Here is a 54,478-nt window from a genome sequence, read left to right as displayed (position 1 = left end):
CCGGGTGGGCACCATCAAAAGCCGGGTGAACAGGGCAAGGGAATCGCTTCGGCGCAATCTTGACTAAAGTGTAATTTCTCACACTCGAGAGCGCCTTTCCGGCGGATCGCCGGAAATCATCTTTCGGTGAGTTGAACCGCTCGCGCAAGACATTGCCGCGGCCGTTTTGTTTCTTTGCTCCTGTCAGCGGTCACCGATCGCAAATTGCAGGGCATAATCGTCATAGCTCGTGCCCTCGATACTACCGTGCCGGAAAAAGGTTTCCCCCTGCACAGTCGGAAGACTGGTGAGGTTTGGCGAAAGGTTGGCGCGCATTTCCAGCCGTCCCGCGCTGAAATACCAGTCGATCGCCAGACACTGGGTTTCGCAGTCAAGGGAAACTCCCCTCTCGAAATCCGAGCACAGGAGCGGCCAGATGTACCGGCGCCGTTTCTCAAGCAATGCCTTCATCCTTTCCCTTGCCAGCTTCCCCTCGGTCGTTTCCGCCTCATCCCACTTCAGGGTCGAGATTTGCATCGTGTGCAGATCATTCGGATCCAGCACCACCTCTGGGGCCTCGGGAGGTAATTCGCCCTGGAAGCTTTCCGCCTGTTTCAGCCGATTCTTGATCTCCTGCTCCCGGTCGTTTTCAGGGTGGTCGGAAAAAAAGAAGAACGGGTTGGTCGAACCATGGTCGTCGCCCATGAACATCAGCGGCGTCTGCGGGGCGAGGAGGAGGATCGTCTCAAGCGTATCGAAAAGGGGAGGTTGTATCAGGGAACGCAGCCGCTCCCCGCGCAGGCGGTTACCGGCCTGATCGTGGTTATGCAGAAAGTTTACGAACCGGTGGGGCGGGAGATGGCCGCTGGGTTCACCGCTTCCGGCAAAATTATGAGAAGGCCGCGGGTGGCCCTGATAGACAAAGCCGGTTGCGAGCGAGCGGCGAAGACCGTCATAGGGCTGGTTGGCGAAATCCTCGTAAATGCCGCCGTCCTCATGCGTGGTGGCAACATGAATAACGTGGTGAAAGTCGTCGTTCCATTCGGCATCGACACCGACGAGGCCATCAGACGAAGGTGTCATGGGTGAGGCTGCATTTCGCGCGTCTTCCGTAACGATATGGACATGCCTGCTCGTTATCGCCCGTTTCACGTGCCCCGCCATCTCGATCAGAAAATCGACGTCTCCGTCGCCGCCGGCGAGATGGTCGGCGGCATCGATCCGCAGCCCGTCAAACCGATATGTCTCTAGCCAGTAGAGCGCGTTCTGGAGAAAGAGCGACCGCACCTCGGCGCGGTTGAAGTCCGGCGCGGGTCCCCACGGCGTCCCGCCCGGCTTGAAGAATGTGGGAGCAAACGCCTCAATTGCGTTCCCCGTGGTGCCGAAGTGGTTATAGACGACATCCAGCAGCACCATGATGCCGTGGGCGTGGGCCTTATCGATAAAGGCCTTGAGGTCTTCGGGCGTTCCATAATCTCGCTGGGGCGCGAACTGCAGAACGCCGTCATAACCCCAGCCGCGACTGCCCGAGAAGGTAGCAAGCGGCATGAGTTCGACAACCGTCACACCGATGCCTGCGAGATATTCGAGCTTCTCCCCTGCGGCCGCAAATGTTCCTTCTTTTGTAAAAGTTCCGACATGAAGCTCATAGACGACCGCTTCGAGCCACGGCCGGCCTTTCCAGTCGGGGTTTTTCCAGTGGAAGTCATGGTTGACGATAAGGGAGGGGCCGAGCGGGCCTTCGTCCTGCTGGTTGGAAGCGGGATCCGCAACCCTTGTCCCGTCATCCAGTATGAAGCCGTAGCGATCGCCGGCGGAGGTGGGTTTTGTGGCGTTATGCCAGCCGTTCCCGGCCGTTTGCATGTCGAATTCCGCGTCGTTCAGCCACAGTTTCACCGTTGCCGAGGCGGGTGCCCAGATGCTGAAATCCGTGTCGCCGGATTGATTGCGCTGCACACCCCATTTGCGATAATTCGCTGCATTCATCACCAGAGCCTCCTGTTGCCAGTGGCCTAACCTGTTGGTGATCCTGGGGTTCCCGCCTGCCGCCTGTCAGCTCTTATCTTTGCAAAAGTCTCGGGTCTGAAGTCGGCGACCGCATTCTTTTTGCGCTTGCTGTTGCCAACAAGGCTCTCGAAAAGCGCCATATATTGTGCGGCACTCTTGTCCCAGGAAAAATTAGCCTGCATGGCCTGCCCCTGAAGCCGCCGGAAAAGTTCCCGGTCATTATAGGCGTTAATGGCGCGGTCCAGTGCTGCGCACAGATCGTCTGTATTCGCCGGCTCGAATTGAAAGCCTGTCGCCACGCCCGCTTCAATGGCCGCGTCATTGGCGTCGATAATGGTTTCCGCCAGCCCGCCCGTGCGGCTGACGATGGGCAGCGCGCCATATCGCAGCGCGTAGAGCTGCGTCAGCCCGCATGGTTCGAACCGCGAAGGCTGGATGATGAAATCCGAGCCGGCCTGGATCATGTGCGCCAGCCGTTCGTCATAGCCGATATGGGCGCAGACCAGCTCCGGATAACGCTTTGCCAGCGCCTGCAAGCTGTCTTCCAGTGTCGTATCCCCCTCTCCGTGAATGATCAGCCTGCCTTTCCTTTCAATTATAAGGGGTACGACGTGAGGGAGGAGATCGATCCCCTTTTGCCAGGTCAGGCGACTGACCACGCCGAAGACCGGGCCCTGGGTAGGGGCAAGACCAAGGGCCTGGAGCAAGGCATATTTGTTGATGCTCCGTCTCGTAGCCGTGGCAGCCGTGAAATTGGCGAGAATGTAAGGGTCCGTCGCCGGATTCCAGACGTCCTGATCGACGCCGTTGACGATGCCGCGCAGGTTCTCGCGCCGCTTAGCAAGAACGCCCTGCATTCCCATTCCCATTTCCGGTGTGAGGATTTCTCTTGCATAAGTGGGGCTTACCGTCGTCACGGCCGATGCGGTCGTCAGGCCACCCTTCAAAAACGACATGTCGCCATAATATTCGAGGCAATCCACCGTGCAGAGGTGGGGCGGCAATCCGAGAACGCCCGCCCGCTCCAGTGGATATTGTCCCTGAAACGAGAGATTGTGAAGGGTAAGGACGGAGGGCACCTGCGGCGTTGCCTCGGCGAGGTAGACGCAGCTTAAGGCCGCGTGCCAATCATGCGCGTGAACGAGATCGGGCTTCCAGCCGTCAATCGCACCGACTGCGATTTTCGCTGCAACCTTGGAAAGGACCGCAAAGCGCAGATCGTTGTCGGAAAAAGGCTCGCCTTTTATGCTATAGGGATGGCCGTCCCTGTCGAACAGGTCCGACGCTTCCAGAAGCAGCAGTTGTTGACCGTCTGAGATAACGGGATAAACCGATACCGGCTGCTCAAGAACAGTTGCACTCAGACATGGCTCCTTTCCGCGGATAAGTGGCGTGAGCCTGCGGTACAAAGGCAGCAATGTACGAACATCCGCCCCCTGTCTCGCCAGCGCCTCCGGCAGAGCACCTGCCGCATCGGCCAATCCGCCGGTTTTGACGAATGGAAACATTTCGGCCGTCACGGCAAGAATCCGCATTTGGCGCCTCCAGGAACCGCATTGATCTTAGATTGCGAGGAGCCCGGAAACAGGTTGGTGACAACCAAGCCGCCTGCCGGGAACAGGCGGGCATTACCTGTCCTGCCGGTGCCCTTGATGGGTCGAGTTAATCTTTATGTTTGCCTGCCGGCCCGTCTGGGTCGAAGCTTTCTATTCCTGGGCAGATGAGGCGTCTTCCGTGCTCAGGCGGCCATTGTCACCGGGGCCCTGGTGGCTCCGGTTGTCTTCTGGAATAGGGAGAGTTTTCCGGGTCATTTGATAACCTCGTTCGGTATGAGTTCCTTGGAGCAACCCGAACCGTGCCTACGCAGGTTTGTTCCCGGTCCGCCGGCTGACTTTCATATCGTGATCGTGTCGTTTCACGGATCGATCGACGGTCGGAACACGGCAACGTTCTGCCCACCCGCATGGCGAGATGCAGGATAATCGGAAACCTCGGAGGTGAAAAACTAAGCTGAAATCGTGACAGGATGCCACCCGTCAGACCTGGATGTCAGCCGACACGCAATTTGGTTCGGAAATAGAGAGCGGCCAATTGCTGGAGTTTCGACGGATCGACGACGCCGCGATCATACATTTTCAGGACGTAGCGGGCGACGTCTGCAGGGCATAGAGCCGGATCGCGTTCTGCAGACACGACATTTTCGTAGGCTGCCTTAACGATATTGATGTCTTCGTTCAGAAAAATTCCAGCACTCAGGTATTCGTGATTGGTTTGCATTTCACCTCCTTGAAACGCGCTCGGCGTTTCACAGCATGAGGGAAGATGCATTTATCTTATAGAGAAACGACCAAAGGTAAATGTCCGCAAGCGTACCAACGACAACTGAGAACGGCCGTCGGGCCTAGCGAACGCCCTCGCTCGCAACAGCAGTCAGGTCGTCAAGCGCGGAATCAGAGCTGTATTTGCGCATAAATCGGGCGAGCATTCGATTGTTTTCCTCCTCGGGCACGCCGTAGAGATCGCCGGCATAGGTCTCAAGCATCTCGCGGTTCTTGATCGTAATTCGTCCCCTTTCGGAGCGAATGAACCCAAGGCTTTCCAGCACGTGGAGAGCGTCCGTTACGCTCGCGCGTCTGACTGCCAGCATGGTTGACAGGAATTCGTGGGTCAGTTGCAGCTGATTGCTTTCCACCCGGTCGTGGCACATCAGGAGCCAGCGGGCGAGGCGCTCCGTTACGGACTGGGTGGCGTTCGAAGATGCCGTGAATTGTATCTGTGTTCTTGAGACGTGGAGGGCGCAGACGAGAATGTCGAAGAATACCCGATATTTTGAAATAAGCGCGTCAAACGACCTGATATCCATGAAAAGTGCTTCGCCCGGAGCCTGCATGACGATCTCGGTCAGGTTCGTTTCCGCGCCTGCTACGGCTCCCGCCGGCACGAACCCCTCTTTGCCGACAACTCCCGCCTCGGTTTTGCGCCCCGATTTGGTGACGACAACGACCGAAGCTATGCCGGATAACAGAAAGAAGACACCCTCGATGGCCCCGCCGGCGGGTATCAACATGTCACCCAGTGCGAGTTTGATGGGCCTGCACGCGTCTCCAACCTCAACCCGGACGTCATCAGGTAAATGAGAAAGCAGAATATTCGCTTCGCCATGGCTATCGGGTTGCTTCAGCATGACACGTGCCTCCCTTTAATGTCTGATGCCTCCTCCTTGCGCCATCAAGGCGGAAACAATGTTTTCAATGTCTTCCGAACGCCTGGAGAGGACAAAAGGTCCCGGCTCGCTATCGATGACCGCTTCGGGTACGAAAAAAAGATAGGGAATGGCTTCGCCATCCAACTGCTCGGTGAGGCGTAGCAGGATGTTTGCCTCGTAACGAACGTCGATAATCGCGGCGGTAAATTTCAGAGCGGCTTCACTCTCTATGAAACTTGCGGAATACGGTCCCTCGAGACCAATCTGAGCATGAAACCAAGCCATCCTGATTTCCGGTGTCACGGTATCAGTCATGCCAATGATTGCGATGGTGAGGCGTTTGACAGTCCGCATGCTTTACTCCTCGCATACCACTGCATGGGTGTGCCGTTCCACCTACCATAACGCCTGAGCAGGATGATTTCAGCCGCCCCGTAGTCCGAATTTATCAAATAAGCGCGAGAGGGCCGGCGCGGCGTTGGGCATCTCGTCCGGATGATGAAAACCCCTTGCGACGGTTTTCCTCGCCGTCGTCCCGCTTCGGGGGCGGAACAATTGCGGATGGGCGGGGGTGGGATGCCGCGCGCCCATGAGGAGGTATCGGATGCAGGCAAAAGACAATTACTAGGCTGATCCGCCACGGGAAAGCATCAGGCTTGAGCAGGATATAAACCCACCGGTAAGTGAAAGGCTCGATTCAAACTTTTCACCCATGACGGCGATTTTCGCGGCCGCAAACGCACCTGGAAAACCATGATGGTCTATACGCTTGTGATATTTGCGCTGGCGGCCGCCATTGCGCTCTATTTTTTAATCGCGACGCATCCCGGTCGCACCGCGTGAGCCGGCGCCGGCCCGTCATTTCGCCTAGACCTTACCCGCCTCCAGATTGCGACCATCAGTCGACGGTGGAACGCTGATTTCTGCGCTTCTGCGTCGCAGGGGAACATCCACCTGATGGGGCACCGCCACCATTACCTGAAGCGACCGCGACACCCGATTGGGGGCTGCGGTATCGGTCAGCGTCATATGGGTGGTTTGAGCGAAGCGTCTCGCCTCTTCGGTCCGCAGCATATCGTTCTCCAGCAGCTTTGCTGCCGCGAGCGCGAGATGTCGGCTGGGATAAACGCCTCTTATGATATCAGAGATGACGACGGCCCATCCATTTTCATGCGCCGTGATCTGGTATTCGATGTTCTTTTTCATGGTGTTCAAGCCTCCCTGTTTGGCAGCCCCTAACCACGATTGGAAGAGCTTGTTCCAGATATTGAAGGCGGATGCGGCGGATTGCTTTCGCTAAGTCGTCCCGGCAAGAATTTCGCCTATTCGGCCATTCCCCGATGCAGCAAGGGACCCTCCTGCAAATTCGTACGGAAACGTACTCACTGTTTTCATGCGATTTTCCGCTGTTAATATGACCGCGGCATATTGTTGTTTTCGAGCAAGGGGCGAACCGGGCGAACCGCTATGCTTGGATCTGATTTTTTTGTTTATAACCTGCTATTGAAAACCCTGGGCATGGACGGGATTTCACGGCTCGCGTCTCGAATGGAGCACGTCGATCTGCCGGCGGGGTATCAGCTCGTTGCGCCTGGCGTGCCTGTTTCCCATCTCTGTTTCATCGAAACCGGTCTGGCATCCACCGTCGTTCATAACGGTAGCGGTAAAAGCATAGAAACCGTGCTCGTCGGCCGGGAGGGGATCACCGGCTGGCCCGCTCTTCTGGGCGCGGAAACCACGCCGGATGAAACCGTCATGGGTGTCGGCGGCCGTGGCTTTCTGATCCCCGCCGTCGAACTGCGACAGGAGATGGAGAACGACGTGCGGCTGCGGGAGCTTTTGCTGGGCTATATCAATATCTGTCTGCTTCAGGTGGGCCAGCTTGTGCTGGCAAATGGGCAGTACAGTCTGCGCGAAAGGCTCGCGCGCTGGCTGCTGATGTGTCATGACCGGCTCGATACCGATGATCTGCCGATCACCCATGAGTTCCTCTCCACGGTTCTTGGCGTGCGGCGGCCGGGCATCACCAACGAGCTGCATGTTCTCGAAGGCATTCATGCCATCCGTGCCAGCCGAGGAAACGTCCGGATCGTCAATCGAAGCATATTGGAAGACGTCGCCGGCACGACCTACGGCGTCCCGGAAAAAGAATATGAAAAACTGATAACTCGTATGCGGACGGACGTTGCAACGCCATCAGTCATTTCTGCCTAGCGCGTCGGCGAAGCGGACGACTTTCAATACTTCCTGCTGTTTATTCCGGATGATGATGCATCCTTCCGAGATGTCGCGCCCTTGCAGGACTGCCTCGCTCATCAGCGCCCGGGCATCTTGGAGCGCCTCCTCGATCGCCCGGTCGAGCGACGGCAGATCGCTGCCTTCCGGATCATCGAGGATGTTTTTGCCGCTGATCACGGTGAAGAAAAATCTTGGCATGTTGGTTCCTCAGGAAAGACATGGTCGCCCCAGGCGCACCGCGGCTTGTCCTCAGCCGAACTGTCGCAAATATTGGGCTTGTTTCTCAAGCCGGGCGGCAAGTTCGGAAATGCTCATATTGGTCGCGCATAAATGAATAGCGCATTCCAGGAATTGCAGTGACGAGCGCCTGATAAAGTCCTGCTGCTGCTCATAAGCCATTCTGGGGATGCGATCGGATTTGCCGGATTTGTCCGTCATCGTCATGTTCCCTCGGATTGAATTTTCTCTCGCGCCTAACCGGGGCAACGCGAAATTGTTTCGAAAAAAGTTGCCCTGCTGTGTTGTTGTCTTCGCGGAACATCGTCGCCGCAAAGAGGTTGGGTGGGTTCGCAACCCAACCGGAGGCAATGATGACCAATAATTCTCCACGAGGTGGCGCTCCCGGCACCACCGACCAATCACCCCGTTGGGAGGGGCCGAAGGAAACCCGCCCCAGCGGCTACATGGAGCCCCTTGACGATCCCGAGCACGATCGGGAGGCTGTTGGGGAGAACGTCAAAAACCCACGTAAGAAGCGTGTTTCCGACGCAATGAAAACGCGCGACGAGAAGTAATGCGCGGCTCGTCCGTTGCGACCGGAGGAAGACATGTTCACTTCAACAAAAATACCGGCCAGCATCCGTCAGGGCGGGCCGGGTGCATCGCATGAAAACGCGAAGGCACCCTTGGAAATCAAGAAACCCGCCGCAGATAACGACAAGCGTTCGAAGAGCAGGGTTTCCGGAGGAGGTCGTGGGCGTGACAGTCACCATACCCATGACCCATACCGAAAATCATGATTCGCCGAGAGAGAAACAGTGAAAAAGGCGAAAAAGAAAAAGAAATGGTCGCAGAAGGTGACCAAGGAAAGCGACGCGCTCGATCTTGAGAAAGACGCCTCTCGTTGAGGAACTCTGTTTTCCTCTTGCCCGAAGCAAACGTCAGGATCGCGTCAGATCGCCGCGTAGTACGATCACCAGTTCCGCACCATCGGCACGAGATCAATGCGGTTTACCAGCGTGCGAAGCTTGTCGGCCGCCTGTGCCCTCGTCTCCTCGTTGCCAAGCTGGTCGTGAAGAGCAGCGATCTCCTCATGATAAAATTTTGCCAGATTGGGATGCCGCAGGGGAGGTGGCTCCTCCGCATTGCGGATTTCGGATTACATAGAGGTTTCCGATGACCATGACACGTTTTTCCTGCAGTGAAGTCGATCTTGACGTTAGCAAGGCAAAGAAAGCCGCCCAAGCGGGATCCGTGACGATCACCCATCGCGGCAGGCCATCTCATGTGTTGATGACGTAACGCGAGTTCGAGCGCCTCATCGGAAAGCGCCGCAACCTCGCCGACGACGCACGAGCACTAACGGCTGATAGCCACCAAATCTCGTCGCCATGTTCCGCACTATGAACTGGCAAATGCTCTGGTCTACAATGCTGGCGCGCAACGCTCCCGAAACACTCCTAAACCCGCGCTTCCAGAACCATGTTGAAAGGCCCGGTGAAGGCTCGCCTGACGCTGGAAAAGCCACCCGAACGAATGACCTCTGAGAGCTTAGCTTCGCCAGCTTGAGCTCCCAATCCTTCACCCACCTCCTGGTCAAGTGACGTTGGCACGCAAATCATGGTTGATGCATTGTAGTAAAGGCGGCCGACAGGATTCATATTGTCCGCCGGGCGGTCGCCCGAGATAGGTTCAACGATCATCCAGGTGCCGTCATTTTTGAGGATACGAGACATGTGCCCCGCACACCCACGCGGATCACCCATATCATGCAGACAGTCGAAACTGGTGATGAGATCGAAATCCGTATCCTTGATGTCTTTGGCCGTCGCCGCCACGAATTTCACCCGGTCGTCCACCCCATGGCTTCGGGCATGCTTGTTGGCCTCTTCTATGGATGGCTCGTGGAAGTCATAGCCTGTGAAGCTGGCGTTGGGGTACGCCTCGGCCATAAGAATTGTCGAGAAGCCGACGCCACAGCCGACATCGGCGACCCGGGCGCCCTTCACCAGTTTGTCCTCGACGCCATGAAGGGCGGGCAGCCACGATTGGACAATATTGTTCACATATCCCGGCCGAAAGAACGCGCCCGTTGCGCAGAACAGGCAAGCTGCAGTGTCACCCCATCGCACCCCGCCGCCGGTCCGGAAGCTGTGCTCAACCTTGGGCTCTCCCTCGATCATCGCCGCGACCAGATCGAAAGCCCCTTCGAGATAGACGGGGCTGTCCTCGTTGACGAACACCATCGCCTGCTCGGGTGAGAGACTAAACATCCCGGAACCGCTGTCGTAGTCGATGTAGCCGTTTGCCGCCTGTGCCAGCGCCCACTCCCTGACGTAGCGCTCCAACAGGTTACCGGAGGCTGCCGCAAGGCCTGTGGATGTTAGCGGTCCGGCGCGGTGCAACGTATCGAACAGCCCCAGTCTCAAGCCAATCCTAACAGTTGGAACACTGAAGGCTCCGCCTAGATCGCCCAGTATTCTGCCAATAAAAGAATTCAGTTTTGTTTCGTCGAGCTGTGTCATTTCATTCCCCCCAATTAATTGAGTTGGCGGGCAAAGGCTGACCGAAAATTTACGCGTCAGTGAATGCTCGTAGGCGAAGTAATATAGCCGAATACCCTGAATTTGTCACGCAAACCAATATCGCTCTATCGGTGGTCCGCTCCTGACTGGCGTTACCCGTAAGAGTGATGGACGATAGCGCGGGGAAGTCGTAAACTGGCTTGAAGACCAGGCAACGATATACTCCCGGGAGGAAGCAATGCCTATCTTCATGGACCGGCACGAGCTTGCGGGAGTTTCAGCGGCGGATATCGCCGCGGCACATCTTAAAGATCTCAACATTCAGGAGCAGTACGGCGTCAGGTTCCTGACCTACTGGTTTGATGAAAGGCGTGGTACGGCCTTTTGCCTTATCGATGCTCCAGACGCTGAAACTGCGCAGTGCGTACATCGGGAAGCCCACGGATTTGTCGCCAGTGAAGTTGTGGAAGTCGCTCTGTCCGCTGTGGAAGCATTTCTCGGGCGAATACAGGATCCCTTGTCGCTTGCTACCATCTCGAAAGATATGGATGCCGGCCACCGTGCGATCCTGTTCACTGATATTGTCGGTTCAACCGAGATGACGGCCCGCCTTGGCGATCGTATGGCGGCGGAACTCGTCCGCGCACACGATGCCCTGGTTCGTGGTTGTCTCGGGCGACGGTCGGGGCGAGAGGTCAAGCACACCGGCGATGGCATAATGGCTGTATTCTCGTCCGTACCGTTTGCCGTGGATTGCGCCATTGATATCCAGCGCGAGTTCCATCGCTACAACAGCGGCAACGGTGAGCCAATTCACATCCGCATTGGACTGGATTGTGGTGAGCCGGTCGAGGACAGCAATGATTTCTTCGGTGCGACCGTGCAACTGGCAGCCAGGCTCTGTGCCGCGGCCGAGAGCGACCAGATCCTGATATCGGACAAGACCTTCCAGGAATATGGCAGCGCCGATGTCCTCGTCCATGGCAATCAATACAGACTGAAAGGATTTGCCGAGCCGGTCATCGCCTATCGTTGCGAGTGGCTGCACTAGCGACGTGATTTGAAATCCGATGTAGAAATGACCATCAAATGGTAATCTGCGTTGAGCCACCGTGCGGTTTGTTCGGTCGGGCAACACCGGCCTGATGTCTGGCGGGGTGTGGACACTTGCACCACCGCTGGGCGGCCGCTCTGCGAAGCCGGAAAACTCTAGCCTCAGCTGGTCCAGAAACCTGGGGCGGTTCAAAATGGGCCGGACTCAAATTTATTCTGGAGGAAATTCTCAGTGGCAGGTCACGGTCACTATGCAATTCAATGTCGCCTTGGTTGGGAGGATATTGATGAAAAGTGCGGCATTAGATAGAAAAACCACAGAATTCCATTTCAGGCACTGATTTCCATGGCTAATTTGGGAAATCTCTAAACGTTGCATGGCATCGGCCGCAAATAATGTACGTCGCGCCGCCAAGCGGTACGCTGCAATGGCGCTAGCAAGAGCGCGATCAAGGATCGATGGAATGGACTTGGCGTATCGCCTCCCGGAGGAATTCTTCACAGAGCGGTTTCTAGTCAGGCGGGTTCAACCATCTGATGGCGACGCAATCTTTGCTGGTTGGGCAACTGATCGTGAAGTGACGAAATATCTCACTTGGCGTCCGCACACAGACCTTTCCCAGACGCAGGAGGCTGCGGAACGCTCCTATCTGGAGTGGGAAGGTGGCTCCACGTTTCCAGCGGTCATTTGCCGACGCGAAGTGCCGAGCGAACTTGTTGGAAGGATTGACGCGCGACTGGCGGGACCGCGAGTTTCCTACGGTTGGCTTGTCCGGAAGGATCACTGGGGACAGGGCGTTGCGACTGAAGTGGTAAAATGGGCGATCGAGCATGCCCTTACCCATCCGATGATCTATCGCACCGAGGCAGCTTGTGATGTCATGAACGTGGCCTCAGCACGTGTGATGGAAAAGGCTGGTATGACCCAGGAAGCGTTGCTTCGGCGGTATCTTTTCCATCCAAATTTGTCGAACGAACCAAGGGACGCTTTCCTGTATTCCAAAGTTCGCTGAGACCGTCCCGGGTTACCAATCCGGCTGTAGCTTCCCGCATAAACCAACTGGGTCTCTCACGAGCGACTCCTATGCGAAATCCAAGGCAAAAATCTGGATCATGTTCAGGATGATACGCATACAGCTCTAATCTCCCCGCGGCCTTCAGTCGCCGGACGGTGTCAACATCAGGATGCGCCCGCCCTAATCGTGGCGGTTCTTCACGAATGAATGAATCTCATGAAGCTGTTGGCTAATCGTGTGAACGAATGATATTTCGGTGAAGGGAGATTATCTGCGCGAGACGGATAAATCGTTGTTATAGCATGGTCGCAAAGAGGGGCGCCTGTTTGAACCCGCCTCAAGGCGTAGTCTTCGATTAGAATTGTTGGATAGCATCGCTAATTTCACTTCTCGCTCATGACGCCTCCGCCATCGCTGCATAGATGGCCCGACTGATATCGGTAGAAAACCGCCCGGCGCCAGACATGCCTTCAAATGCGGTATTGGTCAGGGCCACAACTGTCAGGCCGTTGCTTGGGTCAGTGAACCAGCTATGCCCGTAGGCCCCGCCCCAGCGCCAGGTGCCTGCCGGCTCGGCCACGCCTGCGGCCTGGCTGTCGCGCAGCACCGAAAAACCGAGACCATAGCCCCAGCCCGGCGATCCCTCGATGTCGATCCCGGCTATCTGGTCACGCGCCATCACGGAGGCATGATCGGCAGTCATCATATCACCGCCGCCCTGCCGTAACGCTTCTATCAGCTGCAACACATCGAACGCTGTGCCGACCATACCGGCGCCGCCTGAAGGAAAAGCCTTGGTATCAAACACCCGTGATGGATCCATCATGACGCTTGCCATACCGGGGAGCAATGGCAAGCAGTCCGGTTCGTGCATCCGGCGGGGACGTGGCGTGGCGTCCGCGTATGCAGCCGTAACCCGGGATGGATCGGAAAGCGCAAAACCGGTATCCTTAAGACGGAGCGGCTCGGTGACGAGCTTGCGGATGGATTCCGGCAAGGCGAGCCCTGTTGCCGCCTCAATCACCGCACCCACAACATCTATCCCCAACGAATAGCGGAATGCCGACCCCGGAGCGAAGGAGAGGGGGACGCCGGCATGGCGCCGGATGTTGTCGGCAAGCGTCAGGTCGGAGCGGTCCATACCGTCCGACACGCCTGCTTGGGCGAGAGGCCCGCCTTCCGGCTCAAAAAAGCCGTAGCTGAGCCCTGCGCTGTGACTGAGTAGATGACGCAAGGTGATAAGAGCCGGTCGTCCCTCGAAGGTCGGCGTGAACGCCGGTAGCCATTCCGTGATTGGTCGATCGAGATCCAGTATCCCGCGACTGACCAGCGCTAGGGCAGCCGCAGCGGAGAAGAGTTTCGAGACGGAGGCCAGTCGGAAGATAGCGTCAGTTCGCATCTCCGTGCCGGCATCCCGGTCGGCGAGCCCTGCTGCGCGGCAATATATTGTTTTGCCGTCGAGCGCGACAAGGACGACAGCACCGACGATGCGTTCGGCTGCAATCGCGCCGTCTATCACAGCGTCCAGGCGCGATACGATCGAAGAATTTGAGGATGTCATGAGAATTTCCTTTGGATCAGGGATTGGCAGCCGGTGGGAAGGCATGATGGTGTGCAAGAAGTGTTGTGATGAATGCCGGGACGAGGAGGATAAGAATGGCTGGGGCGAAGCCGCCAACGCCACTCTGCTGCAGGATCAACCCGCCGACGATACCGCCACCGGCGATTGCCAGGTTCCAGGCGGTGACCAGCATGGATTGAGCAACATCGGCAGCATCGCCTGCGGTGTTCGAAAGAGCGGTCTGAAACAGCGTGGCGGTTCCGCCAAAAGCGAGGCCCCAGACCGCGATTGCACCGTAGACAACCGCTGGGTTCTCACCCCATAGCCCAAGCGCCAGCGCTGCAAGCCCGAACAAAGCGATGCTGGCGAGCGACAGGCTTCGCAGTTGGCGGTCAATCAGGACACCGACGATCCAGATGGCTGCCAGTGCTGTCGTGCCGAAGACCAGAAGCACAAGATCGGTCCGCGCTGCCATGCCGGCCTCGACCAAGAACGGGGCGATATAGGTGTACAGGATGTTGTGAGCGAGGACGAAGGCAATGGTGACGAACAGGACCGGGCGCACGCCGGGCAGAGTAAACACCGTGCTGAGCCCGCGGCGACGCTCCATAGGCTGGCCTTCGAAGTCCGGCACCTTCGCGATAACCCAAACAACCAGTACCAGAGTCAAGCCGCTGATGAGGCCAAAACACGCCCTCCACCCGAGGAGGGTGCCCAGAAAAGTACCGGCCGGAATGCCAAGCGACAGCGCGAGCGGCGTGCCCACCATGGCCACCGCGATAGCCCGTCCCTTTAGTGCCTCGGGCACCATGCGTGCCGCATAGCCTGCGAGCAACGCCCAGAGCAACCCGGCCGAAACGCCGGCACAAAATCGTGCGACCATCGTCAGCAGATAGCTAGAGGAGACGGCTGTAACTGTATTGGCGATTGCGAAACCGGCGATGGCAGCGAGGAGTAACCGCCGCCGTCGTATGCCTTGCGTCGCCGCCGTCAGCGGGATCGCGGCGATGAGCGATCCAATCGCGTAGATCGTCACCATCTGGCCCACCAGTGCGTCCGACACGGCAAGGCCCGCGCCGATCTGCGGCAGCAAAGCTGCGGGCAACGCCTCGGTCAGAATGGTGATGAAGCCGGCCATGGCGAGTGCGAGCAGGCCCGAGAGCGGCAGACGACGAGGTTGGGGCGGGTCGACGGGGGACGCGGCGAATAAGTGCATGTTTGTCATGCCCTGACCATAAGCCGGTCGCCGCGATTGGAGAATTATGCTAGAGTTCTCATCATATCGGACATAGATGTCCGCAATAGGGACCAGTGGATGGAACATCTCGGCGCATTGAATGCCTTCGTTCAAACGGCAGATTGCGGTAGTTTTGCGGGTGCAGCCGCGAGGCTTGGCGTTTCTGGCTCGGCCATCGGCAAGGCGGTCGCGCGGCTGGAAGAGCGGCTTGCCGTTCGCCTCTTCCATCGCTCGACGCGCTCGTTGACGCTGACTGCGGAAGGAGCTCTGTTCCTCGATCGCTGCCGCCGGATATTCAGCGAGATCGAGGCCGCTGAACTGGAGCTGTCGCAAATCCGTCAGGCGCCGCGCGGACGTCTTCGTGTCAGCCTGCCACTAATCGGCATGCTGATGATGCCCGCAGTCATGGCCTTCATGCGCGCCTATCCCGAGATCGAGCTTGACCTCGACTTCACCGACCGGCTGGTGGATGTGATCGACGAAGGTTTCGATGCCGTGGTCCGCACCGGCGAAGCCCGGGACTCGCGATTGATGATGCGTCGGGCAGGGGCATTCTCGCACCGGATCGTCGGATCGCCCGATTATCTCGCGGCGCGTGGCGTGCCTTCGACGCCCGACGATCTGCTCGGTCACGCCTGCCATCATCACAAATATCCGTCCACCGGCAAGCTGGAGCGCTGGCCGATGGTGTCGGACGGCGCGGCCCTTGAACTTGTTCTTCCCGTGACATCGGTAGCAAGCACGCTCGAGCCGCAGATCTGCCTGACCGAGGGGGGCTTCGGGCTTGCATGCCTGCCGCAATTCGCGATCCGGGAGCAGCTCCGGCGAGGTACGCTGGTCAGCGTGCTTGAGGACTATATGCAAGAGGTCGGTGCCTTCCACATCCTCTGGCCGGCAAACCGGCATCCCTCGCCGAAGGTGTCCGCCTTCGTCTCCTTTATGGCTGAAAACCTTCTGCGTGAGCAACATAGGTGATTTGTCATTCGCGCGTTCGCACCAAACCTCGTGGCCTTAGGCCTCACTGGCGGCAACTGACGTTCGCTTGAAAGGATCAGGAGATCGTCCGCGCCTACGTGGCCAGCGCAAAGGCCAAGGGGCGCGACGACATTTCCGCCCATTCCGAAAGCCGCTCGCCAGCACTCGGTCAGCCGCCTGAGGCATGGCGTTCAGCGGTCGATTCGAGGGGGGGGCGATCTTTTCGATCACCGATGCGCTTGCATACGGCATGATCGAACGTCAATGGGGTCGCATCATCATCATCATCATCATCATCGGTTCATCGGGCATCGAGCGACCCATTGCCGGTTTTGCCCTGTCGAAAGCGGTTCGCGCCGCGGTCGCCGGGTGGTCGAAAACGCTGTCGACGCAGCGCGCGCCTCACTGGGTCACGGTCAACATGATCCTGCCTGGCCGGAGTGACACCGACCGCGTTCGCGTGCTGGATGATATCAGGGCTAGAAACATCGCCCTTGAGCTAGCTGCCGTGCAGGAAGCGTCGCGAACGGACATCCCCCGGGAGAGAACGAGTTCAATCATGGTCGGTCAAATATGCGTAGCTCGGGCTTGATCTCAAACTGGTAAGAACACCGATACCATGGTCAGCAACAAAAAATTCGAATCTTCCCGGTTCAAGACTAAGGGGGACATAACCGGTGTCGTTTCGTTGACTGCGGGTCGACCACTTTGGCCCAGAGTCCGTAAAGCGCTGCGACGAATTTACTACTGTGGTCGCTGGAAAAAAAAACGGCGCTGGTACTAAGCCGCTTAAGTCGATTGACCATGTCTGTGCAAGCGTCGGGGTTTGAAACCAACATGGTGACGGGCATTAATCCGAACGGATGTAGTTCTTCGAAAAACCACGTACCTCCCCGATGAGTAATAAAGTGACCGAAATGCCGAGGGTCCAACCACCTCGACCCGTTGCGTCCCCGCAGGTGCGCGGGAAAGATATGAATCAGCTCAAGGAATGCGCCTAAGGACGGTACCCGATGGCAGGTCGGCCACGTCCACTGCGCCGTTCTGCAGGGCCAAGGAAACATCGTCGGTGAAATCGTTTGTGAGCGCTTCGATGAGTCACCTTTGGACTGATGCCGTATCTTGGTCATGGTAGCGACCGCGAATAAAGAGGACCTCTTCGTTAAGGTTGTGCTCCAGCAACTCGGCGATAACACGAGCAATTCATCGGGAACGTGCCGTGATGCTTCGGAGACGATTTCCAGCCCACGGTTGACGGCAAGCTTGTTCAAAGTCCGCTAATGTCTTACCGGTCGTGTGGCTCTGAATGCCTTCAATTTCTTCCAGCATTTCCGCCAGAACAAGCCCAACTTTTCGCTCTACCATCAAAATACTCGAACAGCCGATTGTTCGTTGTCGCGGCGAAGCATGGGATGGCGGCTATTGCGAGTGGTCACATCGACCTCTATGGCCAGCTTTTCTTCAAGGAACTGCCTAATCCCAAGTAGCTCCAGAAGCGAGAACTTTTTGGAAGGGTCTTAATCAATGAAAACGTCTAAATCGCTGGAAGAGCCGGCTCCATCCCGGGCTGTTGATCCAAATAGATAAGGGCGCGTCGCGCCAATGCCTTTTATGGCGCGAGCGGGCTTCTTTAAGCTTCGGATGGCAACGATTCGGTCCATGACCCAATTTAATATCGACCTCCGAAAACCATCTACATGCTTTACCTATTACAGACCGGGCGACATGATTGGGCCAAAGAGAGCTGCTGCGCAGCCTGCCCGGTCTGATCCTGGAGTGAATTTAGTCCATCCCGTCTTTCTCAGCCCGGTTCACGATATGGGTAAAGCGGCGGTGGATACCGATTTCCATGGCCAGCATTCGGCCGACGATGCGTTGATAACTGTCGATGTCAGTGGTTTCCACCGTCAGGAAATAATAGACGCCACCGCCACTGACTAGCAGGACACAATTTCCGCTTTGGCGCTGACAGCGCTCTAGAAGCGTTTGAAATCCACCGGCGATGGCTGGCCAGTGTTACGTCCATCAGCACCCAAACGGGCAGTTGTTCAGCCCTTGATAAGCGGGCGTGAAAACCAGTGACCACACCTTGTGCCTCAATCCGTTTCAATCGCGCCCAAGCCGGGGTGGTCGACAAACCAACGGCTACGCCGGCGTCTGTTTGGTCAGGCGTCCGTGGAGCTTCATTGCCTCGATAATGCGCAGGCCTATTACATCCAGTTTCAGTTCTTCCTCCATGGGCCGCCGCAGACAGTTGCAACATGATGTAAGCGGGGTGGCTCGAATATGTTTCCATGATGCATATCGAAACATGCTTGACTATGATTTTTACATATGAAATGTTTTTTGCATCAACATAAAACAAGAGGGCGAACTTATGTCACTGTCGAAACCGGCCTTGCGTGCATTATTTGCATCTGTGGCCCTGACTCTTCCCGGATTGGCTGTAGCCAATACGCTGAACGTGCAGATTACCGCTGATATCAGAAGCTCCCAACCGGGCATAAACCGCGATGCTGGCACGGATTCCGTCATGCTCAACGTGGTTGAAGGGCTGGTTGCTGCAGGTGAAAAGGGTGAAGTTCGCCCGATGCTGGCTAAGGAATGGACGGTATCCGACGATGGAAAAACCTATACATTTACGCTGCGTGACGGCGTGAAATTCCACAATGGCGAGACGATGACCGCTTACGATGTGCAGTGGAGCCTCGAGAAGCTCATTCGTGACCCGGAATTCAGCTGCAAGACATTTTTTGATGGGAGTCGCGACGCAAAGGTCCAGACAATCGTGGCGAAGGAAAACACGGTTATTGTTACGCTTGATCGTCCCGATGCGATGTTCCTGAACTACATGGCGCAGGCGCAGTGTGGATCCACCGGTATCGTGCACCGTGCCTCGTTCGGAGATGACGGCAAGTGGAAGGCGCCAGTCGCCACCGGTCCGTTTGAGTTCGGCGAATGGAAACGCGGGCAAGGACTGACACTGAAGAAATTCGCTGACTATTCTATGTCAGGAGAGCAGCCCGACGGTTACGGCGGACGCAAGGAAGTTCTTGTTGATGAGGTGAAATATGTTGTTGTGCCGGACACCGCAACGGCGGTGGCCGGTCTCAAAAGTGGCGCTCTTGATGTGCTGCCCTACCTGCCGCCGGGTGAGGCCGCAAAGTTGAAGGACGAAAAGGACTTCAACATTGTTGCGGCTCCTCACGGTGGCCTCGTGACCATGCTGTTCCAGACCGCCGATCCGTTGATGTCGAAGGTTGCAATGCGTCAGGCTGTCATTGCCGCGCTGGATACACCGCAGATCGTTGATTCCGTAACCTACGGGCTGGGTGTTCCCAACAATTCGCTCGTTGCGTCCGGCTCGCTTTATCATACGGCGGCACATGACAAGGGTTACAGTTATGACCCTGATGCCGTGAAGGCACTGCTGGCCAAGGCCGGTTACAAAGGCGAGAAGATCAACATTCTCACCAACCGTCGCTCGGCCATCAACTATGATACCGCAATCATCGCGCAGGCCATGTTGCAGTCTGCCGGTATCAATGCGGAAATCGAAGTTCTTGAATGGGCAAGCCAACTCGACCGCTTCAATAGCGGTAAATACCAGATCATGGCATTCAATTATTCCAACCGCACCGAGCCGGCGCTCGCCTATCAGACGGTTGTCGGTTCGAAAGCCAAGAAGGCCAATGCTGTCTGGGATGATGCTGATGTTAGCAAACTCGTCAATCAGGCGCTGCAGGAAACCGATCAGGCAAAACGTCAGGCGATCTTTGATGACCTGCATACCCGTTTTCTGGAGCAGGCACCTTTGGTCATGCTCGCCAACGGTCTCGATGTCGGCGTGTCCGGCCCGAAGGTAAAGGGATATCGCACCTGGCAGGGCTTCGCCCGCTTCTGGGGTGTTGAGAAAACCCGGTGAGAATGACTGGCGGATACTGACCATGCTGAAATTCGCCCTGAGCCGATTATTGTCGGCAGTCCCCACCCTGTTCATCGTCTCGGTGGCGGTGTTTGGCCTCATCCGCCTGATACCCGGCGACCCGGCCAGTCTGATGCTCGGCGATCTCGCCGATGCGGATGCGCTGGCCGCCGCCCGCAGGTCGATGGGATTGGATAAACCCGTGCCACTGCAATTTGTCATCTGGCTTGGCAATGCCGTGCAAGGTGACCTCGGCCACTCTGTGCTGAATGGCCAGCCGGTGCTTGATCTTGTGTTGCAGCGTTTTTCGACCAGTGCGTGGATGGTGCTGATTGCAGTTGGTCTTTCCGTTCTTATTGCCGTGCCACTCGGCATGGCGGCGGCATGGAAACAGAATGGGGGACTTGATCTTGCTATTGTTGCTATGTCCACTTTGCTGCTTTCAATCCCGACCTTCTGGTTGGGATTGATGATCCTGCTCGGCTTCGGCCTCAAACTCGGCTGGTTACCGGTACTGGGTTATGTTTCGGTCACTGACGACCCGATTGCCGGATTGATCTACCTGATCATGCCAGTGGCAACTCTGGTGCTACATGAAGTAGGCATTATCGTTCGTATGGCCCGTGCCTCGACGCTTGATGTGCTCCGGCTGGATTACATTACTCATGCCCGCGCCAAGGGGTTGGGTGAGGCGGCGGTGCTTCTGCGCCATGCGGCACGTAATGCTTTTGGCCCAACCTGGACGCTTATTGGCTTGGTTCTTGGCAACCTTCTTGGCGGTGTTGCCGTGGTGGAAACCGTGTTCACCATTCCAGGCCTCGGTAGACTGATAGTCGATTCCATTTACGCTCGTGATTACGCCGTCGTGCAGGGTTGCTTGCTGTTTGTGGCCGTCACTTACCTGCTCGTCAATCTGCTGGTTGACCTGCTCTATCCCCTGTTCGATCCGAGAGTGACTGCAGAATGAAACGCCATCAACGAAACCGTATCCTCGGCGGCGCCCTTCTCGCCTGTTTTCTCGGGGCGGCGCTTGCCGGACGCATCTGGACACCTTTCGATCCGATGCGCATCGATCTGCGCTCCAAGCTGCAGGCACCAAACGCTACTCACTGGCTTGGCACCGATGAATTCGGTCGCGACGTGTTGTCCCGGCTAATGACAGCAGCAGGAACCAGTGTCTCTATTAGCCTCGTGACGGTGTGCATTGCAGTTCTCGCCGGCGTGTCGTTTGGTGTTCTGGCGGGTTACGCTCGTGGCTGGACGGACCGCGTCATCATGGCATTGAACGATGCGCTACTGGCTTTTCCCAGCATGTTGCTGGCGCTGGCATTGCTGTCGATTACCGGTGCCAATATGTACGGCATCATTCTGGCGCTCGGCATTGCCTATACGCCCTCCATGGTGCGGGTGGTGCGCGGTTCGGTGCTGTCACTGCGTGAACGGGAATTTATAGAAGCGTCCCGCATCATGGGCAATTCGGCTGTCTATACCATGTTCCGCCACATAGTGCCGAACTGCCTTGGTCCGGTAATCGTGCTGGCAACCTCCATGTTCGGATCGGTCCTGCTGACTGAGAGTGCACTCAGCTTCCTTGGTCTTGGTGTGCCTCCGCCAGCGCCGACCTGGGGCAACATGCTGGCCAGTGGCCGTCCGCACATCGCCGAAGCTGTCTGGCTCGGCATCTTCCCGGGTCTCTGCATCTCCCTGTCACTACTTGGCATAAATCTGTTCGGAGATGCGATCCGCGATCGTTTCGACCCCCGCATGCGAGGATTGTAAGCAATGAAACAGCCTCTTATTCAGGTCGAAAATCTTAGCCTTTCCGTAAACGGTATTGATGACCACGGTATCGTAAGCGATGTTTCGTTCAGCGTTGGTGCGGGTGAAATCGTCGGTATTGTCGGCGAAAGCGGTTCGGGAAAAACCATGGTGGCACGTAGTCTCATGGGTCTCCAGCCACCCGCTATCTCCATCTCGGGCGGCGATATCCGTTTTGAAGGCCGCTCTGTACCATCAATGAAAGGTAAGGAAATCCGCGCATTGCGTGGCTCCCGGCTGGGCATGGTGTTTCAGGAACCAATGACCTCGCTCAATCCGTCGATGACCATTGGCAAGCAGCTTGAAGAGCCACTGAAACTTCACACACGGCTGGACGCCGCTGCACGGCGCGCCAAAATTCTTGAAATTTTGCGGCGGGTCGGCATTCACGATCCCGAAGGTGCGTTGCTGGCATTCCCGCATCATTTTTCAGGCGGCATGCGCCAACGCATGATGCTGGCATCTGCCATGCTGCTGCGACCATCCCTGCTGATTGCGGACGAGCCGACGACAGCGCTTGACGCGCTGGTACAGCGCGAGGTGCTGGAACTGATGCTCGAGATGGTGCGGAGTGAAAACACGGCACTGTTGATGATCAGCCACGACCTGCCCATGGTGGCGCGCTACTGCGACCGCGTCATCGTCATGCGGCAGGGGGAAATTGTCGAGCAGGGTCCGGTTGCGGACATCATTTCCAATCCACGCCATTACTACACACGCGAATTGCTGCAATCCATGCCGATGCGTGGGCCGTTGAGAGACATTGATCCGCAATCAAAGCCCGTCATGGAAGTGCGCGGCATTGAGGTCACATACAGTGCCCGTGCAGGTTTTATGGCGCCGCGAAAGACCAAAAAGGCTTTGCATGGTGTCGACCTTGTCGTGCGGCCGGGTGAAATCGTGGCGCTGGTCGGTGCCTCCGGTTCCGGCAAGACAACACTTGGCCGTTGTATTGCCGGGCTGGTGCCTGCCTCTGCCGGCCGCATTTTCTTCGCCGACGAAGAGGTGAAGCCGGATTCGCCCGTGTGGCGCAACTACCGTCTCAATTGCCAGATGATCTTCCAGGACCCGTTCGGCTCGCTCGATCCGCGCATGAAAACATGCGATATCGTGGCGGAAGCCTTGCGTCACGACACCAAATCGACGCGGGAAGAAAAGCTGTACCGCACCCGCACCATTCTGGAAGAAGTGGGGCTCGACGGGCGTTATTCTGACCGGTTCCCGCACGAGCTTTCCGGCGGCCAGCGTCAGCGCGTGGCAATTGCGCGTGCCATTGTCGGACGGCCGCAGTTCGTGATCGCTGATGAGGCGGTGTCGGCACTTGACGTTACTGTGCGTGCCAGAGTGCTGGAACTGCTGGCTGATCTTCAAAAACGATATGGTTTTTCGTGCCTGTTTATCAGCCATGACCTCGGTGTGGTCGAACAGCTCGCCGACCGGGTGGTGGTGATGCGTGATGGCGCTATCGTTGAGCAAGGCAATCGCGACGACATTTTTGATGCTCCGCAGTCGGAATATACTCGGGCCTTGCTGTCGGCCATTCCAACACTAACCCGCACCGAAACCGGCGTTTCGCTGAACTGGCGTTTCGCAGAAACGGAAAAACAGCAGGCGGACGCATTGCAATGAAATTGACAGCAGTAACTACGGATCTGCCAGGGGCAACACCCGCCTCGCGGGGCACAGACCCAGCGATAATCCTCGCCATGCTAGACGAGATCGAACGTCACGATCTCGAACTGCATAGCCTTCTCGTCTGGCAGGATGGTGCACTGATCACCAGCGCTTACTGGGCACCTTATTCACTTGCCCGCCCGCATATGATGCATTCCGTGACCAAAAGTTTTACCTCCATGGCTGTTGGTTTGGCCGTGTCGGATGGTCTGCTGTCGATCGATGATGCGGTGCTGCAATTTTTCCCTGACTATGCAGGACCGGTCGACGATAACCTGCGGGCCATGAAGGTACGGCATCTGCTGACCATGACCAGCGGTCATGGCCGCGGCATTTCTGGAGGCTCCTGGCGGCGGGTGCTTTCAAGCTGGGTGGAGGATTTCCTGCGCCAGCCCACACCCCACAATCCTGGAGAAGTTTTTGTCTACGACAGTGCTGCAAGCTACATGCTGTCAGCCATCGTGCAGCAGGTCACGGGACGGATGATCGCGGATTATCTCTCTGAGCGGATATTCCAGCCGATGGGCATGTCTACGAATATGACATGGGACACAGGCACTGACGGCGTCAACACCGGCGGCAATGGCCTCAGTTGCACCAGTGAGGACATGCTGAAGCTGGGCATACTGCACTTGCAGGGCGGTGAATGGCAGGGCCGACAGCTTCTGCCCCGGCAATGGGTGCAGGCCGCAACCGGCATGCAGATCCGGGACGTGGTACTCGGTGTTTTCACAGGAGACCACTATCTCGGCCCGGACGAAGTCGGAGATGGTCAAAAGGTTAGCCGGCGTGAAGGCTACGGATATCAATGGTGGCGTGGCCCCCACAACAGTTTTTCCGCCAATGGCCTGTTTGGCCAATATTGTATCGTCCTGCCGGAAGAAAATGCCGTCTTAGCATTTACCGGCGGGTTGGAAGACAGTGATCGCCGTGTCCATCAGCTTATTTATGACGTGCTGCGTCCAGCACTCGGCAAAGGCGGTGGCACCCCTGAGAGCGCCGAGAAACTGGACGCACGTCTGGCTGGATTGCGGCTAAAAAATTTTGCAGACATGGCGTTTTCGGCGGAAAAAGTGCCGTGCGGCACATGGATGGTCGAACCCAACGATCAAGCTATCGAAAGCATCGCTCTTGCCGCCAACAATAACGAACTGAGTGTCACTCTTCGCGATGCGGATGGTGAACATCAAGTACGGGCAGGATGCGGTTTTTACATTGAAACTGTTACCACAATACCCGGCGCAAGGCTGCACCATTCCTACCAGCCAGTCGGCGGATTGAGGGTCTTGGCCTCGGCCCGGCTTCTTGAAAATGACGGTGCCGACACGGTTCTGGAAATGGATTGGATATTCGTTGAAACGGCGTTTCGCGATACCGTTCGCTTACGCTTTACAGACGGCTCGATGATCCTTTCGAGGCGGGTAAATGTCAATTCATCCGAGCTTGAATTTCCTGACATCAAGGGGCAACTGCTGGAGCAGCATGCAAGGGAGAAACAGCATGGTTGACAATGAACCGGTTGCGATTTCTCACATGACGCATGAGACATTTGCGCAGCGTATGAAACGCCCCGCAGTCATTCTCATTCCGCTTGCTTCGCAGGAAGAGCAGGGGCCGCACGCGCCGATGGGTGATTTCATGCTGACCGAACGGCTAGCGGAAATGAGCGCCCGGGCGGGGGACGGGCTGACAGCGCCTGTGCTGCCGTTTGGCCATGCTGAATTTTTCCGGGCGATAGCCGGTGGAATTCAATTGCGTGCTGCGACGTTCACCGCTGTGCTTGAGGATATCCTGACCTCCTTCCTTGATCACGGTTATGAACAGCTGCTGATTTTCAATGGTCACACAACGAATGCACCGCTGCTCGATCAGGTTTGCCGCAAGTTGCGCCGTGAAAAAGGGGTGCTGATACCGGCACTGAACATTTGGCAGAGCTTGCCGGATGGCCTGTGGAAGACACTTTATGGTGATGACGCCGCGCGCGCGCGCGGTCACGGCGGTGAACCGATGACTTCGGTCTATATGCATCTTTTTCCCGAACTGGTTCGAACAGAGGCGATGCGCGATCCCGCGCCGCGTGGCAGCGTGTTCGGTCTGCCCGTTGGTGGTGTCTCTGCCACTCGTTTCGAGGGAATACCGGTCCAGATACCGCTTGACTGCACCGAGGTCGATCCGGCCGGTATGCTCGGTGGTCGGGCCTCATTGGCAAGTGCTGAAAATGGTCAGGTGATTTGTGGCCATATAGTTGGCCATACTGCGCGGTTGATGCGCCATCTCGCCGGTTTCGATCCACGAAATGCCGTACAGCCTTTTGAGGCATCTGTCGCACGGCCGTCGCAAGGAGAAAGCCATGACTGAATTACGTATCGGTGCAATGCCGGTTACGCCTCCCCAGGTGGTTATCGAGGCGTTGCAGCAGATTGAAACGGCCAGTGTCGGGCATCTGCGTCATACCGGTTTCATGACCGGTTCTATTCAAGCGGTCTTGCCGCAGCAACAGGCCCGTGCCGGTGTTGCCGTCACGCTCGCCATTCCCGCCATGTGCTCGACGCTGTTGCATTACGCGCTAAGCGAGGTGCGCCCCGGCGACATGCTGGTAATTGATCGGTTGGGTGACAGCCGCCATGCCTGCCTTGGCGGTGCGGTTGCACGGGCTGCGCGCATGGCAGGTGTTGCCGGTGTCATCATTGACGGGCCGTGTACCGATGTCGCGGAAATCATCGCCGAAGGGCTGCCCGTCTGGTGCCGCGGTGTTTCGTCTGTCACCACCCGCCAGCTTGATCTTGGTGGCACATTCAATCGACCGATCGCCTGTGGTGGTGTGCCGGTTTTGCCGGGCGATATCGTATTGGCGGATGCTTCCGGCGTGGTGGTGCTGCCCGCGGATGAGGCGGCAGACATAGCTGATATCTGCATAGCCCGTGAGACACGTGTTGCCCGCACCATGCAGCGGTTGCTCGATGGCGAAAAGCTCGGTGACATCACCCGCGCGGTGGACAAGGTGAACGCGCGCCTCAAGCCAGGCGCAACGGAAGGAACACAAAAATGACCCCGCTCTATGGCCAGTTGCAAGATATAACGCTGGAGGGCGTACTTTCGGTGATTGCACCCCGCACGCCTCTGGCTCCGATGGTGTTTGACAGCCCCCATAGCGGTCTGGACATGCCTAGGGGATTCCACCCTGCTGTTTCCGCAGAGCGAGTGAGAGTAGCCGCAGACACCCATATCGATGATCTGTTTTCGTCGGCATGTGATGTCGGTGCGCCGTTACTGAGCGCGCGTTTTCCCCGCAGTTTTCTCGATGTGAACCGGTCCTTGCTCGATATGGACACCCAGCTTGTGGACGGTGATTGGCCTCATCCAGTGCGTGAAAGCGCAACGGCGAAACGCGGCATGGGGTTGATGTGGCGTTACGCCTGGGGCGATGAGCCAATGTATGCGGCACCCATGAGTGTGGCGGAAGCTGAGACGCGGATCGTCACCTACTGGCAGCCCTACCATGAACATTTGGCTGGCCTGCTGAATGCCGTCTACAGCCGGTTTGGCCGTGTTTATCACATCAACTGCCATTCGATGACCGCCGTTGGCCATGCGATTTCGTCTGATCCGGCGGGAACGGTGCGGGCAGATATTTGCCTTGGCGATTTGCACGGCGGGTCAGCCTCCAGCGAATTTATAGCGCTGATCACCGAAACTCTTGAAGCGCAGGGGCTGGTCGTTGCGCTCAACAAGCCTTTTCGTGGGGCGGAACTGGTTACAGCCTATTCGAATCCGGCCCTTCAACGCCACAGTGTGCAGTTTGAAATTAACCGCAAGCTCTACATGGACGAGGCAACTCGCGAGCGTAACGATGGTTACGAGGCATTAAAGGGCGTGCTTGCCCGTATGAACCGCGTGCTGGCTGATTACGCCAGCCAGCAACCACCGAAAAAACTTTAAAGGGAATTGTCTCATGTTCGTCCAGCAAAAGGCCGTGCCACTCAATTTTTATCGCCGTGGCCGCACACCGATCTTTGCTTCGCGCATGGATCAGCGCTTTTCGTGGTGCTGCTATATTCCCGAAGGATATGATCCGGCCGGTGAAACCGTGCATCCGCTTGCCGTCCTTGTTCATGGCAGCCTGCGCGACGCTGATATCCTGCGCGACGAATTCATCGACTTTGCCGAACAGCATCAATGCGTCCTGCTGGCACCGCTTTTCCCGGCGGGTATTGATGATGCTGATGATCTGCACAATTACAAACACATGATCTATCACGGTATTCGTTACGATCTTGTTCTGCTGGACATGATTGATGAGCTGGCGACGCGTTACCGTGTCGAGAAGGAAAAGGTGTTGATGCACGGCTTTTCCGGTGGTGCGCAATTTGCCCATCGTTTTTTCTATCTTCACCCGCGCCGACTTCGTGCCGTTTCGGTGGGTGCACCCGGCACCGTCACGCTTCCCGATGATCGCGCCAATTGGTGGGTCGGTTTGAACGGCATGGAAGAGATATTCGGCCAGCCCATTGATATCGACGCGATGCGTCAGGTGGCCGTGCAGCTGGTGATCGGTGACGCGGATGTCGAAACCTGGGATGTCACCGTCGGGCCAAAATCACCCTTCTGGATGGAGGGCATAAATGATAGCGGTGAAACCCGCGTTGAGCGTTTGCGCGCCTTGGAAAAGGGCCTGAAGGCGGTTGGTGTCGAACCGCGTTTCGATAGGGTTGCCGGCATCAGCCATAATGGCACCGGTATTCAGCCGCCCGTCAAGGCATTCTTCTCGGCAGTTCTCGAAGGCTGAGAAACTATCGGCTTGGCCGGAGACTACGACGTCGATCAGTCTTCGGGCCGAACAGATGTGGCGACCCATCGCGCCACATTTTTTGTGCCCTCGGGTTCACCAATCGTGACGCAGCGTGTGTTGACCGCAAACTCGGGTCTGTCAACGGTTACAGTGGCGTGTTGCGTGCCGATCGTTGCGCAGAAATGAACTTGGTCGGCGTTGGAAATGCCGCTCTCCGTCTTATGAAGTGTCACCGCCCCTGTTGTGCCGCGCTGTCCTGCCCATTCCAGCAGCGCGATTTCCGCCGTCTGTGCAGGCGCGTCGTAGGAGGGGTTGCCGCGATAGGCGGGAAGGTAGGGACTGCCCTGTTCAAGGCAGGTGAGAAAATCGCCAACCTGCGATGGCTCTAGTCGGCTATAGCGGGCTCTGTGCGGCAAAACGACAAGTGAGGCTGCAAAACGGCATCCGCCGAGATGGGTGGATTGCAGGATACGGAAGCGACTTGGATTTGCTGCCTGTCGCAGGGCCTTCCATGTCGCAAAGCCGTAACGGGCGCAGCAAGGGTCCTGCTTGCCATCGGTGCAGCACACGATGGTCATGCGTGGGTCATGTGTACCGTCAAGCACGCCTCCACCGGCAATATGCAGCAGCAGCCGTTCGGCTTCCGCAGGTGTCACATGGTCTCTGACAATACCCTGATGCGTGAACCCAACGTCGTCGCCATCCACCAACGCAACGTGAATGCCCGCCGCATTTGCAGCCAAAATTGCCTGCCCGAGCCCTTCTGGCATATTGTGCGATTTGATCCGTGGCACACGCCATTCACCGCGCGGCCAGTGCAGCAGCACATAGCTTTTTGACGATGGGCCAAGTCCCGACGCCGGTTCGCCGCGCTCAGTACACAGGTCACGACAAAAGATACGTGCAGCCATCTGCGATCAATCCCCGAGGCGGGCAGGGTGCGCCTCGCCACTGACGGAAGAACGGCTGAGATGGCGGAAGAGGATGGCCGAAGCCAGCTTTCGGTCATCGCTTTTGATGGCTTCGAGGATTGCCAGGTGGTCTCGCGCCGCCTTGCGTACGCCCGCTTCACTCAGTTCAGCAAATTCCGCATATTCCGTCATGCGCCGCAGGCTGTTTTGGCGGTGGATCGCCTGTTCGAGAAAGCGGTTGTTTGCCCAGGAAACCACGGTTTCGTGGAAGCGGGCATTTGCCTCAAACCAGGCCGATCCTTCAATCGATGCCAATGGGGCGTTAAGCAAAGCCGTCTGTTCACTTTCCAGCGCCAGCAGCATCTCCATGTCCACCCGGAATGTATCTTCCATTACGGCGCCGCATTCGATGATGGCGCGGAAGGCGTAACTTTCATTGACCGCCTGACGGTTGTCTAGGCATTCGGCAAAACGCCAGCCGTGCCCGTCACGCCGTTCTGCAAGTCCTTCAGCAGACAGGCGCATGAGCGTGCGGCGCACGACGCCGCGTGACGTGCCGAAGTGTTCCAGCAATTCTGTTTCGGACGCTTCGCTGCCGATCAGACCGTTTGCTCTCGCATGCATAATCTGCCGGTACAGCACATCCATCCCAGATGGGGGCACAACTTCTTCAAAGCGATCATCGCCGGTTGGCACTCGCACCAACACAAAACCACGATTATCGGTTTGCGCTAGAAGACCCTTTTCAGAAAGGAATTGCAGTACCTGTCGAACTGGCGTACGCGAGATGCCGAATTCGCGGGCGAGAGCCGCATCCGAGATCTTCCCACCGATTGGCCACTTACCCGCACGGACAATTGGTATCAGTTTTCGAACAACTTCAATCTGTAAAGGACTAAGAGCGCCGTTCGCAACACTCTTTGAGCCTAGGATGCCACTTCTCATAGCCACTTATTACACGCCCAATCTATAAAATGATTTATGCGTCATCATAATACAAATCGACTGTCAATCTGAAGCGAATAATTGGTTGTAAGCCACGTTTCGTCGCCTTTACATTTCGCGAAAGCAGATAGTCGCTTGGAGGGTTAATTCTAATGCCGGACTGGACGCCATATCGACTTGTACATAGATCAGGCAACTGAATGAAATGAGCGCGGTTATGGGGAGATTTTATCACCCTCGTTAGCCGTCAACTACACCCAACTCGAAGTATGGCGTCAACGATGAACGGTAGCCGCAGGAATCGCGTGTTGCGAGCCCCCGCAACCAATATTCCAAAAACCCCTGGCATCAGCCGCGGAGGTTTCGCGGTATGGGCATAAGCACAATGCTCACACAAACGGGTCCTTAATTCGCCACAACGACGGGCCTCAGTCAGCAGCCAGATATTCAACCGAGCGAAATTCTTGACTGCGCAAGTGCGCCAGGTCTTCATCCAGTTGGCTAAGTCGCATCATATGTGCGGTGATCTGTAATGAGATGATGTGCCGGTCGTCTATAGAGAAACGTTCCCACCTCTTGAGATTGTCGATGACCTCAATGAGGTCGAGACGTTCTTGTTCAAGTTTCTCCAAATTCCAGATCATCGCAGCCGGCCTCCCGATTTGACTTGCGTGAAACGTAGCATGGCCGGATCGGTTCAAACCGATAAGATTTAGCGTAAATTTTATCTAAATCGCAAGTTGCTCCAAGCTGCGGTTGGCGTGCTTGAGCAAATCCAGGGGATCCGTCAGCTAGCCACCGCGCTTGGTCGCGAATAGTGTCGTCGTCGAACGCATGGAACAGGCTTTTACCGATCCAATGCCTCCAGGGAACACCCGCATCATCCGCGGAAACTTGCCGCGCGGCAACGGGAGCTCGAGGTGCGGCTGAAAGTGCTGCTTGGCACATGGATTCTCAACCAACTGCAAAAAAGCCGGCGGATGGAATGGATGCTCAGATGCTGCTCCACTTACTGCGGTGTAAGCTGACGCAGATGGCGCTGTGTGATGCCGATCGTGCACTGCTTGGGGATTTGCTCAAAGGGGAAATCGTGGGTGAGGCTGGCTGATCGTTTGCTGGAGGGAGAAGGACCGTGTCCGGTCGCGTCCGGGTTCTGGTCGGCATGTTCAGTCATTGTGGTGGCATTGCAACTGGCCAACAGGTGGCCCGTACTTGCCCACCCCTGTTTGTCGCTTCCCGCCTTCGGAAAAGGGACAAGAAAAAAGCCCGGCACAATGGCCGGGCTTTTGCTGTTGCTGTCCGGGTGAATCAGAATTTTACGCCGAGGCCGACGCGTATTGCATGCTGGTCGACATCTGCATTGATTGCAGCGCCGCCGAAATCGAAATCCTTGTCGCCGAAATCGGTGTAACGATACTCAACGCGTCCGAACACCATGTCGGTAAACGCGTAGTCGAGACCAACGCCGACGGTGTAGCCGTTGAACGTTTCCTTCACGTCGGCAATGCCCGGAACTTCCGCGTAGCCGCGAGCATAGGCCCAGCCTGCGGTACCATAGACCAGGGCACGGTCAAATGCGTAGCCGACCCGGCCACGAACCGAACCCTGCCAGTCAAACCCGTAGTCAAAGCCCGTGCCAAGGATAGTGGCTGAATCATCGCCCCAGTTCTTTTCGAAGTCTGCTTCGAGGCCAACGACCCAGCTGTTGCCAAGGTCGTAGTTGAAGCCGACGAAACCACCGGCAAGAGCACCGTCGAAGTCTGCGGACGTTTGGCCGGGAAGGCCGACGATCGAAGCGTCATTGTTGTTCCAGCCGTAGCCGGCCTGGACACCGGCGGTAAACCCGGTCCAGCTGAACAGCGGCGCAACGTCTGCTGCCGGGGCTGCAGGAACTTCTGATACGGCATCGGCCGCCATTGCAGTCGATGCCGCAAGCACGAATGCGATAGTCGATACGATTTTCTTCATAGTCTCTGAACTCCCTTATATGAGAGATCATTCATATGCTTTTTTCCAGAAATATGATGTAACCTTTGTGCAACGCCCGCGACCTCAGCAGCTGTCTGCATAAATTGAGGCTGTCCGGCTTCAGCGTCTCGTGCAATCACACTCTTTCGGCTCATTTTTCTGGCGCTGGCGGGCCACAGATACCTTCGACCGGTGAAGGCCGTCAGCCGAGCTGGCGCTCAATTGCGGCCTTGTCGATGACCGACCAGACCCTGCGGATTTTTGTCTGTTCGAGCTCGTAGAAAACATGCTCGCAGAACTGAACGCGTCGGCCATTGACCGGAAGGCCCATGAAGGTGGATTTGGGAGTGCAATCGAACGAAAGCCGGGCGCCGATCCGGGGCACGTCGCTGACAAGGATCTCTGCCTGAAACCGAAGGTCTGGAATATCAGCAAAGTCCCTGACCAGCATGTCGCGATAGCCCGACAGGCCTAACGCCCGGCCGTTGTGTTCAACAGTATCGTCGACGAAAGTGCCGAGCTCATCGAAGGCCTGACGGTTGAGGCAGTCGAGATAAGCCAGGTAAATGACGTTAAGTGTATGCATGTGTTTGTCCCCTGTCGACGTGGCGAATGACGTCCTTGGCCCCTGGCTTTCTGGATCATGACGGTGCGGGTCAAGCTGTGATGAGATCGCACCTGCCATCATCCAGTCGGTACAACACATCCTGCGGAACGGGCAGTTCGAGCATCTCCAGCTTCGAAAGTCCGAGAAAAACACCCCGAAGAATCCGCCCGAACAGGCCATGGGAAATGGCGATCGTCGGATGCCGGAGATCCGAGATCCATGACGTCGCGCGCTTGCAGGCGTCATCAAAACTTTCGCCATCCGGTGCCCTGAAATACCAGTCGAATGCGTTGGATCCTTCAAGGCGCCCAGGAAATTCGGCATCAATCTCAAATCGCGTCATCCCGTCCCAGGATCCGGTGGTGACCTCAACGAGCCTGTCATCTTCGAGATACTGGAGCGTAACCTCGGCCAGGACCCGTTCTGCTGTCTGTCGCACGCGCCCGAGCGGACTGATTTGCATCCGGAAAGACTGCTCATCGTCGCAGAGAGCGTCACGGAGCAGGCGTGCGACTTGATCTGCCTGTTCGATACCGCGCGCGGTCAGCGGCGAATCCTGTTGGCCCTGAAACCGGCCAAGACAGTTCCAGACTGTTTCGCCGTGGCGCAGGAGATAGATTGTTGGGACAGCCACGCTTGCTTCACCTCTATGTTCGTAATCGATTGCCATCGCTCGTGGCATCAATACGGAAACGTGCCGATTGCAGCGCATTGATGACCGCGTGCAAGGCCTGATCCCTGTCCTTGCCCGACAACGATAGTAGGTTGTGCTCGAAAGCCCCGAGATTGGCGAACTGGGCATGAAGATCGGCCACGACCAGCGGATCGTGGAGGCTGACGCCGCCGCGAGTCTGACAGCGTTCGATTGCTTCTGTTACTGTCGTGCGCAGCACGATGTAGTGCAGCGGGCATGCAAGCGCCAGGAAGGCCGGGAGCCAGTCCGGTCGCACGACGCCGTCAAGGATGACGAAGTAACCCTCACTGGCGTAACGACCGGCAACATCGGCGGCGATCTGCATGATCATGCGGTTCTGCTGATGGGATTGCGGTAGCCATGGATCGATGCGGCCATGCTTGATATAACCCCATAGGTCATCGCTGTGAAAATGCACTTTTGGAACCCCGGGCAAGTGCGCCAGCGTTTCGGCGATTGTGGATTTGCCGGAGCCGGGGTGGCCGGACAGAAGCAGGATATGGCCGCCGAGATCGTCTGTCATGTTCCGTCACTAACCACTGGTATACATGAACCCGCCGATACGACGGTCATTGGCCCAAGTAGCCACCCTGTCATTCTACGTCCTGGCCGATAGGCGGGTGAAGAGCTGCCGCCTGAGCTGTCCTATCTGGCAAAGCTTACCACGAGATAGGCGGACGCCAGAAGCAGGGTGACGATTGTGAAGAATATCAGACCTGCCGCCAGTTCATCGAACCGGCCGTCGCGTTCATTGCGGTCCCAGTCGTAAGCCATAGCCAACCTCCATCGTTGCTGTGAGAGGAAGGTGGTCCGGTATGGTTAATGGAATGCTAATAGTCGAAGGCTGAATGTTGCCGGTATGATTTGGTGGCTGGGCCCTGGTGACTGATTTCATCGCGAGATTGGTTGAAACAAAGGTACAGAAGTAATACCATTGGTTTCGACGGTATTACGGGAGTTTGACATGACAACAACGGTAACGGCCAAAGGGCAGGTCACCATTCCAAAAGCTGTACGCGAGCTTTTGGGGATTTCACCAGGAAGCTCGGTCGATTTTGTTCGAGCCCCCGATGGAAGGATAGTTCTCGTCAGGGCGGACAAGAAACAGCCACTCACGCGTTTCGCCAAGCTGCGCGGCCATGCCGGTGAAGGTCTGGGTACCGACGCGATTCTGGCTCTGACCCGTGGTGACGAGTGACGCTTGTCGATACAAATGTCCTGCTTGATCTCGTGACGGACGACCGGGTTTGGGCCGACTGGTCGATTGAGCAGCTCGAGCTGGCGAGCGTTTCGGGTCCGCTGTTTATCAATGACGTCGTCTACGCGGAACTATCTATTCGATATGAGCGGATAGAGGCTCTTGATGCTTTTGTCGATCAGGCGGGGTTGAAGTTCACCCCTTTCCCTCGCGCTGCGTTATTTTTGGCGGGTAAGGCCTTTGCCAGATATCGACGCGGCGGCGGTACCCGTACCGGTGTTTTGCCTGACTTTTTCATTGGAGCCCACGCGGCAATACAAAACCTTCCCTTGTTGACGCGAGATGTGGCTCGTTACCGATCATATTTTCCCACGGTCACTCTGATTTCACCTGGAGCTTAGGCCTGCGCCGCTCTGATCCGGCACCGGTTTCGGGGTCGGTATGGCTCTGATGGGCCGCCCAGGCGATAGCTACAAGGGCTTTCAACTGGATGGCTTAACAATGCTGATGTCGGTTTTGCTATCGAGGACGATATGCAGGTCGCGGATCATGCCTGCCGCGAGCAGCAGAGCGTTTCGGATCTCTTCATCGCTGCGCCACCCGAGCTCGATGGAGAGGGTAACGGTTTGGATCTCGAGGAGGCGGTCACGACCGGGGCCGGGTGGAATTCCGATTGTTTCGCGCATGTCCCGGATCGTTGTAACGGCCCGTTCGAGCACACGCCGCTTCTGATAGTCGTCGAGGTGATCGAGCCTGTTGGCGTCGCGGACAAGTTCGGCAATGAAACTGTTGGTCAGGGTCATTGTGTGATGTTGCCGGGTCGGCTGAAGGGCGTCAACACAAGACCGGCAGCGTGGGCTTCAGCTTGCGGTTTTAGGTGTTGCTGTGATCACGGTGCATCAGGGCAGAACCTGCGGAGAAATGGATTGTGCGACTATGAAGTTTATATATTGCCGATAAATATCATATATTTATGTAATAACCCGCATGTAAAAAGTGAAGACTATGGTAAGTACTGTTTCAGCAATTTGTCGAACAATCGTGATGAAACATAGTCTTCTCAAACGAAGAAAAAGGCCCTTGCTCCTGGCGGGGGCAATCCCTCACATTCCCGATCAGGATGATTTGGTGCGATCAAGTGAAAAACTTACCGATCGGGAAGTGAAGCGTCGATTTTTTGTGAAAACTTCCTGTACGGTAAGTCAAGAGATGGAGGTTGACGATGTTCAGGTCCGCATGCGATTTCGGAGCTGCTATCAGGGAGAAACGCAAATCTCTTGGCTGGACGCAAACCATGCTTGCTGCCCGTTCCGGAACGGGTGAACGCTTCATCGTCGAGCTTGAATCGGGCAAGCCGAGTTGCCAGCTCGAAAAAGCCCTGATCGTCGCGCGCACCGTCGGCATCGAGATCGGCGATCTCAACACGGTCCAGACTGTGCAAGCCGCGCCGGACGGTGACCTCGGCTTTTTGCCGATATTTGGTGTTGATCGATGACAACTATTTACTATGAGACCTTGCCTGTCGCCCATCTCACTTTTGATGGCGAATGGACGTTGGACTACGATCCGGGCTGGGAAGCACGCCGCACGGCTTCTCCGGTGTCGCTCACCATGCCGCTGCGCTCGGGGTCCGTGAGTGCCGCGAAGCTGCTGCCCTGGCTTGCCAATCTGCTTCCGGAAACACATCTTGCCGAGATCGGCCAGCGCCTCAAGGTTTCTCCGCAGGACATTGTCGGTCTGCTTGGTTATATCGGACGTGACACGGCGGGGGCGCTCTCGATCGGCGAACCGCGGAAAGCGGGTGTCAACCTTTAGCCCGTGCCGGATGAGCAGGCTCTGGAGCCTATTCTCGATGAACTTCCTGCCAAACCTTTTCTGGTCGGTGAGCGCGGTGTTTCCATGTCGCTTGCGGGCGTCCAGGAGAAGTGCGTGCATGCCGCGACGTGAAGGGGAAGAAGCTTTATTCGAGATGTTCTACCGCGAAGTGCTTTTTAGGAAGCAGTTCTATGATGACATCGTGTTTCGTCACGCACATGTGCCAAAGCGATAGTGAACCGGTTCATTACCGCGCGCGTCGGGCCGTCCGAAAAGCTTGTTTACGGGCATCTTTGTCACAGACCGTACGAAACGGAACGCTGCGGGAACGCGACGCCCGTCTCGCCGTTATGACCTACTGCTGTAATAGATGGCATTGGAGTACGTGCGTATGGGCAGTCGAGTTTGCATCATTGGGTCAGGTCCCACCGGTATTTTCACACTTCAGCGTCTGGTTCAGTCTCCCGCACCACTCTCCATCACCGTTTACGAAGCCGAAATGCTGGCCGGAAAGGGGACGCCCTATCTTCCCGGCGCCAACGATCCGGTAATGCTGTCCAATATCCCCAGCATTGAAATACCTTCAATGCCCATGTCGCTGATCAACTGGCTGTACAGCCAGAGTGACGACTATCTGAGCCGCTTCTCCATTGTGCGATCTGGAATCAATGAGCGCGAATTTTATCCACGGCTCGTTCTGGGCGATTATTTTCACACACAATTCACAGCCATTGTGAGAGACGCGAGGAACCGCGGGCATGAGGTCGATGTGTGCCCCGGCCATTGTGTCAGGGATATCGTTCTCGGTATCGATCAGATCCGCGTCAGCGTCGATACGAATGATGGCAGTTTTGACGCCATTTTCGACCACGTCGTGATGGCGACCGGCCACAACTGGCCAGATAAAACCGAGGTGAGACCCGGTTATTTTGCGTCTCCATGGCCGGCGGCAGCTCTTAAGGCTGCCTGCCACGGTCGGCTTGGTATATTGGGAACGTCTCTGAGCGGCATCGATTCCCTGTTAACCGTCGCGGTATCGTGCGGTTCATTTATCCATGATGACGCGGGAATATTGCAGTTTCACGCTGCCACCGGCCACGAGAATTTCTCGGCCGTGATGATGTCGCGCAAGGGGTTGTTGCCGGAGGCTGACTTCTACGGCCCGCTTCCATATTCAATGCCAAATGTGTGCACGCAGGAGGCCGTGGATAAGGAGATTGGACGAGGACCGGTTGGTTTGCTCGACAGGGTGTTTGAACTTTTTCGCCGTGAAATCGCAACTGCTGATCCCGACTACGCCTCTGAGATAGGCTTGAGCAGCCTTACCGTCGATAGTTTCGCGGAAGCTTATTATGGGCGCCGGTCAGCCACTGATCCATTCGCCTGGGCAGCAGCGAACCTTGCGGAAGTCGAGCATAATGCCCGGGAACGTTTCACGGTACCTTGGCGCTACGCCATTTTGATAACACACGAAATTATCGCGCGGGCGATCCCACATTTGGACACACAGGATCTGGGCCGGTTTAACAAGTCGTTCAAAAGTGTCTTCATTGATGACTATGCGACAGTTCCGCATTTGTCGATCAAGCGTCTTCTTGCACTACGGAATGCCGGCCGGCTCGAGATTATGCGGCTCGGCGACGATTATTCCATCGATACTGATGGTCTTTCGCGCGGGGCGGGGGTGCGGATGAGGGATGCCGAAGAGATATTCGACAGCTTTATCGATGCCACTGGCCAGACTGCCCTCTCCGCCCGGGACCTGCCTTTCCCTTCGCTGCGGCGCGGGACTGTGAAACCAGCAATGACAGTGGAGTCCGGGACTCCACTAGCTATTGAAGAGAACGACCCAATTGTCAGAAGAACCGGTGGTATAGCGGTGGATGAAAGTTACCGTCCGCTCGATACGGGCCTGCTGTCGAACCGCCTTTACTGTGTGGCCATTCCCTTTTTGTTGCACAAGCATCCGTTCGTTCAGGGCATAACAAGCGCAGCGGAACTGGGCGAGACCGCTGCGGAGGCCATTTTGGAAGACCTGAGCAAAACCGCATTTCCGTCGATACTTTTAACGGCCTGACAGTAGCAGACGGGAAGTGATGATGACTGAGCGCATTCGACCAATGCCGGCAATCGGGAAAATCGTAGAAATATGGCGATACCCAGTGAGCTCGCTCGGCGGGGAAATATGCCATGAGGCCGACATCAGTCTGAATGGCATCACGGGAGATAGGCGTTTCGGCCTCTTTGATCCCGTGTCCGGCGTAGTCGCTGCGCCGGAAAAAGACGCTCGTTGGCGCCCGGCGCTTTTTCTTAAGAGCGCCATGGATGAGAATGGCGTTCGTATTGGGTTTCCGAACAGACGATGGCTATACCTCGAAGATTCTCAATTGCCGCAGGCGCTGTCAGCGCATTTCGGATTTGAAGTGGCGATCGGCAGTTATGCCGCGGCGGATCCTCTGGCACCCTCTCTTCCGCAAATCAGAAATCGCTATTCGGTATCGCCCCTGCATTTAGTGACTACCTCCTCGTTGTGCGAACTTCAGCGGATGACGCCACAAAGCACTATCGACCGGCTGCGTTTTCGTCCCAACATCCTACTTGAAACGCGAGACATGTCCGGCTTTTCAGAATTTGGCTGGATCGGCGACGCCATCGGTTTCGGCACAGTTGAGGTCACGGTGACGGAAACGACAAAACGCTGTGGCATGACACTTATCGCCCAGCCGGAACTGAAGGAGCAGCCTGAAATCCTCCGAACGATGCTGAGAAACACCAGTCGCGCGCTTGGCATTTATTGTGAGCCCAGGACAACAGGCCTTATTGAGATCGGCACTACCGGGAAAAAACACGTCGGGTAGCCAGTTGTCTGCAGTGAGATGCGTCACCGCTTTCGCAGGGGTTATTTAAGTGTACCTCTCGGCAGGTATGCCAAAGCGCGTGCCGACCAACGCAACAATTAAGACTGCTTATTATTGAGGGCTTGAGAGATGTAATCTCTTTCCCGACGAAGGCAGGTGGTATTTCGTGTTCCCCACTGCTGCGCAAAAAGGGATGAGAATCGTGAAGAATGCTATCAGCTTAGCCGTCTTTTTTGCTTTGACTGTATCATCGTAATCAAGCCAGACGAAAGAGCCGAAATTCTCGACCCGTTTGATTATATCCGTTGATGAGCCGTTTAATAAAGAAGGTGGGGCGGTAATTATATCTGGTCGTCAGGTTTCAGATGATAATGGCGCGCCCTAGCTGCAGATTCGGCACCTGGGGAGGCAAGCGAAAAGGCGTTCCATATAAGCGTGTCGTCGCCTGCCTCTATCGTGGATTTTGTTTACCCTGAGAGCGGAACCTACAGTTTTAAGTTTCAATCTCCTCCTGGCAGCAACGCCGCGCCCCTTAAAACTCGGGAGGTTTTAACAGGCAGCGCTGAGGTGGCCGATCCGGAAACCAAAGAGCAGGTGAGTTGGCCATCGATGAGCGTCATTTATGTTGAAGGTGCCACCTATAATGAGGGATGGGCGCGGATATTCGCTTCCACTTTCGATCTGGCTTTCAATAGCGAGGATAAATCTGCCGTTTCTATCGAGCGTTTCCCTGCGGGCCGTGTTTTATCGTTATCCTGGAGCGCGATTGTAGCGTTTGTGAGGGATTCCAAATGAGCCAGTTGCTCCCGGTAGCGCTGTCATTTCGTCTCAATAGGAGAGATATCGGTCTGGGTGGTATTGGCTTCCACGGCGATTGAAGAGGATTCTCGTGATTTTGGACTTCATTGGGAAAGATTGCACGCTCGACCATCAGGCCATCCAAAACAGGAATTTCGCGGCGAGGATTTATCCCGAATTTCCAAGTGGGGAGGAAGTCGCTCTTGTGGCCGCGCGTATCGGTAGTAACGGGATTGATTTCACTGCTTACGAGTTCGGTCAGCCTCCGTGCCAATTTTCACCGCAACCGGTCGGGTTGGTGCTTGATGCGCTGTTTGAAAATTCGCCCTATAACCTTCTGATCCATTTTTCAGGTCATGATCTCTGGATCTGGGCGCCGGAGGATCACGAATACCTCGTTGTCTTTGGTGATACCAATTTGGTCCAGGCGATAGAACGAAGTGACATATTCTCCTACAGCTTTGCTGAATATCTGGGCAGTGGTGGTTTGTCGCAAGCGACAGTCACGCATCTTCGCGGCGTAGCATCGAACTATACGATCGGGGAATAGCGGGCGAGCCCGCTGATGGCGGATCATGGATGTGCTGGAAGGGTCCGGGAATGTGTTCGCTGGCCGGCACAAGGGTAGCCAAAGCACGACATTTTCACGACGACACCTAACTATATGATCGTGTTGTGCCTGGAAGCAGATTCTAGATGTTCGACCAGCATGAGCTGTTCTGCAAGGAGCAACGCCTCGGGAGAAGAAAACTCTTTCGCTATTCCGCTGACATAGAAGGTCGGCGCTTTGGTTAAAGCAGATCGACTATCATCATAGCCCAAAAAAAGACGAGCATGGCGATGCAGGCCGGGCGGAAGAGATAAAATCGCTGCCAGTTCGTGAGGCGGAGGTCGTTGTAGTGCATGGATCTGTCAAGTTTGACGTGATCCATTTCGCTGTCGACAGAAAAATCACCACCATTCTTCTTGTAGAAATTATACTCCCGAACCTGCGCGATAATCTGTTGCACAGCCAGAAGGCCAACCGCGATAAGAGCCGCAGAAAAAATGACGATCTCAAGTATCAGCAAGCTTTTCTCCTGTGCGATCGGTTGAAACGGCGACGTATCCGAGTTTGAATCAAATCGTGGGAGACGAAGTGCCAAACCGCTTCAATGGATGCAATTGTCTTTAAAAACTACGCAATTTCGATTTTTTCGTCCAGTATCTGACAATGATGTGGCGCGATAATTCGGACAGGCGGAAAGTGGGCTTCCCACGACCTTGATGCGGACACAGGGATAAACTGTCATGTGAGGTCGCATATTAGAGCATCGGATTGCGCCGGAAGTAGGTAGACGGAAATATAAAAACCAAAGATCTGAAAATTTTGTCGAGGAAGACGAGAAAATCGAGATGATGTCGGCAGAAATAGAAATGAGTTTAGCATGATTGGCGTGTTTGTTAGACTAATAATTCTTGCGGTTGCATTGCCTGTTTTCTCGGAGACGTCCGGGGCGGCGGCGAATGCTGAGGTAATAAAGCCAGTAAAAACTCAGGTCACGATAATTGTCGATAATGCTGTGCTTCAAACCGGCGGAACGGTTCTCGTGGTGCCCCAAAAGGTCTCCCGGGACGTCTGGGATAGACTGCCCAAGCGACCGGAGAATTCCCTGCTTCGGAATAATCCGAAATCTCGGGTGATCGAGGACGGGGATAAATTGCTGGAGGTGACGGTCTCCAGCAAGGTTTCCGTTGTCGAGTTCGACTATCCAGCCGATGGGACTTACGGGTTTAATCTGGTTCCCGGCGATAACACTAGGCCGTCCGCCCTGCGCACGAAGCGCATTTTGGTGGGCAGCGGATATTATACCGATCACAAGACAGGAACACGGGTGGACTGGGGCGAAGTTTCAACGATCCACATCTATGGGCCGGACGTTGATGAGAGTTTTAGCCGATCGGTCAGGATCTCATCCAACGAAATAATGAATATTGGCGCCGCCAAAATCGCGGGTGAGGGATTTGTCGTACATCGGCTCAGTGATAGGCAGATAGACCGTGCGGTGATCAAAGAGCCGAACTAAAGCGAATATGTCTATATTACCAATATCCGTTAGGCCGTCGACATGAGTCAACGATGCAATCCGATCGTTATGGAATAGACAAGGAATTCTGCCGCAGGAACGGTTGGAGGATCTTCTTTGGGGTGGATTGGCTGGATGACGCCGAATTTGAAGCCTTCAAGGCATTTTTCGGCTCGCGTCAATTGTTCGTCTCAAGCGGGGATAAACCAATTGAGCAATCGCCCGCCTCCTCGTTTTCCGAGGCTGTGAAACTGGAAAGTGAATTTGTGGATAGCGACAAGTATATTCTCTCACCGAATGACGCGTTGGTTTATGTAAGTGATGATCGCGATGTTTACCTCGTTGCCGCATCGAGCGAGCGTATTGCAACGTTGATCACCGAAATATCAGCCCGCGGCGGGAAAACATATTCTTCCCTCGTGCGCAGCGGCACAGTCGAACCTAAGAGGCAGGTCAGGGCTTTATTCGACTATTGGGCAGATCTGAATTTCGAGAGTGCCTGAATAGCCGGCTACGCAATTTCGAGATTAAGATCCCGGTGTATTCGCCCGGCATGTGCGCTCGGTTCAATGGTTGAAGCGGTTCGCGGTCTCAACGCATACGCGGTGCGCCGCAGCATTCTCTTTTCGCAAAGATGCCCGGGACACCTCGAGGTCGGTGAGGGGAATACCCGCATACTCCGTGTGAAAGAGCCATTGGCCGCAGACGGAGACCCAATCGAGCGGGGTTCTGACCTGCTCCTGCCAATCATAGCGATCGCGATGGCGATGCAGAGCATCGTCGGCAACAATGTTGGAGCGCGGCTTTACTCCCGCTCGGATGCGGTCCTGCGGATCGCTGCCGCAACAACATTGCTCTATTGTCTTGCCGTGGAGGTTTTGTTGCTGGGCCAAGGCACAGTCGTCGGAGCAGCCTTTGTCGCTGATCCGGATGTGATCGGTTAGGTCGGCCGGTTGCTTCGCCCCATGGCTGCGGTCTATCTCTTTTCCGGACCAGTTCTTGTGCTCGGTCTATATTTCCAAGCCATCGGCCGACCGGCCCGCGCGGCTCTTCTGACCATGGTCAAGCCGCTTATCCTATTACCTGTCTTGTTCACGATCGCTTCGGCAATGTTGGGCGCGGACGCAATCTGGTTTGCCTTTCCGCTGGCAGATGGTGTGGCCGCAATCATCGCAACTCTTATCCTTGCCGACGCCCTCAAGGCGAGGGGAAACGCGGGTATCGGGCTCAAGGCCGTGGAGAATCTGTCATGACAGTCAGAACCATTGCAGAAGCCAAATCGCACGCAAAATCTCCGCGGAGCGTACTCGCCGCAGACGGTAACGTCTTGGGCCATGCCCAGGCACTGGAGCTCGTCGCCCGACAGACGGCGCGCGACTGGAACACCTTGTCCACCAGCCTCGCCAACGCTGACCCTCCGTTCCATCTGCACCAAAGGGTGCAGGGGCGGTATCTTGGGCAATCATTTAAAGGCGAAATAAGCGCATTATCATCCTCGGGCTCGCACTATTCCGTGACTGTCCGTTTCGATGAACCGGTGGACGCAGTTACCTTCAACAGCTTTTCGAACATGGGCCGAGTGGTAAGAGGTACGGTGGATATCAATGGAACTTCCGTACGCAAGACATCAAACGGGACGCCGCACCTGACTTTAAGCGCGTTATGAGCCTCGGTGCGTTAAAGGTTCGCGGCGATTTCCGCGGTCGCCAGTGTCCGCAATGGGCCAAGAGTCGTCTACCGCTCGGCGCGATTTGCAGACATCAGAACTCGCGTTAGTATCTAGCGATGACAAGCGAAGCATCCGACGAAACAACCGAAGCGAACCGCCACGCTTGGAACGCTCAACGGTTCGCCGCGTGGCTATCTGCCTTTGGTAGCCCAGAGGCGGAAGCGCGTAAAATCGTTGCTGAGCCGAGGCAGGTTCTCCGGCGACTTCTGCCATATCTCGGCGAGGTTGCGGGCAAGCGCATCTGCAATGTGCAAGGCTCGCATGGACGCGTTGCAGTCGCGCTGGCTCATATGGGCGCAGAGGTTCTCGTAATCGACTTTGCAGAAGAGAACAGGCGCTTTGCACTTGAACTCGCGGCGTGTGCGGGTGTGGTTATCGACTACGCTGTCAGCGATGTCCTCAAGGCGAATGAACTCGGCCGAAACCGCCAATTCCACGTCTTGCTGCTTGAGCTTGGCATCCTTCACTACCACCAAGACCTAGACCTCTTTTTCCGCGTGATGCGGGGACTTGCGGCAGATGGCGGCATTCTCCTTTTAAATGAATTTCATCCTATTCAACGCAAACTGTACTGGCCAGAAGGGCCGCATGACTACTTCGAGGCAGGCCTGATTGAAGCGGACGTCCCGAACCCCGACCAAGATGGCGAAAGTCTAGGACGTTGCATGTACCGGTTCTGGACTTTGGGAGAGATCGTGACCGCAGCCATAAACGCTGGATTTAGGGTTGCAAGGCTCGACGAGCATCCAGACTGGGAAGACCCAACTATTCCGGGCAGCTTTACAATGCTGGCCGAAGTGTAAGCCGATGCCATGACCGCTTAGGGCCAGAACCTGCCGCGAATAGGTCACGCCATTTCTGGTGATTGCGCCAGTTTCTGATCTGGCCGAGTATCGATGCGACTATGTCCGCTGGGAGTCTCATATGAAGTTGGTCGAAACGCCGGAGTTTTCCGTTGAAGCAAATCCGATGTTTGAAAATACCCGTGTCTTGGCAGGGTCAATCGGATTGCGTCGTCATCCGGAGACGGCGTTCTCACCACAGATGAGCGTGTGGTCTGCTAAGCGTGAGAGAAAATCGCCCGAAAAATGGCTCAGCGACCGCCTCAAAGATGATGGCGGCAAAATCATTGGGCGCGAAGCCGTGACCTTCGCAGGCATGCCGGGCGAGATGAGCAAAGTAAAGGATCGTTTGCAGGATTGGGAGACGAAGGAGAAACGCAACTGGTATCGGCTGCGTGCGCTTCTGGTGTCGGCCGATGGCTCTACCTGGTATCACGCCACTGCTATGGTCAGTGAGCCGGAGCTTGCCGAGATCGAGGAAGATTTTAAGCGTCTGCTAGAATCCCTCCGCATCAAGCTCGAAGGCAATGCCGCGAATGAGGTAAGAACTGCGGCGGAAGCTGAGACGGCAGCCGTCGTTGAAAAACTGAAGAACAGCATGGAGAAGGTGTCAGCCATTGCCATCCAGCAAAGCCACGAAGAACGGGGCCTCGAAAATGCAGCCGCCGCGATGGCACCCGTGGCAGGTATTGAGGAGCGCTTCAACGCGGCGGTAGCTGACGCTGGGTTGCAGGATAAGCATGAGGCCCTGCGTCTGATCGTCATGCCGACGGTTGCCATGGTTGAATGCAATGCCGCCGACATCGAAATTACTGGCCTGAGCCGCATCGGCGGAGGCCCTGATCTGCCCATCGACACGGATTGGCCGCGCGACGACAACGGCTTACACCTCAATTATCTTGCCCAGATCAATCTTGATGACTTGCCTGATCGCCCGGAAGAACTACCGGCATCCGGGTTGATCTCCTTCTTCACGGGAACGGACTACACGGATTGGCGCGTCCTCTACACTCCGCCGGACGTAAGTCTCACGCCCCATACAGTTTCGGAAGACGCGATGGACACGGCAATCTCGGTATCGCAGATGATCGTCTGGGATAGCGACCTCAAGCGGTTTGTACCGAACGGACAGGCTGTCGACGGACTATCGGTCAGCACGGACGAGGCCGGTCGCTTGACATTCAGCCGTGACGGGGTACCCGTCAAGGCTTTCGCCTCCGAATACGAGTTCAGCCGCTCGGCGCAGACGCTGCGCTTCGAACGCTCGCTTAGCGCTCCCTTCGGCCAGCGTGGCCCCAACAACAACCGGAGGGCCTATGCTGATATTGGGATCGAAGACCCGTCGGATTTTTCTATCGCGGTCAGCGAGCGCTTTAAAATCGGAGATGGACCGCAGCACCAGATGTTCGGAATAACCGGCGTGCGTGATCTCGCCGCAATCCAGCAGATGGCTGCGAAACATGCAGCACAAAACGGCTGGTCCGATATATCCGCACCAGATGGCTGGTTCATTCTGGTCAAGCTCGCATCCGGAGGCGAAGCGGATTTCAGCTTCAGTGATCACGGCGACTACGTTTTTATGATCAATCAAAATGACGCCGCTCGAGCGGACTTCTCGCGGGTCTACGCCTTTGTCGACTCTGGTTGAGTAAGAGATCACGACATGACGCCATGGCTTCAGTTACAATCGCAACATGGAAACGACAGGTCGAGCATCCGTTGCGCGCCAATTGCGTCAATAGCCGTCATGGCGCTGATGCGCCAATACCGGGCATTGAATTCGGGTTGACTCAGCGCGATCGACGGCAGACCGGGTTCTACGTATGCTCCCTCGCATGTTCCTTTTAAACGGGAGACAACCGATCCATGAGCCAAATCGACAACGCCATAGAAGTTTTAAAGGAAAAGTGCGGCTTTCAAGTCGTGTCAGGCACAACTTGGAATGACGGGGATTTCAGTCGCTTCACAGAGCTCACAGGTTTTTCGATCCCGAACCAATTGGCGGATGTGCTGAGACGATATGGTCAATCCGGGACGGAATATAACGACTACTTTCTTGTCGAGGACCGTGACGGTGGTCGGTTCGTGCACGACGTTCAGGTTCTCATATCGACTTTCGATATCATCGTGGAGCGCCATGAAACCTTCATTTCTCAGTCCGTCTGGGAGGACCAATTTACGCTGCCGATGGTTTTTTTTGGTTCTGCCGATTCAGGGCATTCTTATCTTCTTGCCGACGGGATCAATTCTGAAAACAATGCTGTCTACTTTTGGCAGCGCGCCACCGATCCCTTTGGGACGGATAATAACTCCAAGGGGATCATAAGGTTGGCCGATAGCCTTACAGATTTTTTTCTTTCCCTGACTGGGCTTGAAAACCTCGAAAAGGATTGATGGACGAAGTAATGACCGCAGTGGGGCAACAGCGGTCATGCGGCAATGGCGACATATAGGAAGCGTGGACTCTTAGGGTTCCCAAATCACGGTCGTTCTGATTTATTGCTGCTCTTTGAAGGGAGTGATGGAATCGCCATATGAACGAATACCAGGCCAGACTTGCTTCGATCGTGGAAGACTTCGGTGTTCCCAATGGCGGAGAACCGGTCGACATTGAGCGCCATAGAGGCCAAGTCCCAGACGCTGTGATCGAGTTTTGGGAGCATTACGGCACCGGGATCGTATTGGATGGATATTTTCAGTTTTGCGATCCCGCTCGATTTGCTTCAATCATGAAGGTTGTTTTCGATGGCGATAACGAGATCAGACCCGAACAGACGCATGCCCTCGGCTTCGGCGCGTTTGGAACGATCGTCGCATGGAATGAAGTGTATCAGGACGTCGTCATCAACCTCGTGAACAGCCAGGCGTCGTGCCCTGCTCTTGTGAGCGGCAAGACCTTCGATCCCGATGTGGCCGTCACCAGCCAATTGATGATGATCGACGATCCTACCCTCGATGAATATGATGCAAGGGTAAAAAAGCTGTTCAAACCGGCATGTGCCAAGCTGGGAAAGCTCGGCGTTGGGCAGGTCTATGGTTTCCAACCGATTCTGGCGCTTGGCGGCGACAGAGCCCTGGAAAGTCTCGCGATCTACGACGCGTTGCCGCATATGGCGATCCTGGCGCAGGCGCATGAGATGCAGTTGATGGACAATGCCGCTTTTCCGCCTCGGCCGGTGCGCGTGATTGGTTCATGAGCTCGGCCCAATGAACGCATCGGGCCGAAACCGGACGTAGGTGCACGCGTGGATGAACGACCTGTGTCGAGCCATTTCTCCTGTATGACGACAGGAGATGACGGCGCTTAAGGCGGACTTTGGAGGCGACAGGTGTGTTGGGGCATGTCTGTCGCAGCTTTTGCGCAGACATCAATCGCTACCGTCAGGGATTACGCAGACTTTTTACACCGGAGATTTTCATGAGACATTGTAGACTCGTTTATCAGAGCTATCCGCTCGACCTTGCAGTCCAGGAGCCGTGCATCACCCTGCGAGCCACAAGTGGATCTTGGCCTGGTCAAACATTGGAGGACTACATCGGTCTAGATCTGAAAATGAATTCTCCGAAATTCTTCTTCGATCCCAATAATGACCCCGAAGATGGCGTTGCCCATTGGTTGAACCCGGGTCTGGATACACAGTGGCTGAAAATTCCCTTGAAGCACTTTAAGAACCGTGATTTTCGCAGCCTCGAAGAAATCCGGGTGGATTTTCAAGGCGAGGGAACGCAAAACGCTTTGATTGGGGAGAATTGGTGGGAAGCTCCCGGCCTAATCACCACCTACAGCGATGAATTCTTCGCCCGTGCGGCAATCTCCATTCGTCACGACGGTGGTGGCACGTTTTCGGTTCAGCTTTCTGGCACCTCTCAGTTCGACACTGCCTTTGATATAGCCTTCAGTGCTCCCCTGACCGTCAAGCTGATCGGATATCGCAACTCTGCGACCCAAGAGGATCTTTTGGGCTGGTTCGACCGCTTTCTCAAAAAAGACGACTTCACTTTCACGCCGCTGCAACGAGGTGAAGACCTCTATCTCGATGGTGTGGTCAAATAACCGCCGTGCCAATCGTCCTTAGGCGTCAATTTTCGAAAGCGCACCCACGATCACAGTTATTGGTATGCGGCGCGGTTCTCATCGTAACTGGACACCCAATGGACCCAGACAGAGACTCCCCTGGCCTTCAACGCTTCCATCACCTGTCGATTGGGATGCCCCGGCGTCGTGACATCTGCGTAAAGCTGGTCGTCGAGGACACGGACGCTTCGTAGACTGGGCATGTCGAGCAGAGCCGGAATGTTCTCTAACGCAATCCCTGCATTTATGGTCTCGATCTTGAATGGCGGCAGGAGGTCACGAAGGTCCACAGTTCCGATCATCGACGTCAGATCAAGACTCTTGATATTCGGGCAGTGCTTGATCCCGGCAAGGCTGTTGATGTCGAAGATATCGTCCTCTCCATCCCAGAAGAACCAGACATATCGATAGATGGAACTGCCTCCATCCAGAACAAGCTCGTCGATCTCATTCAAAAGGTCGGTCGAAAGAGGATAGCGATCCAGGTAGGCACGAACTGCGGGAATGGGCTTGTAACCTTCGTTCTCAAGATCGACGGGCCGCCCGAGAACATGCTCGGCAAGCTGTTGTGGGGTCCCGAGATCGATTATTTGTTTGTCAATGAGGCTGGATAGGATCGCAAGCTTTAGATTAGGATCACCGAATGGCGCACCCGAGATATCTCCAGGCGCAGGGTAGCGTGATGCAGTAGCCATCCGCGACCATCCAAGAGTTGCGAAAATACCTCCCGCGGCCACGAAATCACGTCGTTTCAGCATAAATGTGCCATATCTCCATGAAATTGAGCCGTTTTGTCGCGCTGACCTGCTTCAGTAGCAGGTTTACCGAAAGTAGCCTACACTGACTCAGCGCAAGATCGGTGCGCGGAATGGGCCGACGGCCGTCATGGCCCTGAAGCGCCAACAGCGGACATTGCGCCTGCTGCAAAACTCTCTATTCTGCGATGTCACAAGGTAGGAAATGATCGGGGTTTTTCGCGACCTAGCATATCTAGCTCAGACGAAATTTTTGGATAAGAGACCATCATGGATTTAGAAAGCCTCAATCCGCAAGTCTTCAAAATGTGGGAATTGCAAAAGAATGGAGGTCCTGATTTCTTTCAACCAAGTACGAGAGAGGACATCGACGAAATCGAGCTCCTGGTAGAAAGACCTATCCCTGAAGACTATCGAGTTTTTTACTGAAGTATTCAGCCATCGGTGGCTCTATCGAAGTTGGTGCGTATTTTTTCCAGTGTAATTTCAAGAAAAGGTCGGTTATCGCTGGGAACCTATCCTTGGTGCCTTGGGCAAAAATGACGATCAGTGCTATCAGGGCCTACTGTAATCCACATCCGGATTTCGAAGGAGTGAAGCCGCGTATATCGCGCGAACTGCTTCCGCTCACACGCACAACTACTCCACGCTGCTGATTGATCTTCGCCCGGAGAGCTTCGGAAACGTATTGTATCTGCCCTATGTCCGAAAGCAGGTGTTTGGCAAGCACCCAAATTACGGATGGGGAAATGTTGGTTATGTCGCGCCAAGCTTCACTGACTTCATCAGGGAACTTGGAACTGAGGCCGAACTGAAGGCGCGCTATCCTCATCGGGTTGCTTAATCTTTTCGCACTAGTCAGAGTTTAGTGACCAATTTTACGACGGCGAATGACCGTTGCGGGCCGGTCGGAGACATTGCAATGGTTTGGTAAAGGTCTAATCTCAGCGGCTGCTTAGAGCAAGCGTCACGACAAATGAGGCGGCAATGAACCTTGGTGCCCCGGATGCGCCTTTTGGCATGGAAGAGACGGTTGCGTAGATCGTCAGCACGCTTCTGGCGCAGCGTGGCAAGCCAAGGGCTTCAGTATCTCGACCGCGACGGAAGGACTGTTCCATTGTGAGGCTTTCGCAGGCGCCAGCATTTTTCTGAAAGACGAAGGCAGGTCATTTGCGGCGAATTCATATAACGCGCGACGGGCAGCAAGGCCGTTTTAGGGAGAAGTCGGGTTCCTATAGCGGCTGACCGATGGTGGAAAACGGTCACGATGATACAGTCTTGCAATTCGCAACGAGTCATAAAGCCGAGTTTTCTGAGCATGCATGTGAGTTGCGATTTCTTTTAAGTGCTATTATATTGGCATTAATGTGTCAGATGTGCGCATGGGTGATAATATGTTAGCATTTAAAATGTCTTCTCCTGTGGAGGTTATCCGGGACCTGGCGGACAGAATGAAGCGCCGACGGATCCAGCAAGGATTGACCCAGCGCGAATTGGCTGCGAGATCGAATGTCTCCTACGGATCGCTGAGGCTATTTGAAGAAACCGGCAAAATTTCCCTCGAAAGTCTGGTGAAAATTGCCTTTGCTCTTGAGGCGGAAGCGGAATTCGAACGGCTGTTTCCAGGTCTGCCGCCACAGAATATCGATGATGTCATTGATCGTCCTCTCAAGCAGCGTGTGCGCAATAAATGAAGTTCACGTCAATCCAGAAGATGAGCATTTATCTGGAGCTCGAAGGGAATGAGAAAAAGCTTGGGACGCTTGCCTGGAGCGGCAGGGAACGGAGGGCTTACTTCGAGTACGCGGCGGAGTTTCTGACAGCGCCCCTTTTGATTTCTCCATTCCATATAATGGCGGCCAGTGGGTTGATTGCGGCGCCTCGCGATCCGTTCGACGGGCTTCACGGGCTGTTCAACGACAGCCTGCCGGATGGGTGGGGTCGTTTGTTGCTGGACCGCCGTCTTCAGCGGGCGGGTATCGACTTTACCCAGCTTACTCCGATCGACCGTTTGTCTGCAGTCGGCAGAACAGGAATGGGCGCGCTCTCGTATGTTCCTGAATTACCAGACGACCAGCAGCCTCAGGCCGTCACTGATCTCGACTGGTTCGCTGATCAGGTCGAGTTGGTGCAGGCTGAAATGGACGTGGCTGACATTGATGGCTTGCAGGGTGCGCAGGGCGGATCCGCGGGCGCACGGCCGAAGATTATGATCGGCTTCAACCAAGCGGAAAACAGATGCGTTCTGGATTATGGCCAACCGTTGGACCCGGGGTTCGAAAGGTGGATGGTCAAGGCGCCGAGTTCCGATGATCCTCGGGAAATCGGTGCGGAAGAAAAAGCCTATTCGCTGATGGCCGTCGCTGCAGGACTGACGATGGCCGACACCCTGCTGCTGGAGACCAGGAAAGGACGACGGCTTTTTGCGACGAAACGTTTTGACAGGACCCCTGCCGGCAGGCTCCACATGCACACGGCAAGCGGCCTGCTGAATGCAAGCCATCGTGAAGCGAGTGTGAGCTATGCGCAACTGCACAAGCTTACTCACATAATGACCCGGGACGCTACGGAAGTCCTGAAGATGTTCCGAAACATGGTGTTCAATGTCTATGCCAGAAATCGCGACGACCATGCGAAGAACCACGCCTTTCTTATGGACGTGAATGGCCGCTGGTCTCTGGCGCCCGCATACGATCTTACTTTTTCGTCGGGACCAGGTGGAGAGCACAGCGCGACAATAGCCGGGGAAGGCAGGAATCCCGGCATGTCCCACCTTCTGGCAGTCTCCAAAGGGGCCTCGATTTCTGATCAGGACGCACGGGAAGTTATAGAACAGGTTAGAGCGGCCGTTGACCGATGGCCTGAGTTTGCTGGGGAAGTTCAGTTATCCAGAACTCGGACCGCTGAACTCGACAGGTTCTTGAATGGTAATCGGCTGGCTTAAGGGCCGATGATCACCTTTGCCACGTTCGTTGTCGAAACCGACGATACGCCTGCCGTCCTTGCCATAAAACACTCGATACTCGAACAGGTGCGTCCTACCGGGAACGGGTTCCGGCACCTGTATAAAAATTTTTGAAACTTTCATTAATTGGAAGTATCAAGAATTATGTCTTCGTTGGTGGACCAAATTTCCGCGGCCGGATTGGCTGATCGTTTTCTGAATGACCGGCAATTCGCCGAGTTGCTGGACGGCAGTGACGCGCGCCGTTATGGCCTAGTCAACCGCGCTTTGAAAGACGGGTATCTCATCCGTCTGAAGCGTGGTTGTTATGTGCTGGCGCGACGCTATCGACGTGACCTGGTTCATCCGTTTGCCGGCGCCGAAAACCCCGGGCAGCTATATCTCTTTCGAAACAGCACTGTCGTTTCATGGATGGATTCCGGAGGCGGTGTTTGTTACGGCCAGTGTTTCACCTGGACGCAAAAGCCAGGATTTTTCGACGCCCGGGTTCGGGACCCTCAGCTATCATCCTCGGGCGATTAACGATTATCGGTTCATGACGAGTGTTGACCGTGTCCCGCTCAACGGCTCGATTGCGTTCGTTGCCAGGCCTCTTCGGGCGCTTATGGATCTGGTAGCGCTTCGCAAGGTGGAGTGGAGCGGGCTTGAATGGCTGACGATTGGTATGAGGATTGAGGAAGATACCCTTTTCGGAACGCGACGTAAGGATTTTACGGCATTGAAGCCGGTGTACAAGCACAAGGCTGCAAATGCTTTTCTCCGGACGTTGGAGGCTACAGCTTCACCTGTCAGACCATAGAGAAAAGACTTGTGGGCTGAGATTCAGTGAAAGGGATGAAATTTATCACAGCGCTCAGTTAATGCAGCATTTACAGGATTGCTGTATTTTATGGATTTACTTTTGTGACCGTGCTATCCTCGCGATACACGACGGGAGTGTGTTTGATGGCAGGTTCAGGTAATTCCTACACCACGAGTGATCTTTCCAGGAAGTCGGGTGATATTATCGCTGAGGCGCTTCGTCATCCGGTAACGATCACCCAGCGCAACAAGCCTCGTCTGGTTCTTCTTAATATCGAGGATTATGAACGTTTGATGCGGCAGTCTGATCTGCGTGCGGTTGGCACTATTGATAATATGTCTGACGCTTTGCTAGAGGAATTTGAGGCCGCAGTCGACACTTATGCGGAAACTGAAGAGACGGTTCGGTGAGCGGTTTCGATAAGATCGAGACTGCAGTCGTAATCCGCTACCCTTATCTATGGAGCCGCGTGGCTGCCCGCGGTGAAACCGAAGGTCGGAAGGGGCGACCTGTTGTTGTTGGCGTCAGGCTCGCCCGTGCGGGCGGCGACATGGTTCTTTTCTTTCCTATCACGACGAAGCATCCGGAAACTGATCGTTTTGCTATTTAGATCCCTGCGCATTGAAAAGCGCCGGGCCGGTCTTGATGCAGATGTGCGGCTTTGGATCATTCTGGATGAGTATAACAGCGACATTATCGGACATTCTTTCTACTGGAGCCGGAGCTACCTGTGGGACGGTTCAGTAAAGCTTTTTTTCTCCCTGTCCTTCGGGAGTTTATTGCGCGTCGTCGGTCGTCCAGCGAGGTTTACCGCGCCCGATAAAGAACCGTGTGATGTTGGGTAACTCAGGTCGACAAACCGGACAGATCCTTGATGTACACGCTTGACGTGTCACGTTCGACGGACTGGCAATCCTATGTTGGATGGGCCAAATCGCGCCGATATACGCCTCTGGAATATTTTACCCATATTGGTGGCATTAATACATATATTCCCGTATTTATAATTATTTAACGGAATAAAATACTTAGAGATGATTGGGCGGCTGTAAATTGAACAGGGGAGGAAGAGGGTCGGTAAAACATATAATTTGTCGAGAGGTGAGCGCAAAACATATAAATAATTAAACACACCATTACTGCGGGAGAGATGAGAGATTTGCTGGAGAAGTCCGCCTGTTTGTGCGCAGTCAATTTGGCACTGTTATAAGCAGGTGATTTTATATAGG

The 54,478-nt window shown here is 55.6% G+C and carries 64 protein-coding genes and 2 pseudogenes (1 of these 66 cut by a window edge); 43 read left to right on the top strand and 23 right to left on the bottom strand.

All coding sequences use genetic code 11. The features are described from left to right. On the top strand, window positions 1–67 hold the 3' portion of the coding sequence (locus GH784_RS23900; RefSeq protein ID WP_013762435.1) for a sigma-70 family RNA polymerase sigma factor. It extends 458 nt beyond the left edge of the window; 67 of the gene's 525 nt are visible here — the last part of the coding sequence; its start codon lies beyond the left edge, outside the window; its stop codon occupies window positions 65–67. A 116-nt stretch (window positions 68–183) separates the two neighbouring features. Here GH784_RS23900 and treZ read toward each other — a convergent pair whose 3' ends face one another. The 6 genes from treZ to GH784_RS23865 form a co-directional block, all read right to left on the bottom strand. Further along, window positions 184–1,965, bottom strand: a complete 1,782-nt coding sequence (gene treZ, locus GH784_RS23895; protein WP_112493378.1) for a malto-oligosyltrehalose trehalohydrolase — start codon at window positions 1,963–1,965, stop codon at window positions 184–186. Between the two features lie 26 nt (window positions 1,966–1,991). Beyond that, window positions 1,992–3,521, bottom strand: coding sequence for a glycogen synthase GlgA (gene glgA, locus GH784_RS23890; RefSeq protein ID WP_153793912.1), 1,530 nt, complete (start codon window positions 3,519–3,521; stop codon window positions 1,992–1,994). A gap of 514 nt (window positions 3,522–4,035) precedes the next feature. Beyond that, a complete protein-coding gene (locus tag GH784_RS23885) occupies window positions 4,036–4,263 on the bottom strand; it encodes a hypothetical protein (protein ID WP_003518990.1) in 228 nt (75 codons plus the stop codon). A 124-nt stretch (window positions 4,264–4,387) separates the two neighbouring features. Further along, window positions 4,388–5,170: a Crp/Fnr family transcriptional regulator gene (locus GH784_RS23880; protein WP_013762439.1), complete on the bottom strand. Its 783-nt coding sequence runs from the start codon at window positions 5,168–5,170 to the stop codon at window positions 4,388–4,390. Window positions 5,171–5,185: 15 nt separating this feature from the next. Further along, the gene (locus tag GH784_RS23875; RefSeq protein WP_019567398.1) at window positions 5,186–5,545 is read right to left on the bottom strand and encodes a hypothetical protein; all 360 of its coding nucleotides are present in this window, start codon (window positions 5,543–5,545) and stop codon (window positions 5,186–5,188) included. 513 nt (window positions 5,546–6,058) lie between these two features. Continuing rightward, the gene (locus GH784_RS23865; RefSeq protein WP_019567397.1) at window positions 6,059–6,397 is read right to left on the bottom strand and encodes a hypothetical protein; all 339 of its coding nucleotides are present in this window, start codon (window positions 6,395–6,397) and stop codon (window positions 6,059–6,061) included. Between the two features lie 261 nt (window positions 6,398–6,658). Between GH784_RS23865 and GH784_RS23860 the strand changes: the two genes are divergently transcribed. Further along, the gene (locus GH784_RS23860; RefSeq protein ID WP_112493377.1) at window positions 6,659–7,405 is read left to right on the top strand and encodes a Crp/Fnr family transcriptional regulator; all 747 of its coding nucleotides are present in this window, start codon (window positions 6,659–6,661) and stop codon (window positions 7,403–7,405) included. Here the strand turns inward: GH784_RS23860 and GH784_RS23855 are convergent. Both GH784_RS23855 and GH784_RS23850 read right to left on the bottom strand, forming a co-directional pair. Beyond that, window positions 7,388–7,627 (bottom strand): DUF6894 family protein, encoded by a 240-nt coding sequence (locus GH784_RS23855; protein WP_006315847.1) that lies wholly within the window; start codon window positions 7,625–7,627, stop codon window positions 7,388–7,390. The two genes, GH784_RS23860 and GH784_RS23855, sit on opposite strands and share 18 nt — an antisense overlap. Before the next feature lie 51 nt (window positions 7,628–7,678). Next, window positions 7,679–7,867 carry a hypothetical protein gene (locus tag GH784_RS23850; RefSeq protein WP_112493376.1) on the bottom strand — a complete coding sequence of 63 codons (189 nt, stop codon included), beginning with the start codon at window positions 7,865–7,867 and terminating at the stop codon, window positions 7,679–7,681. A gap of 152 nt (window positions 7,868–8,019) precedes the next feature. On the opposite strand from GH784_RS23850, the gene GH784_RS23845 reads away from it, so the two are divergent. From GH784_RS23845 to GH784_RS27535, 4 genes and pseudogenes are all read left to right on the top strand, one after another. Next, on the top strand, window positions 8,020–8,223 hold the full coding sequence (locus GH784_RS23845; RefSeq protein WP_026331086.1) for a hypothetical protein: 204 nt from the start codon (window positions 8,020–8,022) through the stop codon (window positions 8,221–8,223). A 33-nt stretch (window positions 8,224–8,256) separates the two neighbouring features. Continuing rightward, window positions 8,257–8,448 carry a hypothetical protein gene (locus GH784_RS27545; RefSeq protein ID WP_013762445.1) on the top strand — a complete coding sequence of 64 codons (192 nt, stop codon included), beginning with the start codon at window positions 8,257–8,259 and terminating at the stop codon, window positions 8,446–8,448. An 18-nt stretch (window positions 8,449–8,466) separates the two neighbouring features. Continuing rightward, a complete protein-coding gene (locus GH784_RS27640; RefSeq protein ID WP_112493375.1) occupies window positions 8,467–8,556 on the top strand; it encodes a DUF3175 domain-containing protein in 90 nt (29 codons plus the stop codon). 268 nt (window positions 8,557–8,824) lie between these two features. After that, a pseudogene (locus GH784_RS27535) lies at window positions 8,825–8,947 on the top strand (type II toxin-antitoxin system Phd/YefM family antitoxin); the annotation flags it as partial. A gap of 161 nt (window positions 8,948–9,108) precedes the next feature. On the opposite strand, the gene GH784_RS23825 reads toward GH784_RS27535, so the two are convergent. Then, a complete protein-coding gene (locus GH784_RS23825; protein WP_019567392.1) occupies window positions 9,109–10,173 on the bottom strand; it encodes a class I SAM-dependent methyltransferase in 1,065 nt (354 codons plus the stop codon). 238 nt (window positions 10,174–10,411) lie between these two features. Here GH784_RS23825 and GH784_RS23820 point away from each other — a divergent pair, with 238 nt between their 5' ends. Together GH784_RS23820 and GH784_RS23815 are read left to right on the top strand one after the other, a co-directional pair. Further along, complete coding sequence (locus GH784_RS23820) at window positions 10,412–11,224, top strand: nickel-binding protein (RefSeq protein WP_013762450.1); 813 nt, start codon at window positions 10,412–10,414, stop codon at window positions 11,222–11,224. A 466-nt stretch (window positions 11,225–11,690) separates the two neighbouring features. After that, the gene (locus GH784_RS23815) at window positions 11,691–12,239 is read left to right on the top strand and encodes a GNAT family N-acetyltransferase (RefSeq protein WP_013762451.1); all 549 of its coding nucleotides are present in this window, start codon (window positions 11,691–11,693) and stop codon (window positions 12,237–12,239) included. A gap of 397 nt (window positions 12,240–12,636) precedes the next feature. On the opposite strand, the gene GH784_RS23810 is transcribed toward GH784_RS23815, so the two are convergent. Both GH784_RS23810 and GH784_RS23805 read right to left on the bottom strand, forming a co-directional pair. Further along, the gene (locus tag GH784_RS23810) at window positions 12,637–13,803 is read right to left on the bottom strand and encodes a serine hydrolase domain-containing protein (RefSeq protein WP_112493374.1); all 1,167 of its coding nucleotides are present in this window, start codon (window positions 13,801–13,803) and stop codon (window positions 12,637–12,639) included. A gap of 16 nt (window positions 13,804–13,819) precedes the next feature. Continuing rightward, a complete protein-coding gene (locus GH784_RS23805; RefSeq protein ID WP_111800613.1) occupies window positions 13,820–15,028 on the bottom strand; it encodes an MFS transporter in 1,209 nt (402 codons plus the stop codon). Between the two features lie 90 nt (window positions 15,029–15,118). On the opposite strand from GH784_RS23805, the gene GH784_RS23800 reads away from it, so the two are divergent. Together GH784_RS23800 and GH784_RS23795 are read left to right on the top strand one after the other, a co-directional pair. Beyond that, entirely contained in the window at window positions 15,119–16,015 is an 897-nt protein-coding gene (locus GH784_RS23800; RefSeq protein WP_111800612.1) for a LysR family transcriptional regulator, read from the top strand. A 184-nt stretch (window positions 16,016–16,199) separates the two neighbouring features. Then, complete coding sequence (locus GH784_RS23795; RefSeq protein ID WP_246670496.1) at window positions 16,200–16,607, top strand: SDR family NAD(P)-dependent oxidoreductase; 408 nt, start codon at window positions 16,200–16,202, stop codon at window positions 16,605–16,607. A 925-nt stretch (window positions 16,608–17,532) separates the two neighbouring features. On the opposite strand, the gene GH784_RS27695 is transcribed toward GH784_RS23795, so the two are convergent. Next, window positions 17,533–17,676 (bottom strand): nucleotidyltransferase domain-containing protein, encoded by a 144-nt coding sequence (locus tag GH784_RS27695; RefSeq protein WP_322919991.1) that lies wholly within the window; start codon window positions 17,674–17,676, stop codon window positions 17,533–17,535. On the opposite strand from GH784_RS27695, the gene GH784_RS27690 reads away from it, so the two are divergent. The 10 genes from GH784_RS27690 to GH784_RS23740 all read left to right on the top strand — a co-directional run bounded on the left by GH784_RS27690 (window position 17,675) and on the right by GH784_RS23740 (window position 28,218). Next, window positions 17,675–17,956: a hypothetical protein gene (locus GH784_RS27690; RefSeq protein WP_153793911.1), complete on the top strand. Its 282-nt coding sequence runs from the start codon at window positions 17,675–17,677 to the stop codon at window positions 17,954–17,956. The genes GH784_RS27695 and GH784_RS27690 overlap by 2 nt on opposite strands. Window positions 17,957–18,548: 592 nt before the next feature. After that, window positions 18,549–19,940, top strand: coding sequence for an ABC transporter substrate-binding protein (locus tag GH784_RS23780; RefSeq protein WP_236759708.1), 1,392 nt, complete (start codon window positions 18,549–18,551; stop codon window positions 19,938–19,940). 22 nt (window positions 19,941–19,962) lie between these two features. Then, window positions 19,963–20,907 carry an ABC transporter permease gene (locus GH784_RS23775; protein ID WP_111796705.1) on the top strand — a complete coding sequence of 315 codons (945 nt, stop codon included), beginning with the start codon at window positions 19,963–19,965 and terminating at the stop codon, window positions 20,905–20,907. Continuing rightward, window positions 20,904–21,719, top strand: a complete 816-nt coding sequence (locus GH784_RS23770; protein WP_038495639.1) for an ABC transporter permease — start codon at window positions 20,904–20,906, stop codon at window positions 21,717–21,719. Before GH784_RS23775 ends, GH784_RS23770 begins: the two co-directional genes overlap by 4 nt. A gap of 3 nt (window positions 21,720–21,722) precedes the next feature. Further along, on the top strand, window positions 21,723–23,387 hold the full coding sequence (locus tag GH784_RS23765; protein ID WP_111802312.1) for a dipeptide ABC transporter ATP-binding protein: 1,665 nt from the start codon (window positions 21,723–21,725) through the stop codon (window positions 23,385–23,387). Between the two features lie 77 nt (window positions 23,388–23,464). Continuing rightward, the gene (locus GH784_RS23760; protein WP_236772756.1) at window positions 23,465–24,940 is read left to right on the top strand and encodes a serine hydrolase domain-containing protein; all 1,476 of its coding nucleotides are present in this window, start codon (window positions 23,465–23,467) and stop codon (window positions 24,938–24,940) included. Further along, window positions 24,933–25,790, top strand: a complete 858-nt coding sequence (locus tag GH784_RS23755) for a creatininase family protein (protein WP_112493371.1) — start codon at window positions 24,933–24,935, stop codon at window positions 25,788–25,790. Before GH784_RS23760 ends, GH784_RS23755 begins: the two co-directional genes overlap by 8 nt. Further along, the gene (locus tag GH784_RS23750) at window positions 25,783–26,481 is read left to right on the top strand and encodes an RraA family protein (RefSeq protein WP_111802315.1); all 699 of its coding nucleotides are present in this window, start codon (window positions 25,783–25,785) and stop codon (window positions 26,479–26,481) included. Before GH784_RS23755 ends, GH784_RS23750 begins: the two co-directional genes overlap by 8 nt. Beyond that, window positions 26,478–27,371 (top strand): N-formylglutamate amidohydrolase, encoded by an 894-nt coding sequence (locus tag GH784_RS23745; RefSeq protein WP_111796708.1) that lies wholly within the window; start codon window positions 26,478–26,480, stop codon window positions 27,369–27,371. The genes GH784_RS23750 and GH784_RS23745 overlap by 4 nt, the downstream gene beginning before the upstream one ends. A gap of 13 nt (window positions 27,372–27,384) precedes the next feature. Beyond that, window positions 27,385–28,218 (top strand): alpha/beta hydrolase family protein, encoded by an 834-nt coding sequence (locus tag GH784_RS23740; protein ID WP_003518948.1) that lies wholly within the window; start codon window positions 27,385–27,387, stop codon window positions 28,216–28,218. A 35-nt stretch (window positions 28,219–28,253) separates the two neighbouring features. Here the strand turns inward: GH784_RS23740 and GH784_RS23735 are convergent, their stop codons facing one another. From GH784_RS23735 to GH784_RS27635, 8 genes are all read right to left on the bottom strand, one after another. After that, entirely contained in the window at window positions 28,254–29,132 is an 879-nt protein-coding gene (locus tag GH784_RS23735; RefSeq protein ID WP_153793910.1) for a sucrase ferredoxin, read from the bottom strand. 6 nt (window positions 29,133–29,138) lie between these two features. Continuing rightward, a complete protein-coding gene (locus GH784_RS23730; protein WP_111796710.1) occupies window positions 29,139–30,077 on the bottom strand; it encodes a GntR family transcriptional regulator in 939 nt (312 codons plus the stop codon). Window positions 30,078–30,505: 428 nt separating this feature from the next. After that, window positions 30,506–30,721, bottom strand: coding sequence for a hypothetical protein (locus GH784_RS23725; protein WP_065659437.1), 216 nt, complete (start codon window positions 30,719–30,721; stop codon window positions 30,506–30,508). Window positions 30,722–31,385: 664 nt separating this feature from the next. Further along, window positions 31,386–32,045 carry an outer membrane protein gene (locus GH784_RS23720; RefSeq protein WP_013762458.1) on the bottom strand — a complete coding sequence of 220 codons (660 nt, stop codon included), beginning with the start codon at window positions 32,043–32,045 and terminating at the stop codon, window positions 31,386–31,388. A 202-nt stretch (window positions 32,046–32,247) separates the two neighbouring features. After that, on the bottom strand, window positions 32,248–32,631 hold the full coding sequence (locus GH784_RS23715; RefSeq protein WP_111802317.1) for an ester cyclase: 384 nt from the start codon (window positions 32,629–32,631) through the stop codon (window positions 32,248–32,250). Window positions 32,632–32,701: 70 nt separating this feature from the next. After that, complete coding sequence (locus tag GH784_RS23710) at window positions 32,702–33,322, bottom strand: histidine phosphatase family protein (protein ID WP_112493370.1); 621 nt, start codon at window positions 33,320–33,322, stop codon at window positions 32,702–32,704. Then, window positions 33,300–33,869: an AAA family ATPase gene (locus tag GH784_RS23705; protein ID WP_111802319.1), complete on the bottom strand. Its 570-nt coding sequence runs from the start codon at window positions 33,867–33,869 to the stop codon at window positions 33,300–33,302. The genes GH784_RS23710 and GH784_RS23705 overlap by 23 nt, the downstream gene beginning before the upstream one ends. Before the next feature lie 122 nt (window positions 33,870–33,991). After that, a complete protein-coding gene (locus GH784_RS27635) occupies window positions 33,992–34,120 on the bottom strand; it encodes a hypothetical protein (protein WP_263634972.1) in 129 nt (42 codons plus the stop codon). Window positions 34,121–34,310: 190 nt separating this feature from the next. Here GH784_RS27635 and GH784_RS23700 point away from each other — a divergent pair, with 190 nt between their 5' ends. Beyond that, entirely contained in the window at window positions 34,311–34,544 is a 234-nt protein-coding gene (locus GH784_RS23700) for an AbrB/MazE/SpoVT family DNA-binding domain-containing protein (RefSeq protein WP_162633773.1), read from the top strand. Next, complete coding sequence (locus tag GH784_RS23695) at window positions 34,541–34,945, top strand: type II toxin-antitoxin system VapC family toxin (protein WP_111796716.1); 405 nt, start codon at window positions 34,541–34,543, stop codon at window positions 34,943–34,945. The genes GH784_RS23700 and GH784_RS23695 overlap by 4 nt, the downstream gene beginning before the upstream one ends. A gap of 81 nt (window positions 34,946–35,026) precedes the next feature. On the opposite strand, the gene GH784_RS23690 is transcribed toward GH784_RS23695, so the two are convergent. Next, a complete protein-coding gene (locus GH784_RS23690; protein ID WP_111802320.1) occupies window positions 35,027–35,347 on the bottom strand; it encodes a hypothetical protein in 321 nt (106 codons plus the stop codon). Window positions 35,348–35,766: 419 nt separating this feature from the next. Between GH784_RS23690 and GH784_RS23685 the strand changes: the two genes are divergently transcribed. The 6 genes from GH784_RS23685 (at window position 35,767) to GH784_RS23660 (ending at window position 40,565) form a co-directional block, all read left to right on the top strand. After that, window positions 35,767–36,039, top strand: a complete 273-nt coding sequence (locus tag GH784_RS23685; protein ID WP_111796718.1) for a helix-turn-helix domain-containing protein — start codon at window positions 35,767–35,769, stop codon at window positions 36,037–36,039. Further along, window positions 36,036–36,359 (top strand): HipA N-terminal domain-containing protein, encoded by a 324-nt coding sequence (locus GH784_RS23680; RefSeq protein ID WP_246670495.1) that lies wholly within the window; start codon window positions 36,036–36,038, stop codon window positions 36,357–36,359. The genes GH784_RS23685 and GH784_RS23680 overlap by 4 nt, the downstream gene beginning before the upstream one ends. A gap of 391 nt (window positions 36,360–36,750) precedes the next feature. Then, the gene (locus GH784_RS23675; RefSeq protein ID WP_112493369.1) at window positions 36,751–38,436 is read left to right on the top strand and encodes an FAD/NAD(P)-binding protein; all 1,686 of its coding nucleotides are present in this window, start codon (window positions 36,751–36,753) and stop codon (window positions 38,434–38,436) included. Window positions 38,437–38,458: 22 nt separating this feature from the next. After that, on the top strand, window positions 38,459–39,217 hold the full coding sequence (locus GH784_RS23670; protein WP_162696465.1) for an MOSC domain-containing protein: 759 nt from the start codon (window positions 38,459–38,461) through the stop codon (window positions 39,215–39,217). A gap of 435 nt (window positions 39,218–39,652) precedes the next feature. Further along, a complete protein-coding gene (locus tag GH784_RS23665; protein WP_210251794.1) occupies window positions 39,653–40,012 on the top strand; it encodes a hypothetical protein in 360 nt (119 codons plus the stop codon). 94 nt (window positions 40,013–40,106) lie between these two features. Continuing rightward, the gene (locus GH784_RS23660) at window positions 40,107–40,565 is read left to right on the top strand and encodes a hypothetical protein (protein ID WP_322919975.1); all 459 of its coding nucleotides are present in this window, start codon (window positions 40,107–40,109) and stop codon (window positions 40,563–40,565) included. Window positions 40,566–40,806: 241 nt separating this feature from the next. Here GH784_RS23660 and GH784_RS23655 read toward each other — a convergent pair whose 3' ends face one another. Further along, window positions 40,807–41,085: a hypothetical protein gene (locus GH784_RS23655; protein ID WP_111800605.1), complete on the bottom strand. Its 279-nt coding sequence runs from the start codon at window positions 41,083–41,085 to the stop codon at window positions 40,807–40,809. Window positions 41,086–41,442: 357 nt separating this feature from the next. On the opposite strand from GH784_RS23655, the gene GH784_RS23650 reads away from it, so the two are divergent. The 10 genes from GH784_RS23650 (at window position 41,443) to GH784_RS23605 (ending at window position 48,706) form a co-directional block, all read left to right on the top strand. Then, window positions 41,443–42,081 (top strand): hypothetical protein, encoded by a 639-nt coding sequence (locus GH784_RS23650; protein ID WP_111796722.1) that lies wholly within the window; start codon window positions 41,443–41,445, stop codon window positions 42,079–42,081. Window positions 42,082–42,134: 53 nt separating this feature from the next. Next, window positions 42,135–42,584 carry a hypothetical protein gene (locus GH784_RS23645; protein WP_112494475.1) on the top strand — a complete coding sequence of 150 codons (450 nt, stop codon included), beginning with the start codon at window positions 42,135–42,137 and terminating at the stop codon, window positions 42,582–42,584. A gap of 192 nt (window positions 42,585–42,776) precedes the next feature. Further along, window positions 42,777–43,025: a hypothetical protein gene (locus tag GH784_RS23640; protein ID WP_112493367.1), complete on the top strand. Its 249-nt coding sequence runs from the start codon at window positions 42,777–42,779 to the stop codon at window positions 43,023–43,025. Window positions 43,026–43,046: 21 nt separating this feature from the next. After that, window positions 43,047–43,334, top strand: coding sequence for a hypothetical protein (locus tag GH784_RS23635; protein ID WP_111796725.1), 288 nt, complete (start codon window positions 43,047–43,049; stop codon window positions 43,332–43,334). Further along, a complete protein-coding gene (locus GH784_RS23630) occupies window positions 43,331–43,747 on the top strand; it encodes a glyoxalase superfamily protein (RefSeq protein ID WP_153793908.1) in 417 nt (138 codons plus the stop codon). The genes GH784_RS23635 and GH784_RS23630 overlap by 4 nt, the downstream gene beginning before the upstream one ends. Window positions 43,748–43,866: 119 nt before the next feature. After that, window positions 43,867–44,613, top strand: a complete 747-nt coding sequence (locus tag GH784_RS23625; RefSeq protein ID WP_111796726.1) for a class I SAM-dependent methyltransferase — start codon at window positions 43,867–43,869, stop codon at window positions 44,611–44,613. Between the two features lie 121 nt (window positions 44,614–44,734). Next, the gene (locus GH784_RS23620; protein ID WP_112493366.1) at window positions 44,735–46,300 is read left to right on the top strand and encodes a DUF1963 domain-containing protein; all 1,566 of its coding nucleotides are present in this window, start codon (window positions 44,735–44,737) and stop codon (window positions 46,298–46,300) included. 218 nt (window positions 46,301–46,518) lie between these two features. Further along, complete coding sequence (locus tag GH784_RS23615; RefSeq protein ID WP_111796728.1) at window positions 46,519–47,046, top strand: SMI1/KNR4 family protein; 528 nt, start codon at window positions 46,519–46,521, stop codon at window positions 47,044–47,046. Window positions 47,047–47,186: 140 nt separating this feature from the next. Further along, entirely contained in the window at window positions 47,187–47,849 is a 663-nt protein-coding gene (locus tag GH784_RS23610) for a GAD-like domain-containing protein (protein WP_112493365.1), read from the top strand. A gap of 221 nt (window positions 47,850–48,070) precedes the next feature. Further along, the gene (locus GH784_RS23605) at window positions 48,071–48,706 is read left to right on the top strand and encodes a hypothetical protein (protein ID WP_162696463.1); all 636 of its coding nucleotides are present in this window, start codon (window positions 48,071–48,073) and stop codon (window positions 48,704–48,706) included. A gap of 56 nt (window positions 48,707–48,762) precedes the next feature. Here the strand turns inward: GH784_RS23605 and GH784_RS23600 are convergent, their stop codons facing one another. After that, window positions 48,763–49,485 carry a DUF6892 domain-containing protein gene (locus GH784_RS23600; protein ID WP_210251793.1) on the bottom strand — a complete coding sequence of 241 codons (723 nt, stop codon included), beginning with the start codon at window positions 49,483–49,485 and terminating at the stop codon, window positions 48,763–48,765. A gap of 1,379 nt (window positions 49,486–50,864) precedes the next feature. Between GH784_RS23600 and GH784_RS23595 the strand changes: the two genes are divergently transcribed. From GH784_RS23595 to GH784_RS23575, 5 genes and pseudogenes are all read left to right on the top strand, one after another. Next, window positions 50,865–51,176: a helix-turn-helix domain-containing protein gene (locus GH784_RS23595; RefSeq protein WP_236763089.1), complete on the top strand. Its 312-nt coding sequence runs from the start codon at window positions 50,865–50,867 to the stop codon at window positions 51,174–51,176. Then, the gene (locus GH784_RS23590) at window positions 51,173–52,426 is read left to right on the top strand and encodes a type II toxin-antitoxin system HipA family toxin (protein ID WP_112493362.1); all 1,254 of its coding nucleotides are present in this window, start codon (window positions 51,173–51,175) and stop codon (window positions 52,424–52,426) included. The genes GH784_RS23595 and GH784_RS23590 overlap by 4 nt, the downstream gene beginning before the upstream one ends. Before the next feature lie 328 nt (window positions 52,427–52,754). Continuing rightward, a complete protein-coding gene (locus GH784_RS23585; protein WP_246670494.1) occupies window positions 52,755–53,246 on the top strand; it encodes a hypothetical protein in 492 nt (163 codons plus the stop codon). Window positions 53,247–53,392: 146 nt separating this feature from the next. Then, a complete protein-coding gene (locus GH784_RS23580; protein WP_111796734.1) occupies window positions 53,393–53,659 on the top strand; it encodes a type II toxin-antitoxin system prevent-host-death family antitoxin in 267 nt (88 codons plus the stop codon). Then, a pseudogene (locus GH784_RS23575) lies at window positions 53,656–54,072 on the top strand (hypothetical protein). The gene GH784_RS23580 and the pseudogene GH784_RS23575 overlap by 4 nt, the downstream one beginning before the upstream one ends. The last annotated feature ends 406 nt before the right edge of the window (window positions 54,073–54,478 follow it).

The organism is Agrobacterium tumefaciens (assembly GCF_009649785.1).
In the GTDB taxonomy this organism is placed as follows: Bacteria; Pseudomonadota; Alphaproteobacteria; order Rhizobiales; family Rhizobiaceae; genus Agrobacterium; species Agrobacterium tumefaciens.
Note: the sequence above shows the minus strand (reverse complement) of the source record. Positions and strands in the feature narration are given on the sequence as shown.

Bases quoted from the DNA above. Each gene is read 5' to 3' on its own strand.
- GH784_RS23580 (WP_111796734.1), top strand. From the start codon at position 53,393: ATGGCAGGTTCAGGTAATTCCTACACCACGAGTGATCTTTCCAGGAAG.
- GH784_RS23765 (WP_111802312.1), top strand. From the start codon at position 21,723: ATGAAACAGCCTCTTATTCAGGTCGAAAATCTTAGCCTTTCCGTAAAC.
- GH784_RS23700 (WP_162633773.1), top strand. From the start codon at position 34,311: ATGACAACAACGGTAACGGCCAAAGGGCAGGTCACCATTCCAAAAGCT.
- GH784_RS23815 (WP_013762451.1), top strand. From the start codon at position 11,691: ATGGACTTGGCGTATCGCCTCCCGGAGGAATTCTTCACAGAGCGGTTT.
- GH784_RS23740 (WP_003518948.1), top strand. From the start codon at position 27,385: ATGTTCGTCCAGCAAAAGGCCGTGCCACTCAATTTTTATCGCCGTGGC.
- GH784_RS23770 (WP_038495639.1), top strand. From the start codon at position 20,904: ATGAAACGCCATCAACGAAACCGTATCCTCGGCGGCGCCCTTCTCGCC.
- GH784_RS23605 (WP_162696463.1), top strand. From the start codon at position 48,071: ATGAGACATTGTAGACTCGTTTATCAGAGCTATCCGCTCGACCTTGCA.
- GH784_RS23705 (WP_111802319.1), bottom strand. From the start codon at position 33,869: ATGACAGACGATCTCGGCGGCCATATCCTGCTTCTGTCCGGCCACCCC.
- GH784_RS23590 (WP_112493362.1), top strand. From the start codon at position 51,173: ATGAAGTTCACGTCAATCCAGAAGATGAGCATTTATCTGGAGCTCGAA.
- GH784_RS27635 (WP_263634972.1), bottom strand. From the start codon at position 34,120: ATGGCTTACGACTGGGACCGCAATGAACGCGACGGCCGGTTCGATGAA.
- GH784_RS23690 (WP_111802320.1), bottom strand. From the start codon at position 35,347: ATGACCCTGACCAACAGTTTCATTGCCGAACTTGTCCGCGACGCCAAC.
- GH784_RS23610 (WP_112493365.1), top strand. From the start codon at position 47,187: ATGAACGAATACCAGGCCAGACTTGCTTCGATCGTGGAAGACTTCGGT.
- GH784_RS23775 (WP_111796705.1), top strand. From the start codon at position 19,963: ATGCTGAAATTCGCCCTGAGCCGATTATTGTCGGCAGTCCCCACCCTG.
- GH784_RS23850 (WP_112493376.1), bottom strand. From the start codon at position 7,867: ATGACGGACAAATCCGGCAAATCCGATCGCATCCCCAGAATGGCTTAT.
- GH784_RS27695 (WP_322919991.1), bottom strand. From the start codon at position 17,676: ATGGACCGAATCGTTGCCATCCGAAGCTTAAAGAAGCCCGCTCGCGCC.
- GH784_RS23795 (WP_246670496.1), top strand. From the start codon at position 16,200: ATGGCGTTCAGCGGTCGATTCGAGGGGGGGGCGATCTTTTCGATCACC.
- GH784_RS23670 (WP_162696465.1), top strand. From the start codon at position 38,459: ATGACTGAGCGCATTCGACCAATGCCGGCAATCGGGAAAATCGTAGAA.
- GH784_RS23875 (WP_019567398.1), bottom strand. From the start codon at position 5,545: ATGCGGACTGTCAAACGCCTCACCATCGCAATCATTGGCATGACTGAT.
- GH784_RS23715 (WP_111802317.1), bottom strand. From the start codon at position 32,631: ATGCATACACTTAACGTCATTTACCTGGCTTATCTCGACTGCCTCAAC.
- GH784_RS23760 (WP_236772756.1), top strand. From the start codon at position 23,465: ATGCTAGACGAGATCGAACGTCACGATCTCGAACTGCATAGCCTTCTC.
- GH784_RS23755 (WP_112493371.1), top strand. From the start codon at position 24,933: ATGGTTGACAATGAACCGGTTGCGATTTCTCACATGACGCATGAGACA.
- GH784_RS23855 (WP_006315847.1), bottom strand. From the start codon at position 7,627: ATGCCAAGATTTTTCTTCACCGTGATCAGCGGCAAAAACATCCTCGAT.
- GH784_RS23805 (WP_111800613.1), bottom strand. From the start codon at position 15,028: ATGACAAACATGCACTTATTCGCCGCGTCCCCCGTCGACCCGCCCCAA.
- GH784_RS27690 (WP_153793911.1), top strand. From the start codon at position 17,675: ATGACCCAATTTAATATCGACCTCCGAAAACCATCTACATGCTTTACC.
- GH784_RS23800 (WP_111800612.1), top strand. From the start codon at position 15,119: ATGGAACATCTCGGCGCATTGAATGCCTTCGTTCAAACGGCAGATTGC.
- GH784_RS23585 (WP_246670494.1), top strand. From the start codon at position 52,755: ATGTGCTGGCGCGACGCTATCGACGTGACCTGGTTCATCCGTTTGCCG.
- GH784_RS23680 (WP_246670495.1), top strand. From the start codon at position 36,036: ATGACAACTATTTACTATGAGACCTTGCCTGTCGCCCATCTCACTTTT.
- GH784_RS23725 (WP_065659437.1), bottom strand. From the start codon at position 30,721: ATGATCTGGAATTTGGAGAAACTTGAACAAGAACGTCTCGACCTCATT.
- GH784_RS23730 (WP_111796710.1), bottom strand. From the start codon at position 30,077: ATGAGAAGTGGCATCCTAGGCTCAAAGAGTGTTGCGAACGGCGCTCTT.
- GH784_RS23750 (WP_111802315.1), top strand. From the start codon at position 25,783: ATGACTGAATTACGTATCGGTGCAATGCCGGTTACGCCTCCCCAGGTG.
- GH784_RS23885 (WP_003518990.1), bottom strand. From the start codon at position 4,263: ATGCAAACCAATCACGAATACCTGAGTGCTGGAATTTTTCTGAACGAA.
- GH784_RS23650 (WP_111796722.1), top strand. From the start codon at position 41,443: ATGATTGGCGTGTTTGTTAGACTAATAATTCTTGCGGTTGCATTGCCT.
- GH784_RS23710 (WP_112493370.1), bottom strand. From the start codon at position 33,322: ATGGCAATCGATTACGAACATAGAGGTGAAGCAAGCGTGGCTGTCCCA.
- GH784_RS23615 (WP_111796728.1), top strand. From the start codon at position 46,519: ATGAGCCAAATCGACAACGCCATAGAAGTTTTAAAGGAAAAGTGCGGC.
- GH784_RS23595 (WP_236763089.1), top strand. From the start codon at position 50,865: ATGGGTGATAATATGTTAGCATTTAAAATGTCTTCTCCTGTGGAGGTT.
- GH784_RS23780 (WP_236759708.1), top strand. From the start codon at position 18,549: ATGCTCAACGTGGTTGAAGGGCTGGTTGCTGCAGGTGAAAAGGGTGAA.
- GH784_RS23860 (WP_112493377.1), top strand. From the start codon at position 6,659: ATGCTTGGATCTGATTTTTTTGTTTATAACCTGCTATTGAAAACCCTG.
- GH784_RS23825 (WP_019567392.1), bottom strand. From the start codon at position 10,173: ATGACACAGCTCGACGAAACAAAACTGAATTCTTTTATTGGCAGAATA.
- glgA (WP_153793912.1), bottom strand. From the start codon at position 3,521: ATGCGGATTCTTGCCGTGACGGCCGAAATGTTTCCATTCGTCAAAACC.
- GH784_RS23810 (WP_112493374.1), bottom strand. From the start codon at position 13,803: ATGACATCCTCAAATTCTTCGATCGTATCGCGCCTGGACGCTGTGATA.
- GH784_RS27545 (WP_013762445.1), top strand. From the start codon at position 8,257: ATGTTCACTTCAACAAAAATACCGGCCAGCATCCGTCAGGGCGGGCCG.
- GH784_RS23845 (WP_026331086.1), top strand. From the start codon at position 8,020: ATGACCAATAATTCTCCACGAGGTGGCGCTCCCGGCACCACCGACCAA.
- GH784_RS23630 (WP_153793908.1), top strand. From the start codon at position 43,331: ATGACAGTCAGAACCATTGCAGAAGCCAAATCGCACGCAAAATCTCCG.
- GH784_RS23675 (WP_112493369.1), top strand. From the start codon at position 36,751: ATGGGCAGTCGAGTTTGCATCATTGGGTCAGGTCCCACCGGTATTTTC.
- GH784_RS23865 (WP_019567397.1), bottom strand. From the start codon at position 6,397: ATGAAAAAGAACATCGAATACCAGATCACGGCGCATGAAAATGGATGG.
- GH784_RS23880 (WP_013762439.1), bottom strand. From the start codon at position 5,170: ATGCTGAAGCAACCCGATAGCCATGGCGAAGCGAATATTCTGCTTTCT.
- GH784_RS23620 (WP_112493366.1), top strand. From the start codon at position 44,735: ATGAAGTTGGTCGAAACGCCGGAGTTTTCCGTTGAAGCAAATCCGATG.
- GH784_RS23685 (WP_111796718.1), top strand. From the start codon at position 35,767: ATGTTCAGGTCCGCATGCGATTTCGGAGCTGCTATCAGGGAGAAACGC.
- GH784_RS23735 (WP_153793910.1), bottom strand. From the start codon at position 29,132: ATGGCTGCACGTATCTTTTGTCGTGACCTGTGTACTGAGCGCGGCGAA.
- GH784_RS23820 (WP_013762450.1), top strand. From the start codon at position 10,412: ATGCCTATCTTCATGGACCGGCACGAGCTTGCGGGAGTTTCAGCGGCG.
- GH784_RS23645 (WP_112494475.1), top strand. From the start codon at position 42,135: ATGCAATCCGATCGTTATGGAATAGACAAGGAATTCTGCCGCAGGAAC.
- GH784_RS23600 (WP_210251793.1), bottom strand. From the start codon at position 49,485: ATGCTGAAACGACGTGATTTCGTGGCCGCGGGAGGTATTTTCGCAACT.
- GH784_RS23635 (WP_111796725.1), top strand. From the start codon at position 43,047: ATGGCTGCGGTCTATCTCTTTTCCGGACCAGTTCTTGTGCTCGGTCTA.
- treZ (WP_112493378.1), bottom strand. From the start codon at position 1,965: ATGAATGCAGCGAATTATCGCAAATGGGGTGTGCAGCGCAATCAATCC.
- GH784_RS23720 (WP_013762458.1), bottom strand. From the start codon at position 32,045: ATGAAGAAAATCGTATCGACTATCGCATTCGTGCTTGCGGCATCGACT.
- GH784_RS23745 (WP_111796708.1), top strand. From the start codon at position 26,478: ATGACCCCGCTCTATGGCCAGTTGCAAGATATAACGCTGGAGGGCGTA.
- GH784_RS23625 (WP_111796726.1), top strand. From the start codon at position 43,867: ATGACAAGCGAAGCATCCGACGAAACAACCGAAGCGAACCGCCACGCT.